We start from the raw sequence: 57,671 nt of genomic DNA, 5'->3' as shown, positions 1-57,671 counted from the left end.
CAAAGTAATTGAGGCCCCAAGCCCAGACCGATCCGTCAGATTTCAAGGCGAGAAAATGGGTGCCGCCTGTAGCAATTTTCACTACGTCGGTCAATCCCGGCACCTCGAGTGGGATTGAACTGGAAGCGCTCGACAAGTTGCCCAGATGAACAGCTCCGATCGCTCCCCAAGTCCACACCGTCCCATCCTCTTTCAGAGCAATCATAGAGTCGCCTCTGGTACAAACTGCGACAGCGTCAGCCATCAGAGACAAAGCTGGGGCGGCAGATGCTACCAATGAGTTGTTTCCCAACTGACCATGTGTGTTACCCCCACAAGTCCAAACTCTTCCCAGGTGATCGATTACTGCCGATGCAGAGGAACCCGCAGACACTCGTTGTTGTTCCCCAGAATTTTGCCCGCAAAGAGAGACCGGCAGCAAAGATATCAATAGGCCGATTAGAATTTGGCCTATTTGTGATTGAATATAGATGATTTTTTCAACCGGCTTTCGGGAAAGTCTTCCTCCAACAGAATAAGAAGGGAACCAACACTCGCAAAGATGTCTAATTGAGAACATACGTTTTTTACCTATATACATCAGCATTTAACCTATATCAACTCGCAGAATGATAAATTATTCGCACAATCCGGCTGGGCAACGCCCGACCTAATTTCGCTTCGAATTGGCTAAATATCCCCGATTGCCCCCTCATCTCACCATCTCCAGCGCCGCGTGCACCTTGTCCGTATCCGTGGTGCCGCGCCCCCTTAATATCCTCATACTTCACAACATCAGGAAATAACTGACCCAGCTTGCGCCCCATCGCCACGGGGATCACTTCATCCTCGGTGCCGTGTCTGGCCACCACTTGGTAGCCGCCTTCTTTCTGCAGGCGCTTCAAGATGGTGACAGTGTTTGAGCATGGGTGAAGAATTTCGCACAACATCTACAGGAGAATGAGGCGCTTAAGGATGCAGTCCTCTCCCCCAACCATGCGAAACGGACGGGCCATGAGTACTTTCAGTCTTCTGCGGCCCCCCTCACTCTGTTCGACCATCGGCGGTTGTCTCGATGCACAAACCGCCGCTCCTTGGACGGGAGCCGGGCGCGCGTTCAATTCCTGAATGAAAATACACAGCCTGAAGGCTGGACTCCATACAGTTCCGCACACGAATGCGCCCAATGGTTCACCAAATTACTGGACTACCGGCGTTCCGCCACTTCGTGCTGCTGGCGCACTTTCAGGATCGACGACTCCGGCAGGACGCCAGCGAAATTCGCACAGGGATAGACGATGCTGCGCCTTCCGATCAGGGTACCGGGACTAAGGACGCTGTTGCAGCCCACTTCAGCGTGGTCACCAACAACGGCGCTGAATTTCCTCAATCCCGTGGCGATGCGCTCGCTGCCGTGGTGGACCACGACCGGAGCGCGGTCGAGACGGACGTTGGAGAGGATGACACCTGCGCCAAGGTGGGCCTTGTAGCCGAGGACGGCATCTCCCACGTAGTTGAAGTGGGGCACCTCGCAGTTGTCGAACAGGATGCAGTTCTTGAACTCGCACGAATTCCCCAGGACGCATCCATCGCCCACGATGACGTTTTCCCGGATGTACGCGCCGGAGCGGATGTGGCAGTTCTTGCCGATCCAGGCGGGGCCTTTGATCACGGCTCCGGCCTCGACAACGGTGCCTTCATCAATGAAGACCTGGTCCCCGAGGGTCGCCTTGGGAGAGATGTCGCCCAGGATCTCAGGCTTGAGCTTGAACTGCAGGTACCCCTCGATGCGAGTCAGGGCGCTCCAAACGGGTTGCTCATCGTCAAAGAGCAGCCCGTGAATGGTGCGGGAGAGGTCCAGGTAGTTGCCAGCGGAGAACATGGGAAATCAAGCGGACATGCAACAGGCAGGGCAGCCCGGCACCGACGCCAATCCGCCAGCTCCTCCTGCCCAACCCAGACCAGAAAGAGCCTCACACGGTGAGGATTTCCTTTTCCTTCGAAACGACGTGCTGATCGATCTCGGCGATCTTCTTGTCCGTGAAGGTCTGGACTTCCTTCTCACCGCGATGCAAGTCATCCTCGGTGATGGTGCCTGCCTTCTCGAGCTTCTTGAGCTCTTCCATGGACTCACGGCGCACAGCGCGCACGCGGACGCGGGCGTCTTCGGCCATACCCTTCACCTGCTTCACCATCTGCTGGCGACGCTCGGTGGAGAGTTCTGGCACAGGAAGGCGGATCACCTTGCCTTCGACGCTGGGGTTGAGACCCAGATTGGAGGCATTGATGCCGCGCTCGATGTCTTTCAGCGTGGAGGGATCAAACGGCTCGATGCGAATGAGACGGGGCTCCGGGGTGGAGATCATGGCCAGCTGCTTCAGCTTCATGTTGCTGCCATAGCTGTTCACCCAGATGTCCGTGTTTTCCACAAGGGCCGGGGAGGCCTTGCCGGTGCGGACGGCAGCGAACTCGTGGATGGCGTATTCCACCGCTTTGGTCATGTTTTCCTCAGCAGTGAGGAGGGCGGTATCAAGGGGCATGGGATGCAGTAAGGTTCGAGTTGATCAAGCCCGGCATGGCGACAGTCTGCCACCAGCGGGCCGACAGCAAAGCACGCTCCGGCCGGATTGTCACGCGTCGTTGCTGACGATCGTGCCAATGGATTCGCCTGTCAGAGCCCGCCGGATGTTGTCCGGACCGTTCATGTCGAACACCACGATGGGCATGTTGTTCTCCTGACACAGGCTGAAGGCGGTGGCGTCCATCACCTTGAGCTGGCGGGTGAGCGCCTCTTGATAGCTAAGACGCTCATACCGAACGGCGTTCGGATTCTTGTTGGGATCGCTGTCGTAGATGCCGTCCACCTTGGTGGCCTTGAGCACGACATCGGCATTGATCTCACTGGCGCGCAGGGCGGCCGTGGTGTCCGTGGAGAAGAAGGGGTTGCCAGTGCCGGCGGCGAAGATGACCACCCGACCGAGCTCGAGGTGGCGCATGGCCTTGCGACGGATGAAGGGCTCCGCCACATTGTCCATCTTGATGGCGCTCTGCACCCGGGTGGGCACATCCATGCCCTCCAGCATGGACTGGACGGCCAGGGAGTTCATCACCGTGGCCAGCATGCCCATGTAGTCTGCCGTGGCGCGCTCCATGCCGCGGTTGCTGGCGCTGATGCCCCGCCAGAAATTGCCGCCGCCGACCACCACCGCAATCTCAAGACCGGACTGGTGGGCCGCCTTGATCTGCGAGGCAATGTTCTCAACGATCGGCGGAGAGATGTTGTCATGACTGCCGACTTCACGAAGGGCTTCGCCGCTAAGTTTGATGAGGACCCTCTTGAACTTTCGTGTGTCTTCGTCTGGCATCTTCGGGTCGTAATTACATGAAGCGTGCACGCTTGCAAAGACAAATCACCGCGTGACGAGTTTGTGGCGATGGAATCGCGATACCGAGACGGGTTCTCACCGTTTCCCCCGTGAGGCCCGCCCTCTGCCCCGCACAAAGGGCAGATCCAGCAGGATAAAGATGACCAGCGCCATCAAGGACGCCGCGCCAATGTACCAGGGCCAGGGACCCAGCAGATCGTAGAGCGAGGCCGTGGCGGGCTTCCGGCAGAGGAAGCCATAGTTGGCTCCCGTGAGAGCGTTGAACCCACTGATGACCAGGGCGTAGAGATTGATCAAACCCCAGGCCACCCACTTGGCCTTGGCTCGGGGGGTGCGCCGCAGACCAAGCACCCCGTAGAGTGCCGTGGCGACCACACCGCCATGCGCCAGGAAGAAGGCAAAGTACCGCGGGCTGGGGAAATCTGTGGTAAGCGCCGGGGTCAGCATGCCCTGCATGGTGCCCGCCAGCCCCCAGAAGAAGAGCAACTCACAAAAAAACTGCTTTCGGGTGAGCAACACCACCACCCCCAGGAGTGCGGAGAGATCGCACAGGTGGCAGGGGTACTGATTGTCCACCGTGAGCGTGCCAGTGTGGACGTAAAAGGCGTAGCTCACCGGCCACTGCACCAGAAGGGCCGCGGCCATGATCCACTCCAGAATGCGCTGCGCGCTCCCGTGACCACGACGAGCCACCCAGATCATCACCGCTGCCACCAGCGCCGTCGCCAGCAGGGCTGCCAGATGGCTGGGGCCATAGGCTCGAAAGGTCTGCTCAACTGCGGGCGGCATGCGTCTACGTCACCTGGCTCCCCTGCCGCTCAATCAGCCATTGGTCCAGTGACCGCCGAATGACAGCTCGATCTGGACCGGGTTGGAGTAGTCCGTTTTGCCGTAGGCCCCGATCATGGGGATGCCGGTCGCGTTGCGCCAGGCCCGGCTCATGCTTTCGCCCGTGTGGCAGCCCCAGCTTTTGCAAAAGGCGTTGTTGGTGAAAATACCACGGCGGATTCGCGGCAGATCCTTTTCATGCAGCCAGGACTTGGACACGCCATAGACCAGATTGCTGTAGTCAAACATGAAGCAGTACTTGTTGCTGTGGCCGTAGTACTCGAAGCTGCAAATCTTCACCCGGCCACGAGGCTGGCCTTCGTTGAGGTAGTTGATCAGCTGGGTGCCGTTGTCGAACCACATCAGGCGCACGCCGTACTTGTCCCGCACACTCTCCACCAGCGGAGTGAGGGCGCGATTGTCTTCAGTGCTGCGGGTGACGAAGGCGGTGCGATACACCAGCCAGGTGATCATCGCGTTGGGGTCCTGTTTCTTGATCTCCTCAATGCGTACCCGGGCTGGACGGATGAAATTGCCCCACCAGCGATCATGCTGAGTGCCAGGCGCGCGCAGGTCCTCCCACTTTCTCAGAGCCGGACCACCACTGACGATCACGTATTCCTGGCTCTGGGCGGAGGCGGCGCTCGCAAATCCAAGACTGGCCACAAGGCCCAGCAACAGCAGGCAGGTGTGAATAGGACGGGTGAGGTTCATGCTTCGCTTCGTCGAGAGGTCAGGGATTGGTCTGTGGGTTCAGAACTGCCCCCAAAGGGCCAGTCTCCATAATCTCTGCCACGGGAAACTCCACCGCGATCTTTCACAGATGCAAAAGAGGAGGTGCCGTAGCACCCCCTCTTTTGTCAGAATTCGTCAAAATCCCGTGGAACCAGGGCTTACTTCTGCACCAGGTGCTCACCGCGGACCAAATCGTCCAGCGTCTGGCGCTCGCGCACCAGATGGGCCTCAGAGCCGTCCACCAGGATCTCCGCTGCCAGCGGGCGGGAGTTGTAGTTGGACGCCATGGTGAAGCCATAGGCACCGGCGCTGAGCACCGCCAGGGTGTCGCCAGCCTGCACCGGGGGCAACTCGCGATCTTGGGCCAGGAAGTCGCCCGTCTCACAGATCGGTCCCACCACGTCCACCTTTTCCAGCTCGGCACCCTCTGCCTTTTGCAGGGGGGTGATCTGGTGCCAGCCTTCATAGAGGGCGGGGCGGATGAGGTCGTTCATGCCTGCGTCCACGATGACAAACTTCTTGGCGTTGCCCTTCTTGAGATAGAGGACCTTGGAGAGGAGCGCGCCCGCATTGCCTACCATGAAACGGCCGGGCTCCAGGAGGATGCGCAGCTTTAGGGGCTCAAGAATCGGCACCAGGGCATCGGCATAGCTCTGGATGGTGAGAGGGCGCTCAGCCTCCTCTTTCTCACCCCACCAGGTCTGGTCGCCGCTGTCCAGGCTCTCGCGGTACACAATGCCCAAGCCGCCACCGATGCTGAAGAACTTGATGTGGTGACGCTCCTTGAGCTTCTCCACCAGCGGGGCCACCTTCTTCGCGGCTTCGACGAAGGGGTCGATGCTCGTGAGCTGGGAACCAATGTGCATCTGCAGACCGCGGATCTCGAGGTGCTCGCACTCCGTCGCGATGGCCGCATAGGCATCGAGGATGCGATCGAAGTCCACTCCGAACTTGTTCTCGCTCTTGCCGGTGGAGATGTACTTGTGGGTCTTCGCGTCCACGTTCGGGTTCACGCGCAGGGCCACCGGGGCCTTCTTGCCCAAGGAGCCAGCCACCTCGTTGATCTGGCGCAGCTCGGCCTCGCTCTCGGCATTGAAGCTGTAGATCCCCTGCTGCAGGGCGTACTCGATCTCCGCCCGGGTTTTGCCCACCCCGGCAAAGGTGCACTGGGAGGCGCGGCCCCCGGCCTGGATCACGCGGTAGAGTTCACCACCGGAAACGATGTCAAAACCACCGCCCAGATCCGCAATGGTCTGCAGGATGGCGAGGTTGGAGTTGGCCTTTACCGCATAGCAGATGAGGTGGTCCAGGCGATCGAGCGCTCCATCCAGCCGCTTGTAGTGATCCGTGATGGTCTCCTTGCTGTACACATACAGCGGTGTGCCGTGTTTGGCGGAGAGGGATTCCAAATCAACGTTCTCACAGTGCAGGCGACCCTGAATGTAGCGGAAAGAATGCATAGGGCGCGTGATGTAAGCCAAAATGCGCCGCGTGCAAGCTGTGCGTCACTAGGGAGCGCTCTCGTCCTTCACATCCTCTCTGGTCAGCGCAGCTTCCTCCGGCTTTCTCCTGGCGCGTAGTCCTGCCCGGTACCGCCAGAACGCGCGCAGAAACACCAGCACACACGCCGTCTTCAGAGCCAGCAGCCACCACGGCTCCCACCACGCCCCGGTACGGGATTCAATGACATCGCTCACCCCAAAGGCGGCAAACGCCGCCGCGAGCAGGAACATTTCCCGCCGCAGGCTCCGGGTTTCCGCGGATTGACCGCCTGCGCGGAAGACGCCGCGAAAAAAGAAAACCGCGCTGATGGCGAACCACAGCGCGGCTTCAAAAAGATTGAATATGGCGTCAACCGCCATGGAAGAGCCCTTCGTCTTAGACGAGACCGGCTTCCTTGAGCACCTTGAAAGCACCAACCTTGTTGATGGTCTTCAAGATACGGGCGGTCACACGGACCTTGACCCAGCGACCCAGTTCGGCGACGAAGATGCGCTTGTCACGCAGGTTCGGGTAAATCTTGCGCTTCACACGCTTGGTGATGTGCTTACCGATACCGCCTTCTTTCTTGGCCTTACCGCTGCGATGGATTTTGTGTCCCGAGGTAACACGGGCGCCGCTGATTTGACAAACTCTGGCCATGACTGTGAAAAGGGTTAGGGTTGAAAAGAAGGGTCGGGAGGTTAATCGCAGTCTGAAGATCGTCAACTAATTTTGACATCGTCGGCAGAAAAGCCTCTTCCGCGGCCAGAGTGTCGTTTGGGACCGTATCCGCCTCTGGACAATCCCTTTTCAACAGCAAGAATCTCATTTTTCCTTTTCCCATCCCTGTTCTCCCATGAGTTCTGACCCCAAGCGGATCCGTGTCGGCATCGTCGGTGCCGGCGGCATTGTGAAGTCCCGGCACCTCCCCGCCCTTCAGGCCATGCCCGAGGTGGAGATCGTGGCCGTGAGCAATGCCACGCTAGAAAGCAGCCAGCGGTTCTGTGCCGAGCAGGCCCCTACGGCAGAGCCCATGCAACACTGGCCGGAACTGGTGTCCCGGGGCGATATTGATGTCGTCTGGGTCGGCACCCCACCCATGCTCCACAGTGAGATCACCTGCTACGCCCTCCGCGCCGGCAAGCACGTCTTCTGCCAGGCGCGCATGGCCATGAGCCTGCAGGAGGCCCAGCTCATGTGGGAGGCTAGCATGAGCAATCCAGAACTGGTGGCCGCCCTCTGCCCGCCTCCCTACGGCATGAAGGGCGACGCCACCATGCGTCGGCTCCTGACCGAGGGCGCGATTGGCAAGCCCTACCACGCCGTCCTGCACAGCATGAACGGCGGCTGGCTGGATCCTGCAGCACCGGCCCACTGGCGGCAGCGGGTGGAAATCAGCGGTCTCCAGGTGCTAAGCTTTGGCATCTATGTGGAGATCATCCAGCGCTGGCTGGGTGACATCGTGGCCGTTCAGGCCAACGGGGCCGTCGTCACCCCGGATCGCCAAGGGTATGAGGTGGAGATCCCGGACTACCTCCACGTGCTCTGTGGCTTCCGCAACGGCGCCCAAGGCAGCCTCATTTTCAGCGGCGTGGCCTCCCACCCGCCTCAGGACGCCCTCCAGATCTATGGCAGTGAGGGCACCCTGACCTACAACTTTGTGACCGACGAAATTCGCTTGGGCAGGATCGGCGGTGCACTGGAGGTCGTGCCGCTTCCCGACACCGAGGCAAAGGAGTGGACCGTCGAGCGCGACTTCATCAACGCCGTGCTCAATCCCTCCGCCCCACGCCCCAAGCCGGATTTCCTTGAGGGCATCAAGTACATGCGCGTGGTCCAGGCCGCGGCCGAGAGCATGGATGCCGGGGATCTGGTGAGAGTGGCGTAGCCCGCTTGAAGCCCCCAAGATACAGGAAACAACCTCTCCACTCACCACCCCCGAAGAACGCGAAGGAAGCGCTCCGCAACGGAGCAGCCTCCCCTGTCCCACCGTTTTACTGGGCTGCCAAATTACTGTTTTGCCGAATCACCGGACTATCGGCGAATCGCCGTCATAAAGCCACGGTCCGCCGCCGTGTCCTGATAGGCTCCGGGCTCGAACCCGGCTTCGCGCAGGAGTTCGGCATACTCTCCCACTCCATAGCATTTGCCCTGGGTGGAGTGCATGAGGAGCGCAGAATACTCCGCCACGGGCAGCGGCCCGTTTTTCGCCTCATTGATGAACGCATCGTGGATGATCAACAGGCCTCCCGGAGCCAGCGCCTTGTGGGAAATGGCCAAAAGTTGCCGCACCTCAGGATAGTCCCAGTCATGCAGCACATTAGAAAACAAATGCACGTCCGCATCGGTTGGCAGAGGGTCTTTGAACATGTCACCCGTAGCCACCAACACGCGATCCGGATAGCCTCGCTCCACGATACAACGCTGCGTGATACGATCCACCGGGGCTTGCTCGTACACGGTGGCCTTCAGCTCCGCATGGTGCGCCACGAGGGAGCAGGAGTAGATCCCGCTGCCACCTCCGATATCGAGGAGGTGCTTGCGACCGCCCAGATCCACCTTCTTCGCCAGCGCCTGGCCCAGATAGAATCCGCGACAGTCCATGGCCGCCGTGAAGCTTCGGGAGAATGCGTCCGTCTCCATGGCCTTGTGCCAGTCCAGCGCCGCCTCGTCGCCGCCCCAGTTGGCGGGCTTGCCCGTGCTCAGAACTTTCAGGTAGTCCTGCGTGATGGGCCGGTCCTTCAGGGAGGCGTAGTAAGGCGAAAGACACCAGGGCGAACCCGCTGTGAGATGCTCGCTGGCCGTGAGCGTGGCGTGAAACTTTCCATCCTCCTGGCGCTCCACAAATCCATTCGCGGCGAACAGCGTGAGCATCACATCCGTGGGACGCTCCGCGAACTCAAAACGCGCGCAGACCTCCTCCTTGGTGGACGGGTTCGCTCCCAGCCAGGTGAAGAAATCCAGATGCACCACCGCCGCCGTCAGCAGGTCGGCGGCATACAAGCCATCGCGGTAGCGGTAAACACGAAGCGGATCACTTTGAGGGACAGAGGTGAGGTCAGCGGCCATGCCGCACTCAAGCGAGAATCCTCACAATTCAAAATTAGGAATGCTGAATTATGAATTGTGAATGAGAGGCCGAGCTGGGCGGAACACACAACTCAAGACACTCATTCATAATTCAGCATTCCTAATTCCTAATTTCTGGAAGACTCTCTACTCGATCTTGCCGTTGTAGCCGGCTTTGTTCAGCGCGGTCTGCAGGTCTTTCAGATTGAAGTCGCCTTCCACCGTGAAGCTGTCTTCGCCTTTGGTGGCGTTGTGTTTGGTGGCACCTTTGACGGTTTTGATCGCCTCATCCACGCCCTTCACGCACTTGCCGCAGCAGAGGTGAGTGCTGCTGACGGTGGCGGTTTTCACCTGCTTGTCGGCCACAGCTTTCACGGTGGCCCCTTCGCCGTAGTAGCCAGCGTCCAGGAGGGAGTCCACCGCCTTGTCCAGATCGCTCTTGGACTTGGCCGTGATGGTCACGCTGGTCTTGGTGACAGCGGCCGTGGTGCCGTCCACCTTCGTGATAGCCTTGGTGATGCCGTTTTCACAGCCTTTGCAGCAGTTGTGGATGCCGTTGAGCGTGAGGGTGGATTCCGCCTGGGCGGACAGCCCAAGGGCGAGCAAGGTGGCGGTGACGAGCAGAGTGATGGATTTCATAGAGTGACAAAGACGCTGGGGCCGCGCGGGCCTTTCAGCGGGAGGAAGCATTTTTCATGCGAGGTGCCGACGGAACCGTTCGACTCCCCTTTGAGGTCATGGCGAGGCCCGGTCATCGGGCACGCCCCATCCCCCATCTCTTTGGGTTCATACATCAACGCACGAGCCTGCGTCATCCACAGACCTCATTTTGTTTCGACCCATCCTGTGTCTCCTCATGCGCACGCACATTCCCTTCTGCCACGACATTGCCTCCCCTTCAGGCCCGCTGAACCCGCCTACCAACTCCAGTCCACCTCGAACCCGGAGGGTTCATGAGATAACTCGCACAAAAGAACCAGGAACTTATTCTCCATTCCTAATTCATCATTCCTAATTTCTACTTCAGCGTCTCCACAAACTCCAACAAATCCGCCATCCCCTGCGCATCCATCCCCGCCTCCAGACCTTCCGGCATGAGCGACAGGCCGCCGGCCGACATCTTTTTCACCTGGGCACGTGCCACATTCACCTCCGCCCCGGCGGTCATCCTCACCGTCACCCCCGTCGTATCGTCCTTGGAGAGCAACCCGCCCAGAGTCTGGCCGTCCTGCGTCTCCACCGTGTAGGCGATGAACTGTGGAGCCACCTCTTTGTTGGGATCAAGAATGGCGCTGAGGAGCGCCTCACGTCCCTTGGCCTTCACCGTGATGAGGTCCGGCCCCACTTGAAAGCCCTGGCCCCCTGCCCGGTGGCAGGTGAAGCACCGCTGCATGAACACCAACTGCCCCCGCGTGGCGTCTCCCTTGAGTGAAGAGGCGGGCTGAAACTCCGCGATGACCGTTTCCCGTGGTTTGGGGATCACTGCGGCCAGCACTTGTTTGGTCAGCGCCGCCACTTTGGGATTCGTGTGCTTGATGAGCGCCTGCACCTGAGCGCTGGAGAGTTCCTCCGGCTTCAGCACAGGCTGGCCACCGCCCATGTTTTGGTACAGCGCCAGGATGCGCTCAGGACGGGACAACAAGCCATCCAACGCCGCCGCGCGAGCTGCGGGCTGGAGACCCGACCACGCCTCGATCAGCACTTCCGCCACGGAGGGATCATTGAAGCGCACCAGCGACTGCACAGCGGATTGCTGCAGGTCCGCCGGTTGATCCTTTTGCAGCAGTGCCGCCAGGGCAGGGCGCGCCTGGGCATAAGGCGCCATCTCCAGCAGGGTCACCGCCTCGTGACGTCTCGAACTCGTAGCCCCGGCATTCGCCGCCTCTTTGGCGGCCAGGTCAAAGATGGGCTTGAAGACACCCTTGTCATCCTTTTGCGCAAGCGAACTCCCCCGCTGACGCAATCCCTTGTCCAGAGCTCTCAGCCGCTCCGTGCTGCTGCCAGATCCTTTTGAGAGATTCTCCATGAGCCATGCCAGATCCTCAGGCTCCTGGCGGGCGGCGATCACCTGCACCAGTTCTGCAATGCGGGACTCAGGAATGCCATTGGGAGTGGACGCACGCACATTCCCAAACAGCTCCCGCGCCAGCGCCGGAGGCCCAGAAACCAAAGCGCTGTACGTCCAGTCATCCTGATCCTCCGCCAGCAACCGGGACGCGGTCTCCAGCAACGTGCGGCTCGTCTCCCGCCCCTGCCCCGCCAGCATCTCGGGTGTAAAATAACTTCCCAGGGTGAAGGCGAGCTGCATGCGCACCCGCGGAGCGGAATCCTCCGCGCACGCCGCCAGTTGCTGGCGCAGCGTCTTGCCCACCCGGACCTCCAGAGGCAGCCCCTCACTGAGACGGATGCCAAGTTCCCGCACATGCTCATCCTTATCCTGAATGGCCGCCAGCACCTGCGCTTCACCTACGGCATGGAAGACCTCGAGCAACCACAAGGCATGAAACCGCGCCAGCGGACTTTGGGTTTCAATCAACAACTTTTCCAGGAGCGGCACCACCGCCTTGTCCTGCCGTTCATAGATCAGCCGGGAGGCCGTTTCACGATGCCAGCCGTTGGCATGCTCCAGGTTCTTCACCAGACCAGCGAGATCCATGCCGGCAAAATTCGCACGCTGGTGCTGCCCTGTCGGCAGTCCAGCGGTCGGCGTGATCCGGTAGATGCGCCCCCGGTCATTGCCGCTGTTCAGATCCAGGTGTTGCTTGATCTCGTCCGGGATGGCCCAGGGGTGCTCGATGGTCTCCCGGTACATGTCCATGGCATAGAGACAGCCATCCGGCGCATTGGCGAAGTTCACAATACGGCACCAGGTGTCCTTGGAGGCGGCAAACTCGCGCCCCCGCTCATCGGCCGGGCGCTCGCCCTCCAGGCTCGCCCCCTTCTGCCGCAGCACCTTGCGATGGATCAACTGGCCACCCGCATCTCCCGTGAAGGTGTTGTTCACGAACTCCGGTCCGTAGGCATCACCCCTGTACACCGTCGTGCCGGTGGCTCCGGTGAAATAGCCTGACACACGACCTCCCCCTTCCACCGCCCCTTTCACCACCCCGGCGATACGCCAGCGGGTGCGGATGATGCGCCAGGGCTCATCTGGACTGAGACGAAACACCTCTGCCGCACCACCATCCACCGCGATACTCTGACGCACCTGGGGAAAATTGAAATAGGGGTTTCGCCGGGCATAGGCGTCATCACACACAAAGAACTGCAGGTGGTCGCTGTTGCTGCACACGAACTTGCGCCCGTACGTGTCATAGCTCATGCCGTACTGGCCGCCCCCCGCTTCAAGGCCGAACTCATGAGTTAGCGGATCGAACCAAAAATCCCGCCCGCCCAGCTCCACCTCCGGCAGGTCCGGCCTCTTCAGGCACTTCACCTTGCCGCGGTTCCCGCCGCCGGCTTGAAGGTGCACCCGGCTGTCCATGCCCCACTGCGGACAGTTCGCCATGCCCTGCACGTTCAGAATCTTGAGACCCGTGCCGAAGCCCGTGTACACCACCTCCCGCTTTTCAGCCCGGCCATCGCCGTCTTTGTCCTCGAACCGGATGATGTCCGGTGTCGCGATCACATAAAGCCCCCCATTGGCCCAGATCAACCCCGTGGGCCAGGCCAGGCCTTCGGCGAACACCTTGCTGGACTCATAGCGACCGTCGCCGTCCTTGTCCTCCAGCATGGAGATGCGCCCCAAGTGCGGCGTTTCATCGCGACGCTCCGAGTAGTCAATCATTTCACACACGAACATGCGTCCGCGCTCGTCAAAGCTGACCGCAATGGGATCCCGCACCAGCGGCTCATGCGCGGCGATCTCCAGCTTGAAGCCCTCCTTCACCTGCCAGGTGGCCAGAGCGTTCTGCGGCTCCACCGGAGGCAGTCGGGGCAGATCCTTGGCAGGATCCACCGCAACCGTGCCCTTGGTCGCCCCATAGGCCTCCCGGTGTGTCGTGACCGACTTGATGCCTCCCGCAGGCTCGGCGGCAGATGCCCGGTGAACCGGTGCCACCAGACCGGCAATGAACAACACAATCGTACCTGATAGCAGGGGGCAAGGCAGCAGTTTCATAAGGGCGCAGAGCAGCGCATGAAACCTACGCCATGCGCCGCGCCAACTGAACGCCCCTTGTGCCGCGTTTCGGTATTATTGTGACAGGCAGCCCTATTCGACAGAGGCCAACACGCGCTTTTCTTCAGCGAGCACGGTCACCTCCACCGGCACCACACCGGCCTTGAGCATGCCCAGATCCTTGGCGGCCTTCAGGGACACGTCAATGATGCGGCCCCGTACATAGGGCCCGCGGTTGTTGATGCGCAGCACCACCTCACGCCCGTTTCGCAGGTTCTTCACCAGCACCTTCGTGCCGAAGGGCAGCTTCTTGTGCGCCGCCGTGTAGGTGTTCTGGTTGTAGATCTCACCATTGGCCGTCTTGCGGCCGTTAAATCCATTGCCATAGCTGGAGGCGATGCCGCGCTCCGACTTGCCAGACGGCCGCAGCTCCTTGCGGGTGTCCAGCGAGGCCTTCGCCTTCACCATGAGTCCGCGCACCGCCGCCTGGATGCGCTGCGCATCCTGCACCTCATGCTCCGCATCCACAGCCGCATCGGCCCCGGATTCTTCAGGAGTAATTTCAACGAACTCATCTTTGCGATAGTCATTCAACATGATGGACGCACCCGTCATCACGACTGTGGCCGCGACGAGCATGCACGCTTTTCTGGAATAATTTCTCAACATGGGGGTTAAAAGCTAGCGCCCTTTGCTGCATGAGGAAACCATAAAATGACCCTGTGAAGGCCACCTAGGAGAATCCACCAACGGGCATCAAGGGATCGCAAATTATTCCCAGAACGGCTGTAAAAAAGAGGAGCCCCTTTTGGGGGGCTCCTCCGCAGATCTGTATGAAATGTATGGAGAATAAATTCTCCTCGAACTCAAGCTTAACCCTGGCCCGGACGGTATTCTTCCGTCGCGAACTTGAAGGCCTGCTCCAGTCCGACGAGGTCGGTGCTGGGGCGGAGGCTTTCGAAGGCTTGGCTTTCCTTCTTGAGGGACTCTTCGTCGTAGTTGACCGCCTTGACGGACAGGCCGATGCGACGCTCGACTTTGTCCACCTTGATGACGCGGGCTTCCACTTCGTCGCCAACGTTGAGCACGTCCTTGACGCGGTTGACGTGGTCTTCGCTGAGCTGGCTGATGTGCACGAGGCCGTCGATGTCGTCCTCGAGTTCCACAAACGCGCCGAAGCTTGCGATCTTGGCCACGCGGCCCTTGACGAGGTCGCCCACTTTGAAGCGGGTGTCGATCTCGCTCCAAGGATCACCTTCGAGCTGCTTGATACCAAGGCTGATGCGCTGGTTGGCCTTGTCGATCTCAAGGATCGTGGCTTCCACTTCCTGGCCCTTCTTGAGGACTTCGGAGGGGTGGTTGATCTTGCGGGTCCAGCTGAGGTCGGACACGTGGATCATCCCGTCGATGCCTTCCTCAAGCTCCACGAACGCGCCGTAAGCTGTGAGGTTGCGCACCTTGCCCTTCATCTTGGTGCCAATCGGGAAACGCTCATCAATGTTGTCCCAAGGATTGGTGTCAAGCTGACGCACGCCAAGGGAGATCTTGCGCTCTTCCTTGTTGATTCCGAGAACCTGGGCGTCCACTTTCTGGCCGACCGTAAGCACGTCGGAAGGACGGGCGATACGCTTGGTCCAGGAGAGCTCGGACACGTGGATGAGGCCTTCGACGCCTTCTTCCACTTCCACAAACGCGCCGTAAGCGACGAGCTTGGTGACGGTGCCGTGCACGCGCTGACCCACGGGGTAGCGGTTTTCGATGCTTTCCCAGGGGTTGGACTGCATCTGCTTGAGACCGAGGCTGACGCGCTCTTTCTCGCGGTTCACTTCCAGGATCTGGACGTTCAGCTTCTGGCCGATCGCCACGAGTTCGGAAGGATGGTTCAAGCGGCCCCACGTCATGTCGGTGATGTGAAGCAGGCCGTCCATGCCATTGAGGTCCACGAACACACCGAAGTCGGTGATGTTCTTGACAATCCCTTCGACTTTGTCGCCGGGCTTGACGCTCTCGAGGAACTTCTGGCGCTGTTCGGCGCGCTCTGCCTCGATAACTTCGCGGCGGCTGAGCACGATGTTTTTGCGCTCGTCGTTGACCTTGACGATCTTGAATTCGTAGACCTTGCCCACGTACTCGTTGAGATCGCGGGGAGGAATGATGTCGATCTGGGAGCCGGGCAGGAAGGCTTCGACGCCCACGTTGACCATGAGGCCGCCTTTGACGACGCTCTTGACCTTGCCTTTGACGAGACCGCCGTCGAGGAAGACGCGGTAAATCTTGTCCCAGTTCTGCTTGTGGGCGGCCTTCTCCTTGGAGAGAACGACCATGCCTTCGTCGTTTTCGAGGCGCTCCAGAAGCACTTCGATTTCGTCACCCACCTGGATGTCCTCGTCTTCAAACTCGGAGTGGGGGATCGCGCCCTCGGACTTGTAGCCGATGTCCACAAGGACAACCTGGGGCTTGATTTCAAGGATCCGGCCTTTGACGATGGATCCTTCGTGAAGAGTGCGGAAGGATCCTGCGATCAACTCCGCGAGCGTTGCGCTCATGTGTATTATTCTTGGGTTTGTAATGTTGCCACTGAAACGCCGCGGGGCTGCCTGGGGCGCTGTTCGTCCTGCCTTGAGGCCCCGCAGCGAACGTGAAGTTAAAGGCCGGAATGAAGCGGGCCGGGACGTTCGGGGGTTTTGGGTCGAAAGCAAGTTTTTTCGCCCCGGGCACCGCTGAAAAGCTGCCGAAAAACTGGCCAGACGGGGGCTCCGCGGGCTAAATTCCCTGAGAAAATGCCCTCCCCCACCCCCAATCGCTCCTCCAGCACAATACCGGCCCGTTTCCCCGCTCGTGTCCATTTTGTCGGTATCTGCGGGCGGGCCATGGGGGCGGTGGCGATGGAATTGGCGCGACTGGGGATCCGAATCACCGGTTCGGACCAGCACGTTTTCCCGCCCATGGGTGGATTGTTGGAGCACGCTGGCATCTCCTACCACACCGAGTTCTCCGCCGCCCACCTCACCCCCACACCTGACCACGTGGTGATCGGCAGCTACTTCAGCCCGGCCAATATCGAGGTCGCGACCGTGTTGGAACGCCGCCTCCCCTGGTCCACCCTGGCAGGTTTTGTGGAAAGGTACTTCCTCCAGACCACCCAGAACCTCGTGGTGGCGGGCACCAACGGCAAGACGACTACCACGGCCATGCTGACGTGGATCTTAAAAGCGGCCCGCATGAACCCCTCCTACCTCGTGGCTGGAGAGTCGCCCAATCTTGGGAAAATGTTCCACTCCAGTCAGCGCCGCAGCGGCCCTTTTGTCCTGGAGGGCGACGAGTACCTTTCCGGCTTGGGTGATCTCAACCCCAAGTTCCTCCACTACCGTCCCCATCGCGTGCTAGTGACCAATCTACACTGGGATCACGTCGAGGTCTTCCCTGCAGAGCGGTCCTACCGGGCCGGATTCGAGGCCTTGGTCGATCTCCTGCCACCCTCTGGAGGGCTGGTGCTGAACGCGGATGACCCCGGAGCGCTCGCTCTCGCTGATCGTCACCAGCTCGCCGGCACGGAGACGGTCGGATTCTGCCGACACGCCCAGCACCGGATCACTGGCTGGCGACAGGGGCGCGAACTCCAGACCTTCCGCTTCATGGGGGAAACCTTCAGCCTCCCCGCCTTCGGAAAAATCTACGCTATCAATGCTGCCCTTGCCGTCACCCTGGCTCGGCAAGAAGGCGTGCCCCTCCACCAGGCCGCCCAAGCCCTGACCTCCTGGCAGCCCGTGAAAGGCCGGCAGGAGATCCTCGTGAACTCGTCACATCTCACCGTGCTCAAGGAGGAGGCCTACCACCCCCACGCCCTGGCTGGGGCGGTGGAAGCGGCGCGCGCCCGCTTTCCCCGGCGTCGCCTCGTGCTCTTGCTCCAGCCTCGCTACACCGGTGGTGCCGAAGGCCCCCACCAGACGGCCCTGCCCGGGGCGCTGTCCGGGGTGGACTTGGCCCTGGTCACCGATCCCTTGGAAATCGCCCCGGTCTCCCGCGCTTTCTCAAGCCGGGCCCTTTGCAGCGCAATCCGGCGCAGCGGCATCGAGGCGCATCACGTGGCCAAGGTTGCTGATCTCATTAAGAAGTTCCAAAGTCTTCACCAACAAGGAGACGTGGTGATGGTTTCCCTGGCCTACCGGAATGAAGCAATTTTTGATCGGATTCAGGAGATAACATTCAGCAAAGGGAACACGTCACCACCGCAACAATCTCCTTCCCTCCTCCAGTAGAAATCGCGCATTGCTGAAGGGCTTCCGCCCCACATCCCACCAACGGACATTGCCCTTTCCATCCACGAGAAAGGTGCCGTGAAGCGGTTGGTTCTCAAAGTCATCAAAACAACGCCAGGCCTTGAACTGCTCAAGCCCAGGGTCTGTGAATAATGTCATGGTAGTCGCCTTGTCCGGTGACTCCGCCTTCAGCGATGGCTGGCTGCCCACCACCACCAGATCCACTCCCAATTTTTGGTACTCCTCCAAAACGGCAGTGAACCCCTGCAACTGCTCCACGCAGTGGGCGCAGTCACTGCCGAGATGGAAGATCAGCACAAATGGCCGTCCAGCGTGCTCCTCCAAAATATCCACCGGTTTTCCCAGAGCATCCGTCAGCCGGAGATGCGCCGCAGAGGCAGGCTTCCAGTAAAGGGGTCCCATCGATTCAGGCACCTGTTGCCTTTTCCTAGTACCTTCCACCCCTGGGGCAATCCGCCAGTTGCCAGACATGCCCCAGTCCCCGGCCAAGGATTCCAGCCTCCGGATCGCAGGAAGATTCTCATCCGCCATAGCTGCGGAATGACGCAGCTTTTCAAACAGCACCTTCGCCTCACCCTGCTGCTGGAAGGCTAGGACAGCCTCCAGTTTGAGATGCAGCCCTATGACATCGTCATCTAGTTGCTTGCTCAACACCAGCGCCTGCGAGGTCTCTTCAAGCAAAAGGTGGTACCGCAACAACCTTTCTTTGGGGATGTCATTCGACCGGCCCAAAAGATCCAGCACCACCTTTGCATCCTGCTGCTCATTCATGGCAACCAGTGCCCGAAGTTCCGCAATGGCAGGAGCCGCCCTGTCCTCAGGAGGATCTTCACTGAGAGCCGTCTTGCGTCTTTTTGTGGCCGCTGCCGCTGGGGCCTTCGCCACCTGCGACCTCGAACCTTCAGTAGCACCGGACGTGGCGGGCGGCTGATCCTGAAGCCTGGCCAGACACTGACGAAGACGCGACTCGTCCCCCTTGAAAAAGGCGGCCACGCCCAGCGCCCGCCACCGCTCCACACTCACGCCAGATACTGCCCCTGCATCGAGATAGGGTGATCCCTCCAGCGCCAGAACGTCATCCCAGAGCTCGAACTGAAGAGGGATCTCCCAGAGGTATTTTTGACCGTAGGCAGAAGTGCTCCGGTCTCTTTGAGGCGTGTTGTAAGACGGGTGCCGGGGGATCTCGATAAGATTGCGAGCAATCGTCATAGCCTCGCCGGCGCGCCCCAGGCGGACCAGACTGCGGATCAACCAGTCCGAATTGTGGGCATAGTTGTGGATCTGGTCCGGCAGAATTCGCGACTTCAAAAGCCAGGCATGATCCACCCTGGTCGCCGCCTCCTGGTGCCACGCAGCCTCTGCATAGCGGTTCAGCCGCGTGAAAATGTGACCTGGCATGTGCCACATGTGAGCGATCGCGGCAGCCGAGGGGCCGCAGACATCAACCGAGGGCAGCCCGCGCGCCGCCTGGGGCCCGTCCCACCAGTGAATGAAATAGTGATGTGCTGGATGCTCCGGCTCCGCTTCAAAGATTTCCGCGAACCTCTGCTCCACCCGCTTCGTATTCACACCCTGCACGCGATCTTCCCTTGCCCGCCATGCCGCCCACACATAGAAAGCCTTCGCCTCCAGATCCTCGGGATGGTGCCGGCTGATCTCCTCAAGGTCATCCAAGAGAATGGTCCATCGTTCACGCTTGGTGCTGGCATCTCGTGAAAAGTACGCCACCCCAGCCTGAATCCACGCTTTCTCCCGTTCCGTGGCACCATCCTGACGCCTTGCCGCCTCGGCAATCAAACTGCGAGCCCGGTCCACATTGCTCCAGTTGGCCATGGCGCAGCCCCAATATCCCATGGCGCAGTTTCGATCCAACAGAATCACCTGCTTAAAAGAACGCTCCGCCTCGAAGTACCCAAAGCCATGCAGCAGACCAACCCCCTGCTCAAAAAACTTCTGCGCCCGCGGATCGGCCGAGCTGATAGGAAAGTGCACCCGGCCCGTGCCCGGCGTCAAAACCGCCGCCTCATACGGGACGCCCCTGAAAGTTCCTTGATGGGAACCGTGATTCGGCAATGGATCGTCAGCGAGAGCCCCCACGGTACACACGGCCAGGGACACGTGGAATACAACACCACGCACGAGCCGCAGCTTCGGCATAAGTTGCCGAACCCGCCACTTTACGAAACTGACAGGATACCCCTCCGATCTCCTGGTTAAACCAACCACGGCGCAATAGTTCATCGTCGCAAAAAAATCTGAGCAGTGAAATGACCGCATGGAAAAATTCCCAGTTCCTTCAAAAGGAAGGCTCATCGGTTATCGGAGAAGATTTATTTTCCTGCATGCCATTGACAATTTAGTGGAGCAACTGATACTACACCAAGTTAATATACATAACGCTAATTTGGCTGACTCCACAAGGGGAGGTCGGAACTAAATCCCTCCGGCCATGTTGAAGGCATCAGTCTGTTCGCCCCTTCCATTTCGACTCAGAGCAGTTCTTCACACCCTCTTCATGGTAGGTGCCGTGATGTGCCCCCTCGGGCCTCAGGGCCACGGAGAAGGAAAAAGGAATCCGGCTCACGGATACACTGAACCGCCCGCACGGACGCCCAGCTATGAGAAGTATCTCGACGAGCCTGACAGCCTTGATGACTGGCTGGCATGGAGGGCGGGGCTTGATCCGAATTACAATCTCGGATACACATTCCTCGAACTCCTCAAGAGAACCCCCGCCGGAGTGCCACGCTATCTGACGCTCGATGAACTCACCGATACCACTGGCGCGGGCATTCCCGATGTCATTGTGGACTTTTTCGGTGTCGACACCTCCGATCCCCTCTTCGCTGACAGCGACACCGGAGGCACCGGCTACTCGCTCACGGAAAGGTACTGGGCGGGAGAAGATCTCGGGGATTCCGGAGCCGCAGCCCTGAGCTGGGCCAACGACGGCGTGCCCAATGTCTGGAAGCTGCGCTACGGGCTGGATCCGGTGGACCCCACCGTTAGTTTCGCGGATCCCGATGAAGACGGCCATGAGAACTTCGTCGAGTATCTGCTTGGCCGTGATCCCCTTGTGGCCGACCTGGGCAGCCCGGGAAAAGGCACTGCCCCGGATGCAGCGGGCACTCTGCAGAAGGCCGCCGCAAGAGCCACGTCTGACGATAGAGAAAGCAAAGGTGCCTCCGCAAAAGAGGTGGCCAGACGAAGCTCTCCTGTGGCCAACAACCTGACGCCTCCGCCCGACACCGATGCAGACGGACTGGACGACACCCTTGACGCCGACCCCAATGATCCCGTCGTCAACTGGCTGCGCGCTCCGGAAAGCCGCTATCTGGTGATCCCCTTGGGCGGCGTCTGGAGCCCCAAGTTCATCAATGACAACAGCGAAGTCCTTGGCGAATTTCAGGATGAGGACTCATGCTCCTGCGATCCCGTGGACAGACAGTTTGCCGTGTGGAAGGACGGCACGTGGACAGAGCTCAACACTGCCGTGGCCCTGCTCGACAAAAAGCCAGGCGCTCCCAGCCAGACCCAGACCAGGAAGGTGCAGGTGGTCACAGGTTTAGACAATACCGGCGCCATCTACGGCGAGGTCACGTCCCTGGGCCAGCCTGATTGTGGCGTCTACCCGGAATACGGCCCCGGAGCCGTCCGCTGGGCCTCAAGCACCGCCACCCCGCAGCTGATCATCAGCCAGAAGCTCTATGAAACAACCACGTCAGGCTCCCTGGAGAAGACCCACCTCGCCCGGTACCTTCCCGGAGGACTCAGCTGGAACCTGGAAGAGTCGGACTTCACCCCGAACTTTACCCCCAATCACCTTGTCGCCACCCTCGAATCCGAGCTTCAGATCAACGGGCAGGTATTCGAATACTCCTTGGACACCACCTATGTCCTGGGAGCCTGCAGCGTGGTGGAAGTCGACAGTCAGGTTGAATCCGGCACCCGTTACGAAGTGCGCGGCACCACCCGCTCCGGCTTTGGCATTCTGAAAGACCTCAACAACTTCCAGGCGGGATCCGCCTTCCACCTCATCAATCCCGCCGGCGCGTTGGAGGCACTGACCGGGAGCTTCGCGGGCAACTCCGTCAAGATCATCGAGTCACCTCCTCCGACAAGCACCGTGGGCCGACCCATCCTTGTCATCCCCTCCGGTCCCTATGCCACCAGTTCCCACATCAAGAGCCTGTACGGATGGGAGGCAACGCAAACCTCCATCCCAGGAGGCAAGATGAACAGCCAGGGCATCGCCATCGGCAACGGCAGCAGCTCCATCTGGCGCAACGGTCAAACCCTGCCCATGGTCTCCCTGGTCGATGAGAAAGAAGCTGATGGGGTAACTCCTGTCTGGAACGGCTTTGGCCTGATCGACATCAACTCCAGCGGAGTCATCGCCGCTGTCGGCCTTCGGGGCGAGGAGGGGGAATTCGAGCCTGTACTGCTGGTACCAGTAGATGTAGTCGAGTTGTCGCCAAAACTTCGGGATTCGGACAACAATGAAATTACTGGTTCTGAAGTCCCAAAATCGCTTCCTGAGAGTAATCCAACTGTAGAGGAAGCACCGAACACCAACCGCATCGCCCATCGGGAACTGAAAGTGAGAGTCGGCGTAGTGTTGAAGAACAAGAAGGTGACTTGGTCTATGGATCCAAAATTTACCCCAGAGGGGCAGAGCGAGCCAAGTTTTCGAGGAGATTGGGCTGAGGCAGCAGCAACCCACCAGGACCGATTTGAAGCATCAACGGCCTATGGCGCGCACTCGTATAGTCGTATTTCTCAAGAACAGGCGGAGACGACAATTGGCGTCGACGGCTTCACCGCGATTCGGGTCAATCTGCCGCCGATTGGTTTTAACAAGGCTCGCATCAAGATCCAGGTTGAAGGAACCCAAACGCCAATTGAGCTTGGTGATTTAGATGTTCAAGCTGTGATTGTGATCGACCCCGGCCACGGCGGCACTCCACAAACTGATTTTCCTTCGGCTTCCTGGAACCACGCCACAAGTCCAAGTGGCGTGATGGAGAAGACGATGGCGCTTAGCTATGGCCTAGCCTTGAAGACCTCACTTGAGGCGCATGCGCAAAACGAGCACCTCAACCTCAAGGTGCTTATCACCAGAAGCACTGACACGGCAATCTCTGGCCGTGACCGGGCATACCTGGCACGTGACAATGGCGCAGACCAAATATTCATCATCCACTTCAACGCATCGCAGCAACATACCGCTCGTGGATCTCTGGAAGTACGACAAGACCCAAATTTGACGGGCTCTTTGCAAGAAGATATTGATTTCATTGATGCGGTCTTAGACCGCATGGTAACGGCAATGCAACCCTTCGATGCCGGATGCAACCGCCGTGCGGAGGTCTTGCTGGACACGACGGTTGCCACCGACACCTATCTGGGCAACGAGAACGACTATCATCCGGTGAGAGCAGGATATTGTGAAGTTGAATTTATTGACTTCGGGGCACACACGCCATCCGACCCCACTGACGACGCTGTTGACATCCTGCTGAATACTGGTCCAAACGCGGGAGCAGTTAAGACGGCGATCACCAACGCCATGCGGGATGGTATCATCCATGATCTCAAATCGCAGCCGGAAGCTACACCATGAAGAAGAATATCATTGCCTTTATTTTGTTCGGACTCTTGATCTTTCTTGTCTTTGCACTTTTTCAAAGACAACGCAACGAGACAGATCCGTCGAACGCCCTTCGTGCCGAGAACCATCCCGGCATCCTTCCATCACCATCGGCTCACCTTGAAAACAGCGCAGCCGAAGCGGCTGTCCAGCTCGTTCCCCGGACCGCGAAAACCGATCCAAACACTCTCCACAGTTCCCCGCGGTCTGAGTACGTCTGGCACACCCAGCCCACGTCCAAGGGAGCGATCAAGAACTTGAAGGGAGAAGTCATCTTTCAGGCAACGGAGGAGCTTCCATTCATCTCGATGCGGAGCAAGACAGGCATCTCCCGGGTGGTGATCGTTTCGGGCAATCGCAACGCCTTTGTGATCGACCCTGAAACGAAGCAGCGAACCGCTCTACCCAAACAGCCGCCTGGCGATGGCACAAAAGGATTTGAGACCTGGGAATGGATCAACAACAACACTTTGATCGCAGAGTATCATGTGCAGGCGATGGGCGGAGATGGGAAGCCCGTGGGATGTTGCGAAGGTCACAGTATCGCGCAGACAAAACTCTACGCCTACAACCTCAATACAAACACACTGGTTGAGGTTGCCCTCCCCAAACCATTGAAGGGAACAGCGTTTACCATTGGCCGCGTAGCAAGCGACGGTTCGATTGAAGTAGTGCAAGCTTCCAACCACCTGTCTGGAGGAAACCAAGTGGGATGGTTTGAAATTGCGACAAACCAAAAGTAGCCGGATGAAAACCTCCCTCTTGATCCTTGTGCCGATGAGATTGTGCATGAGCACCATCGCCTCCCTTGGGCTGGACAGCGTGCCTGACCGCAGTTCAGAAGTCATCGGAGCGCCCGTCGCCCCCCCCAGGCCAGATGCAGACTATCTCCCCGCTGGCCCGGGATTGACGAGCCTGGTGAACTCAGAAATCCTTCAGGACATCGCCACCCGCGCCACAACCGCCCTTTCCCTGGCCCCCAATGATGCCTCCGGCCAATTGGCCTCATGGTACCCCCAACTTCAGACCTGGACCACCCAGGCCTCGTCCGCTGCGACATCAAAGGCTCATGCAGACATCTTTGGATTGATTCCCACCATCTCAGCCTATTTCGCAAGAGACCCAGCAGCCGGAGAACTTTCTGACTCTCTGGTCGAGGTCCAGAAGCTGATGGAAACCGCTGGCCAAGTCATTGTCGATGCCATCTCACAGAGCGTACAGGAAAGTGGGGGCATCGTGTCCGCAGGCAACTTGTCGAAATTTGTTGAAGTCTTTGCCACCGGGAAGCTGGCCCAGGGCGGACAGTGGGCCACAGAAGCTCCCCCCATTGATTCCGCGGGCATACTGATTCTGAACGCCGCCTCGGTGTTGACCCAGCTCAAGGCAGGACCGTGGCAGCTTGCCAAACAGTTCCTGGGAGGGGAAACAACCGCCGGCGAATATTTTTCACGCTACCTGCCCGCCGGCGACGGACTCACCGTGCTGAAGACCAGCTATGCCACCAACCAAGTGGCACTGGCCGCGAAGTTCGATGAGCTAAAAAACTGGGTTGATGAACAGGAGGAGCTTGCAAACCCTGAAGGCAATTGATGTCACAGCCCACAATCTCTCGGCCATAGCCGCACGAAGATGATTTCGGCGAAGCGTTTTTTGATCAAAACCAGGGGTCCCTACTGACGAAAATGCGCTCTAAAATTCCGACAACCTCAGCCCCACCGGCAGTCCCCAAGGGAGCGGGTTGGAGTTCCGTTTTGAGCGGCGTATTTTCATCAAAGTCGGATCGTGAGCTCCATCGAGGCGGCGGCCTGGCACCCATCTACTCGTGGTGGCTGTCGGCACGTGAATTCACCTGCTTTCGCCTGGAGAACTGATTCCGTCCCGCATGCGGGGACGGCACTCCAACCCTCTCCGCTCACACAATATTTTCCCCGAACCTTCACTGACGCACTGAGTCCCCGGCTAAACACGCACCACCAGATCATCCATGATGAACTGCCAGTAGTGCTCGGTGGCAAAGCGCACCCGGGTCACGTTGCGGAATCTCGGTTCATACCACACGGGACCCAGCGCAGAGAGCTCCACCCGGTCCACCGCCACCAGCACATCTCCCTGAAAGGCTTCGATGACCGCCAGTTCACCCTCAGCACGAATCCATCCCAGGGTCAGATGGCATCCGAGGAGATCAAACCCGTTCTCATGGAGGACCTCCGCCGGATGGCCGGAGCCATTGTAGGTCACCATGCGACCTGAGATCGTGCCGTTCACATAGCCTTCCCCCTGGTAGAAGGCATTGTCCACCGCCACAAAGTTGTCCCAGCCCATGCCCGCATAGCCGTTGGGAATCTTGCCAATGCCCGCCTGCACCGCTGACTCAAAATCGATGGTCCGCCAGTCGCCGCCGACGTCAGGGGCGTATTCGCGGTCTGCATTGAGGTCACCTACGTGTGCAGGAAAAGATCCCACGGTCACCGGACGGGCAAAGCGACCATGCACCAGCTCGAAGTGCCCTGCTCCGCAGCGAACGCTGAATTCATGGCCCCGACCCTGCCGCTGGCGCTGCCAAATGAACGGCGCGTCGTTCCCCGGACTCGTATTGCCTTGAACCCGCCTCAGGTCGAGGTCTTCGCCCCCCATTGATGCCAGATCCAGCGTGGCTCTCACGGACAGCACGGGTGCCAGCCCCACCAGCTGTGGTGGTTGCAGGCAGATCAGCCCCGCCACAGAGCCGGCCAGAGCCACAAACTCCACCTCCTGCACCGCATTGCCCGTTGTCACCACCCACCCAGGGGGCGCAATGACTTCAAACGTCCGCCTGCCGGGCTTCTGGATCAGGCTTGCCTCCTCTGAGGTGGACATCTCAAAGTTGCTGAAACCCGCAATGTTAGACTGTTTCACCACCACTTCCTCCCCTGCACTTCGCATCTCCACCGCCACCGAGGCCAGCGGCCGGTCCCCCAGGTCATAGCGGCCGCTTCGGTTGGTGTCCCGAAAGACGAAGACGGAGATGTTGAGCTTGCCGCTGCTGCCGGACCAGTCTTCGCGTTTGCGGTAGTAACTGTCTGCGGGAGCAGCAGGCGAACTGGTGGGGCGAACGGACTTCATGGGTGAGGCGTGGACCAAAAAACACCCTCAATGACCGGATCTTTCCGCCCACTGAGAGTGCTTGAAAAAAAGGTCTGCCATCGCCATTCGTTACTCACGGGTTCACGGCAGTCCAACGACGAGGGGCGATCTAGCCGCCGCCACCACCATTGGTTGGCGGGGGCGGGGGTGGCGGCACGGTGGCAGGATAGCTCTCGTCAGAGAATATCGTTTCGGGGGTCGGCTTTGTCGGGGTGCTCATGGCTGCTCTCCTTTGGTAGGGTTGGGTCTTACCTTGAATCTCACTTCACGGGAACTTGCTCCAAGTCGCATCGAACACCGAACCGGGGTCCCGCGTCGGGTGAGTGTACCGGGGCCATTTCCCACAGGCAATCGTTTTTCGACTGGAGGTCGGAATCACTTTTCCAGCCAACGCCAATGAAGCCTTCCTTAATCCTGCCTCGGGAGCCTCACTCCTCCGCATACCAACGCACGTACTCCACCTTCTCTGCCGGTCGGATGGCCTCGAATTCAGCGCGGTATTTGCGGCCCCTGACCGTGTAAGGGTATTCCACCTTGGGAGCGAGAATCAGGCGGTCGGGCGGCGTCCAGACCGCTCGCAACTGAGCCAGCGAGTATTCAGAACGATACGGGAAAACGTCCACCAGCGGCAGTTGATGACGGCCGTTGAGAAGGTGGCTCACCACATTTCCAGTGCAGCGATCCACAGCCCGTTGCGCCGTCACAGAGTCCTGCCGACTTTGGGCGAGATGATAAGTTGTCAGGGCGGTGGACACATCCGCGTAGGCCATGCTGGCCCCATCCCGGAAACCGAGAAACCACCCACCCGCCCCGGCGGCGAGCAATACAAGGAGAACGACGATCAGAGACAACAGGCGTTTAAGGATCTTCATGGCTCAGGAATCAGTGCAGGGATGGTTTCTGCTTGGTGAGCCTCCTTTGTCCAGGTCGGAACAACCCGGCAAAATGCCTCGCGCAGGCGATCCGGCAAGTTCTGATAGCGTGATGCCAAAAACTTTTCTCCGGGAATAACCCGGCATCGCATCTACGAACATTGGATATATGAAACAACAATTACCCCACTCATGGGGCTTTGTGGCGCACATGCCGAAGCTAAAATCTCAATAGCCATCACTCGATCAAGTCGCCAATTCGTTCCTTGAATCGATACGCTTTGTTCCAACGATACGCTCCCAGTTCCTCGTTGAATTCCAAATTACCGATCCGAACCATTTCGCCCAGAACGGTTATCGCCAGGTTTCCAATTCGGTTGCTAACGCTCGTGACGATGCTCGCATTGTCCTGTTCAGAATAAAGGCCCAGAGCCAATCCCACCAGATAGGTGGCATCCGCACAGTCTCGCCATTCTGAAAAGTCTTCCGAAATGTTCATGCTCAAAAAATCACCGCCTCCCCCTCCACCACACTCCTCCGGAAAAACAGATCCCGGGCGGTCGCGGCAGCCCAGTTGATGATGCAGAAGCCGAAAAAGACGGCGGCAATATGGGCGCCGGGGCCGCCAATGGCAAAGAGAGGGATGACAATCAATGCAACCATCAGCACCAGACCACGATACCACACAGCGGGAGAGAACCGTTGATACTGAAGATCACGCCATTGGCAAAAGCAGGCCATAGCCAGACCGGCCAGGACCATGGCGGTGATCGTCCGCTCAAACAAGAATCCGACAGCAAAAAGCAGCAAGCCCCATCCCAGGGTGACAAAGATGAGCCGGTAGCCCCAGAGAGGTTTGCCATCGCTGGACTTGGAGGCCGAACTGGCGCCATACGGACGGGGAGCGGGCTTGATCTTCTTTCCCAGGAGCCAGCGATCGGTGCTGTAGTAAGCGATGAGACTGCTCGCAACGGGAAGGCCCACAATCCAGCCCATCATGACGTAGAAGGCAATCTGAGAATCTTCCGAGTGCATCCACCTCCACTCCGGATGAATCCACGGCAACCCAAAGGTGAGCACGATGACGCTCCAAGAAAGATTCCGCGGCACCTCTCTGGCACAATCTGGCCAGCGCTGGCGGAGCGCCTGCCAGGCTCCCACGATCAGCTTGATCAAGACGATCAGCCACAGCACACCACCATGCGCAATGAGATCACCAACATGATACGACTCCTTGCTCCCAATGCTGATGAGCCGGTCATCAAGATAAAGCACCACGAACTGGATCAGCAGGAGCTGCACCACGGCGATGAACAACACGCCGCTGGCGCGCACGAACAGACGTCGGGCGTGAGTTTCCGGGGGTGCAAGCCGGTCCATGCTGGAAAGTTAATCATGGATGCGGCGGAGAAACAAGTGGCGTTGTCGCAGGGGGCAACCCGAGAAATGTGCGCAAACGGGACCGACACCTTCGTTCACGCAACACTGCCAACTGCTCGACACAGGACTCCCCAAAGCGGCAATTCTTGCCGCAGTCCCAAAGATGCTTCGCATCCAGGTGAAGAGGGCTCCTAAATTGCTTGGAATTCATTCACCCTCCGATGTCGCTCCCCCCAGAGGCACTCTGTCCCCACCACGACCATCACCTGACGGCGAAGCCGTTTTGGGACTGCGGTGAGAATCACCGCTTTCGCGATGCCTTGTGACACCCATCCTCCGACCGGTTACCAACGAAGCCCATCCCGCCCGATTGACGTCACGACGCCAGCCAGCCCATCACTGGATGCGTCAGCCATTACATCGAACCACACCTATCCGACGTGGAGCGCGAGGCCCACTAGAGCCGGGACGGCTCTTCTACATTGGCAGCACCGCCCTAAGTGCAGCGTTCGTCCCTTTAATCCCGCAACGCCACCGCCGGCTCGGTACGAGCTGCCAGGAACGCAGGCACCAATGCCGCGACGGAGCAGAGCACAAAGGCACCGCCGCAGATGATGGCGACGTCCTTCGGCAGGACCTTGGCGGGCAGTTCGACAAGGCCGTAGATGGCGGGATCGAAGAGCTGGAGCTTCAACCGGTCGTTCAGAAAGTCGCGGATCGAGTTCAGATTGTACGCCACGGACAAGCCAACCGCGAGACCGCAGACGGCCCCAAAGGCACCCACCATCATGCCCTGCCAGAGAAAAACCCACATGATCTGGCCGATGCGGGTGCCGAGCGCGGCGATGATGCCGATCTCACGGCGCTTTTGCACAGTGACGGTGATCATGGTGTTCATCACGCAGAAGGCCGCCACGAGCACAATGATGAAGAGGATGATGTACATCATCATCATCTCATTCTGCACCGCACCGAAGAGACGGGCGTGGGCCTCCATCCAGGTGAAGGCCTCCCAGGAATCCGGAAGCACCTTGTCCTTCAATAGCTGCTCTTTGATCGGCCCGGCCATGTAGGGCTCCTGAAGTTCAATCCCGATGCTGGAAATGCCGTCATCGATGCCTCGAAGCTCCTGCGCCACATGCAATGGCACCACGCCGATGGCCATCTTGTCTGAGTCCTGAAACTGGGGCGGATTGATAATTCCTGTCACCTTCAGATCCAGCGGGAGGACCAGCTCCTTGAGCTGCTTGAACGCAGCCTGCTTTTCCGCCTCGGGTTTGTCATCGATCTCCCGAATGGTCTGGACGATGCCATTGAGATTCGATGGGGCATACACAGTCACTGTGTCCCCCACCTTCAGACCGAAGGAGTGAGCCACACCACCATCCAGCACGATGTTGTCTCCAGAGAGGTCGAGCTCACCGGATTCCACCATTTCCTTCTGCTTTTCCGCGAGCCGGTTGCCATCTTCCTGTTGAATGCCCCACATCCAGGCCGGAGCCATGCTCCCCTGGGACTCGATCAACAGCAACCCACGCACCATGGGCGAAGCAGAGACCACCCCCGGTGTCTTGCGCAGATCCTTGATCACCTCCCGCCAGGGTTTGTCGGCGGCATCTGGTGGGCGATGGTTCTCGCCAAACATGGAGGTGCCCCAGGCATCCCGAGCCTCAATATGTGCCTCGTAGCCCACCGCGAGCTCCTTCATCTGGGCATGGAAGCCCGCCATCACCGCGATGACCACGATCAGCACGCTCACCCCCAGCGTCACTCCCAGGATGGAGATGAGGGTGATGACGCTCACGAACGTCCGCTTGGGACGAAGGTAGCGGAGGGCGAGGTAGAGGCTGAAATTTTTGGTCACGGCGCGCAGTGTGGGTGGAGGCGTGGAGAATGCAAGGCACAAGGGCGGCACGGAGCCATCCCCTCGTGCGGTCGGCAGCATTCGGTTGATGCTGTTAATGACTGGCGCGGAACAGCTGAAAAAGTTCCGGCACCGTCACCTCCTCCAGGGACCGCAACTGCCGCCAGGCCCCCTGGAAATCCAGGTGGCTGGTGATGGCGCACGGCACCACCACACATCGCATGCCCGCAGCCGTGGCGGCACGAAGCCCGTTGAGCGAGTCTTCAAACACCACCGCCTGCGCCGGATCCACCTCCAGCTTGCTGGCGGCGTGTAGGAACAGACTGGGGTCCGGCTTTACTTTGCCGCCGGTGTCCTCCAGGCACGTCACATTGAAGAAATAGTCCCAAAGGCCCAGCTGCTTAAGCCAGCGGTCCACCCACTCGTGCGGGGAGCTGCTGGCCACGGCACAGGGGATGTTGTGATCACCAGCCTCCCGCAGGAGCTGGCGCACCCCCGGGAGCGTGTCCTTGCCGACCAGAATCTCTGAGACCCGCTGGCGACGCCGACTGGTGAGAGCCGGCCAATCCAGCAACGCACCGGTGCCCACCAGCTTCTCCAGAGCTGCGGCAGGGTCATAGACACCGAAATCACTGCCCACACACTGGGCCCAGGTCTCCAGCGGCAGGGGCTGCCCATGCTCGGCATACAGCTCACGCCACCCTTCATAAACGGCCGTTTCAGTATCCAGAATGAGACCGTCGAAGTCGAAGATCAGAGCGCGGGGCATTGTTGAAATGATGATTGGGGAATTGTGAATGCTAGATGAGAGCATCGCCGTTGGCGATGGATGGCACTTTAGACTGACTTGTGACCAATGAATTGGACTAAATCCAAAATCAGAGATCACAAATCCAAATTGCCATTCAACGCCTCCACCGTGGTTACGGGGGACTGGCAGACGCGGTTGCGGCAGACATAGGCGGCTGCCTGACCATTGACGGGTTTCATGGCCCCCAGCGCCTCGTTCTTGGTGGCGAGGAAGGCCTGGCCGGCACCACCATCCGCGTGCAGCAGCACCGCATGCGGCAGGTACCGGGACCGCACCGCCGTGGCCAGCGCCTGGAAACCGGCGTCATCCTTGCTCCCAGCGAGCACGATCTCCACCTCGCCATAATGACTGAAATCCAGCGCCGCCACCATGGCTGGCACGGTGAAGGGGCTCTCCTCCAGGCTTTTGCCAAAGAGGCGCAGCACCTTCTCCCCGCGCTCGCGCAGGTCCTCCCGGGCGAGCATGCGCGCCAGGCGGAAGAGGTTCATGGCCGCCACGCTGTTGGGCGAAGGCTCGGCGCTGTCGTAGTCCTCCTTCACCTGCAACACGGAGTTGGGGATGGCCTTGCTGACGCTGAAATAACCACCCTTCTCCGGGTCGCCATACTTCGTCTCAAACTCCTCCTGCAGAGCTGCGGCCCACTGGAGCCACTTCACGTCAAAGCCCGCTTCATACAGGTCTAGCAGGCCCTGGATGAGCAGCGCATAATCCGAGGCAAAGCCCTGCACCGTGGAGACGCCCTCACGCCAGCTCCGGCGGAGGTTCGAGCCCTTGTCAGAGAGATGGTCATGGATGAACTGCGCCGCCTGCGTCGCCAGTTCGAGGAAACTCGGCTCATTCAGCGCCCCGGCCGCACGCGCCAGGCCGGAGATCATGAGGCCGTTCCACGCCGAGAGCACCTTGTCATCCAGATGCGGACGTGGACGTTTGCAGCGCGCTTCAAAGAGCACCTTGCGCCCGCGCTCCAGGATTTCCGCCACCTTGTCCTCCTCCAGCTTGAAGTACTCCGCCGTCTTCTTGGGCGAGTACGCACGGAAAAGCGTGTTCAGCCCCTTAAGCTCCTCATGGGGATCACTCTCGGGACGTGCATTGCCATCGCGGCGCGCTCCATAAGCATAGCGGAAGATGCTGCCTTCCTCCTTGCCCAGCAGCTCATCGATCTCTGATGCCTTCCACACATAGAAGGCACCTTCACCCTTGGTGGTGCGCGTTTCATCCGTGTAGCTGTCGGCATCCTCGGCGGAGTAGAAGGCCCCTTCAGGATGACGCAGGTCCCGCTTCACGTACTCCACGATCTCACGTGCGATGGTGGCGAAGCTCTTCAGCCCCGTGTGTTGATAGCCCTCCACATAGGCCGTGAGGAGCTGCGCCTGGTCATAGAGCATCTTTTCATAGTGGGGAACGTGCCAGTAGCCATCCACCGAGTAGCGGTGGAAGCCGCCACCGATGTGATCGCGGATGCCGCCGTTGGCCATGCAGGTGAGCGTCGTCTTGCCCATGGCCACCGCCCAGTTGGACTCACTCTCCTCCTTTTTCAGAGCGAGATGCTTCTTCAGCCGACCCAGCAGGTTCAGCGTCACCGGGCGGGGGAACTTGGGTGCGCCGCTGAAGCCGCCCTCATGGTAGTCAAAAGCGTTCGACACATCGTCGTACGCCTTCTTCATCACCGCATCGAAGGGGGCGTCGTGATGCTTCTGCTCATCCTCGATGTACTCCTGCAGTTTCTGGATGGCCGCTTCACTGCGCTCCATCACTCCAGCACGGTCATCTTTCCAGACCTCGGCAATTTTCAGGCACAAGGCGCGGAAGCCCATCCGCCCGCCCTTGTCTTCCGGCGGGAAATACGTGCCGGCAAAGAAAGGCTTCAGTTCCGGAGTGAGCCACACGTTCAGCGGCCAGCCACCCCCACCGCTCACCGCTTGCGCATAGGTCATGTAGGTGAGGTCCACATCTGGACGCTCCTCACGGTCCACCTTGATGGAGATGAAATGCTCGTTCAGCACCTGGGCTGTCTCCTCATTCTCAAAAGACTCCCGCTCCATCACGTGGCACCAGTGGCAGGTGGAGTAGCCGATGGAGAGAAGGATAGGCTTGTCCGCCTTGCGCGCCTGCTCAAAGGCCGCCTCCCCCCAGGGGAGCCAGTTCACCGGATTATGCGCATGTTGCAGCAGGTACGGAGACTTCTCGCTGGCGAGGGCGTTCGTGTGCTTGGGCGTGGGCGTCGTGGCTGGCGGCGTATCGGTCTGGCTCATGCGTCAAATTCGTGAAAAAGGAGAAGCTCCCGCCCGGACGGCGGTCAGCAGAAGAGATCAACAAACAAAACGTAACGGAGGAACCCCAAGTTTAGGCAGATTCGCCCGCCGCCTCAACCCTGCATCTTCTCCTCCTGAAAACTGAGCTTCACCAGCTCCGCATAGTACTCGCAGGTCTGCAGCAGTTCCTGGTGGTTGCCCGAGGCCAGGACCTGGCCGTTCCGCATGGCATAAATCCGGTCCGCGTGCAGGATGGTGCTCAGGCGGTGGGCGATGACCAGGCAGGTGCGGTTCGTCCGCAGCCCGTCGATGGCACGCTGGATCAGCTTCTCACTGCGAGTGTCCACCGCGCTGGTGGCCTCATCCAACAGCAGGATGGGCGCGTTCTTCAGAAAGGCACGGGCAATGGAGATGCGCTGCTTCTCCCCACCGCTGAGGCGGGAGCCGCGCTCACCCACCGTAGCATCCAGCCCGCCGTCCATGCGCTCTACAAACTCCAACGCACAGGCCTGTCGGAGGGCTTCCCACAATTCTTCGTCCGAGGCCGTAGGCCGCCCCAACAGCAAGTTCTCCCGGATGCTCTGGTTAAAGAGGTAGCTCTCTTGCGTCACGTAGCCAATGGCATCCCGCAGGTCCGCCTTGTTCACGTCCTGGATCAGGTGACCGTCCAGGGTGATCGCCCCCTCATCCGCCTCGTAGAAGCGGGTCAAAAGCTGAAAGAGCGTGCTCTTCCCCGCCCCGGTGGCTCCCACAAATGCCACCGTCTGCCGGGCCCGCACCACCACATTGATGTCGGTGACGATCGGCCGGTTCTCATCATAGCGGAAAGACACGTTCTTAAACTCGATCTCCCCTCGCACCTCTCCGAGACGCTCCCCTTTCTTCAGGTCTTCCGTGCCCTCCAATTCCAGAATCTCGAACACGCGCTGCGCTGCCGCCAACCCCATGACCACCGTCTGGTTGATGCCATGCAGCCGACCCACAGGCTCATAGAACATGCCCATCAGCAGTAGGAACTGCGCAAGCTTCCCGATGGTGAGCGTCTCCGACGGAGGGGGCGGAGGCACCGCGATGGCGTCCTGAATACACCACCAGGCACCGAAACCCATGAGCAAAATCACGCCCGTATCCCCCAGAAAACCCATGCCCGGCCCATAGACCGACCACGCCCGCTGCAACCGCGTCTGCTGGCGACGGTACTCGCTGCTGGAGGCGTTGAACCCCCGCTGCTTCTCCTCCTCCAGCGTGTAGCTCTTGATCTGACGGATGCCCGCGATGTTGTCGTGCAGCAGGGAGTTCAGACCGCCCGCCGCTTTCCGCGCCTCCAGCGCCCGCGGGGAGACCCACCGTGCATAGATCCAGCCCCCGGCAGCGATGAACGGCACCGGGATGAGCACCACCATGGCCAGTTTTGAATCCAGCCAGAACATTACCCCCGCTGTCAGCACCAGTTGGAGCACCGCCGGCACGCCCTGGTCGATCCCGTCAAGAATGACCCGCTGGGTGGCCGGCACGTCATCCGCCATGCGGGTGATGATGTCCCCCGTGCTCTGGCGGTCGAACCACTTGAGCGGCAAATGCTGGATTTTCTCATGCAGCCGGCTCCGCAAGTCATAGGTCATGCGCAGCTCAAAGGCGTTGTTCGCCAGCGTGCGCAGGCTGAAGAAAAGCTGCTTCAGAAACATGGCCCCCAGCCCAATGGCAGAGAGCTGGACGATGCGGGAGGTGTCCCGATTGGGAATGATATCATCCAGAAACCACTGGGTCAGCGCAGGAAAAACGTAGGCCAATAGCGTACCCGTAACCCCCATGGCCAGACCAGCTGTCACCCGCCAGGGGTACCTCGACATGAACCGCAAAATCAACCGCATGGGGGAAGGATGGCGCATCATGAACGGTCAGAATCGAAATAAGGTGGAACAAACGGACGTCGTCATGAACTGGTCATTCAATGGAAAATCGACTTTCGATCAACGTCCATCGTATCGAACTGTCACTTTAGGGTGCCCGATGAGATCCTACCCTGCCCCAACTCTCCTCAAAGGCGCTCAATTATTGCAAAGGACTAACATACGTGTATGATGGAACCTCCCCCCATGAAGGCAACGTCCACCTTCGTCACCAGACCGCTCGGCAAAGCCTTGAGCGTGGGGCTCGCCTGTGCACTGGCGGGCTGGCTCGGCTCGGCCCAAGGGGCCGTCAAGAAATCCACTGAAGACGAAAAGGAAAAGCCCAAGACCGAGTCAAAACAGACGGAAAAAATTTCTGTGCCGGTGAAGCCGCCTGCCAAGGCGCCCGCAAAGACCACCACAACGGCCAAGAAAACCACTTCGACCCCGGTCAAGAAGACCACTCCAGCCCCTGCCAAACCCAAGGCGGAAACGGAGAAAGAAACCAAGCCGGAGGTGAAACCGGCTGAAAAGTCCGGAGAGAAACCGGCCGAGGGCGACAAGCCCCCGACAGCCGACATGGGCGGCTCTGCCGATGCAGGCGCCAAGGACGCTGCGCCCAAGGACGTGACCTCTTCTTCCAAGGCGAGTTCCGACGGCCATGGCGACAGCGAGATGCACGGTCCTGATCCGGAGGAGGAGGCCGCTGAAAAGGCCGCCTCGGCCGCCCGGGCAAAGTCAGCCACCAGCACGACCACCACCAAGGACATGGCTGGCTGGGAGCTCATTCGCTACCAGGAGCGGGACTACGTCTCTGCCGCCAGCATCCACCGCTTTTACCGGTTCAACGAGTTGAAGGAGAACGGGAACTCCGTCTGGTTCACCTCTCCCGTGCTCATCATGAAGGGCACGAAGGGCAGCCACGAACTGCTCATCAACAACATCAAGTTCGTCATGAGCTACCCCCTGGTGGAGCTCAATGGGAAGTCCTGCATCTCCCGCCTGGACCTCTGCAAACTGATCGATCCCGTCCTGCGCCCCAGCTACATTGGCAAAGGCAGCACCTTTGACACCGTCATCATCGACCCCGGCCACGGCGGTCACGACTCCGGGGCCAAGGGCATCTACGGGTATGAAAAAGACTACGCCCTGAAGCTGGCCTACACGCTCAAGGGTATTCTGGAGAAGCAGGGCCTGCGCGTCATGCTCACCCGCACGAATGACACCTTTATCTCCCTCGGCGGCCGCGTGGCCTACGCCAACAAGGTGCCCAACAGCATCTACGTGAGCCTCCATTTCAATTCCGGCGGCAGCAGCGCCACCGGCATTGAGACCTTTGCCCTCTCACCGCAGGGCAGCGCCTCCGTCTATGGCTCCAATTCCAGCGACGCCTACGCCTTCCGTGGGAACCAGCGCGACTCAGAAAACATCGCCCTGGCCACCGCCATCCATGCCTCCGTCGTCAGCCACTTCAAACTGGTGGACCGCGGGGTGAAGCGCGCCCGCTGGCACGTCCTGCGCGGTCTGGAGCGTCCCGGTGTCTTGTTCGAAGGTGGATTTGTCACCAATGCCACCGACGCCCGACTCATCGCTGCCGACAATTTTCGGAGCGAACTGGCCACCACCATCGCCCAGGCGGTGATGAACTACCGCCGGGCTCTACAGCCGGGCAAACGCCCCGGCTCCCGCTGATCCAGAACAGGATTTGCGTGATGGTGGGCAATCTTGCACCATTTTGCTCCATTGCTAAATTCCAAGGAATGGCGTAAATGAGATTGATTTTCACGCCGCCAAAGGCCCGTGACCCGATTTTGTCCCCGTTTCTAAGTGCAGTTTTGGCAACTGCCGCAGCTGAAACGGGCTCACCAGCGGAGCCTCGGAATCCCTTTCTGCATGAGGATTGGTCGGGGGGCGTTTTCTGAACCCTCCCAACCGTCTGGGGCGACAGGTTCACTCATTTCTGATCCTGACGCCACGGGCAATTCACCTTCAACTCCGAATCTGCCCGTTTTTAACGGGCGGACCCAGAATACAAAATTCGAATGACATCCCAATCACCAAGTATCGCAAAAAAGCGCACCCTCTGGGCGCATCTATCCGACATGCTTCGCCAATGGTGGGACACGGACTACCATCCTGAAGGCCAGGACAAGCTCCGCAACGCTGCGGACACTGTCGATATCAAACGTTGCGTGCCCTTCATCCTTCTGCACGGCGGCTGTCTCGCCGTCATCTGGGTGGGCTTTAGCTGGTTCGCGCTGGCGGCCGCCATCGCCCTCTACGTGATCCGCATGTTCGCGATCACCGCTTTCTACCATCGGTACTTCTCACACCGCACCTTCCGCACGTCGCGTTTTGCGCAGTTCATGTTCGCCGTCATTGGCAACACCGCCATGCAGCGCGGCGCCCTCTGGTGGGCGGCTCACCACCGGCACCATCACCAGCACTCGGATGAAGATCCAGATGTGCACTCCCCCACCATCCGTGGCTTCCTCTGGTCCCACATTGGCTGGATCACCAGCCCGCGGAACTTCCCCACGGACTACAGCCGTGTGAAGGACCTCGCCAAGCACAAGGAACTCGTCTTCCTCAATCGCCATGACATGGTGGTCCCCCTGGCATACGGTGCCTCCCTCTGGCTCGTCGGCTGGCTTCTGGGGAAATTCGCCCCCGGTCTTGGTACCAACGGTGGCCAGCTCTTCATCTGGGGCTTCTTCATCAGCACCGTGGCCCTGCTTCACGGCACCTTCTTCATCAACTCCCTGGCCCACGTGTTCGGCAAGCGCCGCTTCATTACAGAGGACACCTCCCGCAACAGCCTCATCCTCGCCCTGCTCACGCTCGGTGAAGGCTGGCACAACAACCACCACCGCTACATGCACTCCGCCCGTCAGGGCTTCTACTGGTGGGAGATTGATATCAGCTTCTATGTGCTGAAGATGCTCTCCTGGTGCGGCATCATCTGGGAGCTCAAGCCGGTGCCCGCGCACATTTATGAAGAGGCCCGCATCCAAAAAGAGCGGGCTGGCGCATCACCCGGCTGACACCCCCTCGCAGTTCTCGTGAGGTGCGGTGTTTGAGAAATCAAGCCGGACACGCACCTCATGAGCCGCCAGCGCATCGCCATCTTAGGAACGGGCATAGCCGGACTCGGCTGTGCCCATTTTCTTTTTAGGCGGCATGACATCACCCTCTTTGAAAAGAACGACTACGCCGGCGGTCACACCAACACGGTGACCGTGCAGGAGGAGGGGCGGGAACTCCCGGTGGACACGGGGTTCATGGTGTTCAACCACGTCACCTACCCGCATCTGACCCGGCTCTTTCGTGAGCTGGACGTGCCCACCCAGCGCACGGACATGTCCTTCAGCGTGCGGCATGATCCCACAGGCATCGAGTACAACGGCCGCAATGTGAAGACGGTCTTCGGGCAGCGGCGGAACCTGCTGCGCCCCCGCTTCTGGAACTTCGTCCGGAAGATCCACCGCTTCAACCAGGAGACGGCGGCCGCCCTGGACGACCCAAGGTTCGCGGAGATGACTCTGCGGGAGTACGCCCGCGTCCGCGGTTATGGGCAGGATTTTCTGGACCTCTACGTCGTGCCCATGGGCTCTGCCGTCTGGAGCACACCCCCGGAACGAATGCTCGAGTTCCCGGCAGTGACGCTGATGCGGTTCTGGCACAACCATGGCTTCCTGGGGATGAAGACGCGCCACCCCTGGTGGACCGTCACCGATGGAGCGAGGTCCTATGTGAAAAAGCTCACCGCCCCCTTCAGGGATCAGGTGCACCTTCGTCGGGCCGCCGTGCGTGTGGAGCGGCTGCCCAGGCAGGCACGCGTGCATCTGGCAGACGGTAGCAGTGAGACCTTCGACAAAGTCATCCTGGCCGCCCATGCCGATCAGTCTTTCGCTCTGCTGGATGCCCCCACAGGGCTGGAGGAGGAACTGCTGCCCTGCTTCCAGTACCAGCCCAACATCGCCACGCTGCACACCGACGAGCGCTTCATGCCGCGCACGCGACGCTGCTGGGCCTCCTGGAACTACCATGTGAAACCGCTGCCGGGCGGCGGGGTTCAGACCAGCACGCACTACTGGATGAATAATCTGCAGAAGGTGTCAGACCGCACCAACTACTTCGTCGCCATCAACGGAGAGCAGGACATCGCCCCGGACCGCGTGCTCAAGACGATCCGCTATGAGCATCCCCTCTTTGACCTGAAAGCCATCCGCGCCCAGCAGAGGCTGCCTGAGCTGAACCGGCAGTCGCCAGACCAGACCACCTACTTTTGCGGCAGTTATTTCCGCTATGGTTTCCACGAGGACGCCCTGGGCTCCGCTGTGAACCTCTGTCGGGATCTGCTGGGGGAGGAGCCATGGTGAAGCCGTCCTCCAGCGCGATCTATGAATGCGAGGTGATGCATCGCCGCCTCACGCCCACCGTGCACCAGTTCCGCTACCGGGTGTTTTACCTCTGGCTGGATCTGGATGAACTGCCCACATTGGACAAACGGCTGCGCCTGTTGGGACACAACCGCTTCAAAGTGTTTTCGTTTTTCGATGCCGATCATCTGGGCTCAGAACCCGGGCCCGTGAAAGAGCGTCTGCGGACCTGGCTCGCCTCGGAAGGGGTGGACACAGCCCGCATCGCGACCGTGCATCTGCTGTGCTTCCCCCGCGTGCTGGGTTACGTCTTCAATCCCGTCTGCTTCTTCTACTGTCACGATACAGAGGGCGCACCACTCTGCGTGGTGGCACAGGTGACGAACACCTTCAGAGAGCAGAAGCTCTATCTGGTGCAGGACCAGGAGGCCGACGGGCGCTTCCGCCGCATCGTCCCCAAACATTTTTATGTGTCCCCGTTCATGGATCTGGAGCTCTGCTTTGACTTCAAGCTCCGGGTTCCCAGGGAGAAGCTGGAGATTCACGTCGATGACCGCAAGGCGGACGAGCGCGTCCTGCTGAGCGCACTGACCGGTACTCGAACCGCACTGACGGATACGCGGCTGCTCTGGTGCACCGTGAAGTACCCCCTGCTCACGCTCAAGGTCATCTTCCTCATTCATTGGGAGGCACTGCGTTTGTGGATGAAGCGGCTGCCCGTACACCGGAAGGCTGCCCGACCGGACCTGCAGCAAAAGGTGCTGCGACCCCATGCCACGCTTGCTGCCAACACCCCGTCGAAATCATGAACGACACCCTGACACTGGAAAGCGCAGGTAACCCGGCCACCATGGCCACCTTCCACCCGTGGACCCTTTACGAAGGTCTCGTGATGCGGGTGCTCTCCCGCTTCAGCCACGGCACGCTCCGCCTCACCTGGCCTGATGGCACCACCCGGCTGCTGGGAGACGCCGGATCCGAAGTGACTGCGGAAATCCGGATCCGCCAGCGCGAGGCCTTCTTCCAGAGGTGTGCGCTCTATGGCAACGTGGGCTTTGGCGAAGGGTATGTAGAGGGAGACTGGGACACCCCGGATGTCGGGGCTGTGGTGACGTGGTTCGTGGAAAATCTCCATCGTGACCCCGTGGCCAGAGGTTCCTCCCAGCGTTTGCCGCTTCTCAATCTGCTGAAGCTGGTGAACCGGGTGCAGCACTGGCTGCGCCCCAACAGTGTGACAGTGTCCCGCCGCAACATCGCGGAACACTACGATCTGGGGAACACTTTCTACTCCCTGTGGCTGGATGCTACCATGACCTACTCCGCCGCACGCTTCACCCGCGCAGGACAAAGTCTGGAGGAGGCCCAGACGGAGAAGTACGAAGCGCTGTGCCGCAAGCTGCGCCTGCAATCCACCGACCATGTGCTGGAGATCGGGTGCGGCTGGGGTGGCTTCAGCAGCCACGCCGCACGAGTGCATGGCTGCCGGGTCACCGCCGTGACCATCTCTGAAGAACAGCATCGCTACGCCACGGAGCGCATGGCGCGCGAGGGTCTCTCAGACCGGGTGGAGATCCGCCTTCAGGACTACCGCCACATCACGGGCACGTATGACAAGATCGCCTCCATCGAGATGCTGGAGGCGGTGGGTGAGGCCTATCTGGAGACCTACTTTGCAAAATGCGCCGAGCTGCTCAAACCCGAAGGCCTGCTGGCCGTGCAGATGATCACCGTGCCGGACTGCAACCACGCGCAGTTGCGCAAAGGGGTGGACTGGATTCAGAAGCACATTTTCCCCGGCTCCCTGCTGCTCAGCGTGGGCCGGGTCAATGAAGCGCTCAACCAGACCGGCACGCTCTTCATGCATGAGCTGGAGGACCTGGGTGCCGGCTATGCGCGCACGCTTGCCCTCTGGCATGAGCGGTTCCAGTCCCGCATCAAAGAAGTGCTCGCCCTCGGGTTCGATGAGCGCTTCATCCGGAAATGGACCTACTACCTCAAGTACTGTGAAGCCGCCTTTGACCAGCGGAACATCAGCGTGGTGCAGGCCTGTTACACCCGCCCCAACAACCCCACCCTCCGGGAGGTCTGGTAAGTGATGAAAGTGGTCCCCTTCCTCCGCGTCTTTTTCATCGTGGTGCTGGTCTCCATGCTCAGCGTCACCATCTGGGCCAGCATGCAAGGCGCCTTGTGGAAGGTGCCGCGTGAGGTGGCCACCCACCCGTGGTTCATCGCGACCCTGTTTGACGCGTACTGGGGCTTTCTCACCTTCTACTGCTGGGTGTTCTATCTGGAACGCAGCCTCCCCGCCAGAATGCTCTGGCTGGTGGCCATCCTCCTGCTGGGGAACATTGCTATGGCCGTGTATGCACTGATCCGGCTCATTCGCCTTCCAGCTGATGCGACGATGGAAACCCTGCTGATGAAGCGCGCATGAACTCCTTCGCCACGTTGCTGCTGCTCGGGGCCGCCGTGGCCTTTGTGCTCTTCACCCTCACCTGGCTGCTCAGCCGGAAGCTGGACAACTACAGCTTCGTGGACATCACCTGGTCCTACACGCTCGGCGTGTTGGCACCCCTCTATGCCATCTGCACGTGGAGCACGGGACACCCGCCCCGCCATGTGCTCGCCCTGGTCATGGCCATAGGCTGGAGCCTGCGGCTTGGCACCTATCTGCTGCTACGTATCAAAAGTCACCACCCGCATGAAGACGTGCGCTACCAAGTGCTGCGGAAGAAATGGCAGGGCCATCTGGGCAGTCGTTTCTTCGCCTTCTTCCAGGCACAGGCAGTGTTGATCGTGCTGCTTTCCATCCCGGTGCTGCTGGCGTTCATCAATCCATCATCCACCTTGAGTCTTTGGGAGATTGCCGGCGCAATCCTCTGGCTCATCGCCCTCACTGGGGAAGGCGTGGCGGACTGGCAGATGAGGCAGTTCAAAGCCGCACCCGGGAACCGCGGGAAGGTCTGCACCGCTGGCCTCTGGCAATATTCCCGTCACCCGAACTACTTCTTTGAATCTCTCGTCTGGTGGGGCTTCTGGCTCTTCGCCTGCGGCTCACCGTGGGGATGGCTCACGCTGTACGCGCCGCTGCTCATCCTCCACTTCGTGCTCCGCGTCACGGGCATTCCTCTCACAGAAAAATGCGCAGTGGAGTCCAAAGGCGACGCCTATCGCGAGTATCAACGTACCACGAGTGCCTTCATACCGTGGTTCCCCAAGAAATCTTCATGAGCCTGACTGACACCCTTCTTGAGAAGAACCTGTTGCCCGATGCCCTCATCCGTTTCGGCATTCGTCAACGACTGCAGGCCACGCTCGACGAGCGGCGTCCGCAAAACGTGGAGTACCGCCAGATCCTCTTCAACGAACATCTGGAAAGCCTCCTGGCCAGCCCTGTAGCCGTGGAGACCGCCACGGCCAATGAACAACACTACGAGCTGCCGACGCGCTTCTTCCAGCTCTGCCTGGGCAAGCATCTCAAGTACAGCTCCGGCTGGTGGGACATGGACTGCCACACGTTGGATGATGCAGAGTCCGCCATGCTGGCCCGCACCTGTGAGCGGGCCCAGCTGCGCGACGGCCAGCACATTTTGGAACTTGGCTGCGGCTGGGGCTCACTCTCCCTGTGGATGGCGGAACACTATCCGCATGCCCGCATCACGAGCGTCTCCAACTCCCGCACCCAGAAGCAGTACATCGATGCCGAAGCCACCCGTCGTGGTCTCACCAATCTCACCGTGCGCACGGCCAACATGATCCACTATCAAGGCGAAGGAGAAGGCGCGTTTGATCGCGTGGTGTCGGTGGAGATGTTCGAGCACATGAAAAACTATCGCGAGCTGCTCCGCCGGATCGCGAGCTGGCTGAAGCCGGGCGGCAAACTCTTCGTGCACATCTTCACGCATCGCGACATCGCCTACCACTATGAGGTGCGTCATGAGAACGACTGGATGGCGCGTTACTTCTTCACGGGCGGCCAGATGCCCTCGCATGATCTGCTGCTGCACTTCCAGGAACACCTCCAGATCCAGGAGCAGTGGGCCGTGAACGGCCAGCACTATGAGAAGACGGCCAACGCCTGGCTGGCCAACATGGACCGCCATCGCGAGGAAATCCTGCCACTGCTGGAGAACACCTATGGCCGCGAGCAGCGTACCCGGTGGTGGGTGTACTGGCGCGTCTTCTACATGGCCTGCGCAGAGCTGTGGGGCTTCCACCATGGCAATGAATGGATCGTGTCCCACTACCGGTTTGTGAAGCCACTTGCTTGATTGGCCCGATTCCTGTTCTGCTCCACCACCGACGACGCCCTGCTATGAAAACGCCAGCCCCTTTCATCGCCATCACCGCCACGCTCCTGACTCTTGCTTCACTGCTCCAGGCCGCGCCCACCGCTGCGGAACTCATGGCGCAGGCAGGTGTATTCGACCAGCAGCAGAAACCAGAGTCCGCGCTCCCGCTCTACCTTCAGGTGGAGGTGATGGATCCGCACAACGCAAAGCTTCTGGTGTGCATCGCCAAACAGTACAGCTACCTGATGACGGATGCCACGTCTCCGGAGGAGAAGTCCCGCCAGGGACAGAATGCACTGGCATACGCTCGTCGTGCGGTGACGGCAGATCCCAACCTCTGCGATGCGCATCTGGCGCTGGCCGTGAGCCATGGCAAGCTGCTGCCACTGCTAGACACACGTCAGAAGCTGGAAGCGTCCCGCGTCGTCAAAGCCTCTGCGGAGAAGGCCGTCGCACTGGAGCCTGACAACGATCTCGCCTGGCACATGCTGGGGCGCTGGCATCAGGAGCTGGCCAACATCGGTGGCACCAAGCTCGCGCTGGCACAGTTCATCTACGGCAGCCTGCCTGCTGCCTCCAACGAGGAGTCCGCCCGCTGTCTGGAGAAGGCGCTCGCGCTCCATCCTGAACGGCTCATGCACCACATCGAACTGGGGAGGACCTATGCCCAGATGCGCCGCAACGATGAAGCGCGGAAGCTCATCACCAAAGGGCTGGCCATGCCCGACCGGGAGAAAGATGATCCCGATACCAAGGAACGGGGCCGGTACACGCTCAGAAAACTCGACTCTTGAGTTTTGAGCTCCTGTCATGCCCGGGCAGGACACCTGCCCGGACAATCGAGGTTGGGATGAGAGCGGGGAGCGTTCAGGCTTTGTATTGAACCTGCCTCCTCGTCTCAAAGCGGCGCCGGCTCTTGCTGAGACTTGATGTCGTCAGCTCGCCCGCGTCGCAGGTGCTTACTTCTTCTTGGCGGCTTTTTTAGCGGCCTTCTTCGCCACCTTCTTCACAGCGGCCTTCTTGGCAGCTTTTTTCGCCGGCTTGGCGGCTGCCTTCTTGGCGGCTTTCTTTGCAGGTGCGGCCTTTTTGGCGGCTTTCTTGGATGCTTTCTTGGTTGCCATGGTTTGTGTTCCTTTCGTTCCGATTATCGTTATTGGTTACTGACGATGGAGTTTTAACACGAAAGTTCTTGAACAACAAACATGAAAATCATCACCGCGCCGTTGTGGATGAGCGTGATGATGCCCGGCTCTCGCCTCCTGCCGGGATGAATGATGCCTCCGCGAACCTTCATGCACATGCAGGTTATTAACAAATACACAGAGGAACTTTTTGCACCCAAGCAAGGGTGTTGAACATCACATGCACGCTGCAAGCCTTGTGCGACAAGGCTTGCAGCGTTGCATCACTCATCATCACCCGCTCACTCATGCAGACGTACATGAATGACCTCCATGCACAACACATGGTCATGTTGATGCTGATTCATGACCTCGCTACACCACATGTTGTGCTCTTGCGCGAGGATGAAGAGCCGTCAAAAAAAGGATAAATTTTTTTTCATCGGGCACGCTTGAAGGCCCATTTGACGGGGTCGGAGCGCCCCGCATGCACCTTGAAGAGGTCGCGAGAGCACGTCTTTGCGATGCCTGATGATCGCTTTGCAACGTCATGGATCACGCGTGCTCGCGACTCTGACCCGACGCTTCGTTGCGCTTTTTCCCCTTTTGCAATTCGCCCATTCCCGCTCATGATGCGGGTCCCATGTCCACCGATGCCGCAGCCACCCCGATGATGAAGCAGTACCTCGCCATGCGGCGGGAGCTGCCAGCGGATGTGCTGTTGTTGTTTCGTCTCGGCGACTTCTACGAGATGTTCTTCGAAGACGCGAAGACAGCAGCCGGCATCCTCAACGTCGCACTCACGAAGCGCAATGGCATCCCCATGTGCGGCGTACCGCATCACGCCGCACAGGGCTACATCGCCAGACTCATCCGCGCTGGCAGACGTGTGGCCATTGGCGAGCAGACGGCAGATCCGGTACCAGGCAAGCTCGTACCACGCGAGGTCTCAGAGATCATCAGCGCCGGCACGGTAACGGATGGACGTTATCTGGATGCAAGCCGGGCCCACTACCTCGCCGCCATCTGGCGTGAGGGGAAGAAGTTCGGCCTGGCGTACGTGGATCACACCACGGGTGAATTTGAAGTCGCGGAGTTCGACTCATCCAACGCACTGTCTGATGAACTCACGCGCATCATGCCATCAGAGCTGTTGTATGCGGAGGAGCAGGCAGAGTTGTTGGCGGAAGTGGGCGGATCGAAGGGCTCGCAGGTCTGCGAAGGCTACCTCTTCCTGCACGACCAGGCGGTGCACTCGCTCGTGCAACACTTCAAGGTGCAGTCTCTGGACGGCTATGGCTGCACTCATCTCACCGCGGCCATCAGTGCTGCCGGAGCCATCATGCAGTATCTGCAGTTCCAGCTGCGCAAGGATGTCTCGCACATCAAGCGTCTGCGCGTGGCCGTGCCGTATGAAGGCGTTTGGATTGATGCCGCAAGCCAGAGCCACCTGGAACTGGTGAACAGCCGCGGCGGCACGGAACACACCTTGCTGCACTCGCTCAACCGCACCTGCACTCCCATGGGCGCACGCAAGTTGCGCCGCTGGGTGCTGCATCCTCTGCGCAATCTGCAGCAGCTCATCGCCCGGCAGGATCTCATCGCCGCTCTGCTTCAGGAGCCCATGCTGCTCTCGCAGTCGCGCGATCTCTTCAAAGACATTCGCGATCTGGAACGCACCGCCGGACGTCTCAGCCAGGGCAGTGGCAACGGTCGTGATCTCCTTGCGCTCGCTCAAGCGCTTCTCGCCGTGCCCGCCATCAAAGTGCTCCTGGAAGAACTGCCTCGCACCCCGCTGGCGGAAGATTTGATGGGGCAGATGCGCGACCTCACCGAAATGGCTGAGGAGATCGAGAAGGTCATCACGGAAGAACCTCCGGCCACGATCAAAGAAGGCGGCATCTTCCGCGAAGGCTACTCCCCGCTGCTCGATGAACTCCGCAGTGCCTCCACCCAGGGACGCGAGTGGATGGCCAGACTGCAGAACGACGAGATCGAACGCACCGGGATCAAATCTCTGAAGATCAAATACAATGCGGTCTTCGGCTACTTCATCGAGATCACCAAGTCGAACCTCGATGCCGTGCCGAAGGACTACGTGCGCAAGCAGACCACCGCCAATGGCGAACGCTTCATCACGGATGAACTGAAGCGCATGGAGGACAAGATCCTCGGCGCGGATGAAAAGGCGAAGGCACTGGAGTACGAGGAATTCGTAAAGCTGCGTAGCGCCGCGATGGTTCATCTCGAAGCGATCCAGGAAACGGCGGAAGCGATCGCCACCCTGGATGTGCTGGCCTCCCTGGCAGAGACCGCCCGACTCTTCAACTACACGCGGCCGCTGCTCAATGAGACGCGCAATCTCTTCTTCCGCGATGGTCGTCATCCCGTGCTCGACCAGAATCTGGCCGGGGAGAAGTTCGTGCCCAATGACACGACACTCGAACCTGCGGAGAACCGCGTGCTCATCATCACCGGTCCCAACATGGCCGGGAAGAGCACTTACATCCGCCAGGTCGCCCTGCTCACCCTCATGGCCCAGATCGGCAGCTACCTGCCAGTGGCCAGTGCAGAGGTGGGACTGGTGGACCGCATCTTCACCCGCATCGGTGCCAGCGATGACCTCTCCCGCGGCCAGAGCACCTTCATGGTGGAGATGAATGAAACTGCGCTCATCTTAAATAATGCTACAGACCAGAGTCTCGTCATCCTGGATGAGATCGGCCGCGGCACGAGCACCTTCGACGGCCTGAGCATCGCATGGAGCGTGGCCGAGCATCTGCACAACGACATCGGCTCACGCACGCTCTTCGCCACGCACTACCATGAGCTCACCGTCCTGGCTCACACCTGCAGCGGAGTGAAGAATTACAACGTGGCCGTGAAGGAGTGGAATCACCAGATCATCTTCCTGCGCAAGATCATCGCCGGCAGCGCAGAGAAGAGTTATGGCATCCAGGTCGCCCGCCTGGCGGGGTTGCCGGAAAAGGTGCTGCATCGTGCGCGCCATATCCTGGAGCGTCTCGAGGCCGGCCACCCTCCCAACGAAGACGCCGCCGCATTGGACGAGCCGCTTCTCGTTCGTGAGAAGCCCGCCCCCCGGCGCACGCCACGCGAAAATCCCAACGCGGGGCCGGAATTAAACCTCTTCTCGTGATCGCACATCATCAGGTCTTGGATTAGGCTTTCTCCCGTCTTCCAAGAAAGGACACAATGTCCGGCTTGCACTCCTTGGCGGCAGCGATAAAGCCTGAGGCACCACCGCGCACCCATGATCCGCCTCATTACCGAGCACGCCCAGCTGATTGACTGGACCGATGAAAAACCACATCCGCTTCCGGAGAACTTGGTTTTTCTCGACCTCCTCAATCCGAGCCGGTCTGAGGAGGTGGAAGCGGAGCAATGGCTGGAGTACACCCTGCCCACCCGCGAGGAGATGCAGGAGATTGAAGAGTCCAGCCGGTTGTACTCTGAAAAGGGCGCTCTCTACATGACGGCCTGGGTGCCTGTGGGACTGGAGACTCCAGAGCCCGACACTTCTGCCATCACCTTCGTGGTCAGCCCGGACACGCTCACCACCGTGCGCTATTCAGATCCGCTCGCCTTTCGCGTGCTGGCCGATCAGGTGCGCCGCCAGTGCAGCACACCGGTGAGCAGTGATGCCGTCTTCCTCCTGCTGGTGGAAATGATCGTGGCTCGCATCGCTGATACGCTGCAGAACATCGAGACCGATCTGCGCGGCGTATCCCGCGACATCTTTGCCGTGGATCCGAACCGCGCCGATGGCGGCAAGGCCAACTGCGACCTCAACGAGGTGATCAAACTCCTCGGCCGGCGCAACGCCCTCGTAGCAAACCTGCGCGAGTGCCTGGTGAGCATCGCCCGCATGCTCCAATACTTCCTCAACAACGCCGCACCCTGGATGAAGGGCGAACTCGCCGCCCAATTCCGCAGTGTGGCACGCGACGTGAAGAGCCTGGACGACTACACCAACCAGCAGACGCAGGAGATGGCCTTCCTGCTGGACTCCACCTTGGGACTCATCAGCATCCAGCAGAACCAGATTATCAAGATCTTCACCGTCGCCAGCGTGCTCTTCATGCCCCCCACGCTCATCGCCAGCATCTATGGTATGAACGTGAAACTTCCCGTCGCGGAAAGCCCCCTCGCCTTCCTGTTGGTGATGGTCACCGTGGTCATGTCCGCCATCCTTCCGGTCTGGTACTTCAAGAAGAAGAAGCTGCTCTAGCGGCTTCGCCGCAGACAGAAGACTTGAGGTCAGGGGAGAGCGAGGCAGTGAAAAGTGACAAGTAGGATGCCGTCTTCAGGATGGCCTTGGGCGGCAAGTTCCGGTTGGCGCTCCATCGAAGCTCTTCATCGAAGAGGATGCGGCTACAAGCCCAACGTTGATGAGCTTCGAGCGAGTCTACGTTGGGCAGGCGGATGATGAAGCTCTACTCCGAAGGAGTTGTGGCGGTCCGACGCACGGGTGTTGCTTGACAGACCGAAGGCCGTCGTTCCGTGCGAGAAGTTCGTTCCCCCATGCACCGCCCAAACTCCAACCCGCTTGCGGAGGCTATAGGCCATCTGGTCCGCGCTTTCCTATTGTCTCCCCGCTTCTTCCTTCACAAAAAAACTATACACGTGCTTCACCACATCGATGGGCTCCGTCTGCACCACCCCGAGGGGCTCGAACACCACGGGCTTTAATCCGTGCTGGAGTTCCTGGCTGGCCTCCACCAGCGCACGCACTTCGGGCCGGTCATTCCATCCCACCACCAAAAGACCACCCGGCTTTAGAACCGTACGGCACGCAGCGATGGCGGCCTCCGCACCTGCGAGCTCATCAATACCGTAGCCGAGTACGCCGTTGAAGATCACCGCATCAAACCACTCCGCTGGATAGTAGCGATCCAGTTCGGTGGCGGAGCCCACCTTGTGCTGCCGTGCCCCGTAACGCTGTTTTGCGGGATCGTAGTCGAGAGTGTGATAGTCATTCCGCCGGAAGAAGGTGCGGTAGTGGGCGGTGTAAATCTCACAACCCACGAAGAGCACGCGGTGATGTTCAGCCGCCACCTTGGGAAGGATGATCGTCTCCAGCACCTTGCGATCCTGCGAAGTGATGGGCATGGGCCGCCCCATCATCAGCCAGAGACGAGTGCGCAGGCGTCCGGGAACATGCCGCGCACGCTTCCACCAGGATGGCTTGGGTTGAGGGCTCATGGTTGATGGGGACGAGGTCGCTCCACAAAGATCTCCCACACTTGCTCATAGCAGCGCAGATGCGCACGACCAAGCATACCAATCTGGCTGGTGTAGGCCTGAATGGCCCGCAGCTTCGTCGCATGCACAGGGGCGATCGAGACCTTGATCAGCCCAGGAAAATCTGACCACTGAAGGTTGCGATGGAACTTGCCCATCCACCGGATCCAGATGGGATACTCAAACAAGCGAACCTGGGAGGAGCTTCGCGACACCGCCTCCATGACCGCACGACAAGTCGCCTCATGGTCAGGATGCAGGTCCCGCTGATGGGTCACATACACCTCCAACTGCGCATGCTGGTTGAAACACTCCGTCAAGGTGGACACCAGTCGCCGACGATCCACCTCATCAAGCTTGCCCAATCGTGTGTCCGGATAGTGTAGAAACTGGACGTGCTCCACCGGCACTCCCAAGACGCCGGTGGCCTCCAGCGCCTCTTTCTCGCGAACGGCCACAATGTCCGGAGGAGCTGTCGTTCCTTCTTGATACCCCCCACCTCCGTCCGAGACAAAGACAACCGTCACCGGAACACCCAACTGGCGTTTCAGGGCAATGAGTCCACCGCAGCCAAAGGTCTCATCATCTTCGTGCGGGGCAACCACCACCACGGGCACCTGGCTCACTGAGAGCACGGGCTCCGCACGTTTCAGCAACTGTGCGGTGAGCAGCGCAGAAGTGCAAGTGTTCATGCCATGCCGCAGCCACCCAAGGATCTGATTCAACATGGAAGGGCAGGTTCGGATCTCATGGCGGGCACACGCCCGACGATGGAACTACAAACCCCGGAGATAGTCCATCCAGAACTTCGCTCCCCGTTCCAGCTCGGTCAGATCGATCCACTCATCCTTCGTATGCGCCTGGGCAATGGAACCTGGTCCCACGGCCACGGCAGGCACGCCCACCTCGGCGAGATAGGCCGCATCACAGAACCAGGGTGCCCCCGTCAGCGTCGCGCCATGGCGCACCAGCGCCTGCACAAAGGGATCTTCCGCCGACGTGTCGAGGCACGGCGAGGCGGCTTCACGACCTCGCGGATTCACCACTGCCGTGGCATCGTGCTGTTTCACAAACTCCTCCAGCAGCAGCATCGGCCCGCCCAGCCGCGCCACACCAGGTGTGTAGCGGATGTCCACCGTGAGGCAGCAGTGGTCGGCCGTGATGTTGGGCCGTGAACCACCCTGAATCATGCCCAGGCTGATCGTGCTCTGCCCCAGCCATTCGTCCTGACCAGAGGCATCCTTCAACTGCTGGCGAAAGTCGCCATCCAACAGCTTGATGAGGCGGGCCATCTTCAAGATCGCATTCTCCCCCAGCTCAGGCCGGGAGCCGTGCACGGCCACGCCAAAGGTCTCAATGTCCGCCCACAGGCTGCCTTTGTGTTTGAAGACCGTCTGCAGGCTGGTGGGCTCTGCAATGAAGGCAAAGGCGTAGTCCTGGCCGTGGTGCTTCGCGAAATGACGGGAGCCATATTGGGACGACTCCTCGGACATGAATCCGGCAAAATGCACCTCGACCGGAAGGTTGGGAATCTCTTCCCGCAACTCCCACAGCGCCCAGAGCATGGCGGCCATGGGGCCTTTCGTATCACACGCCCCACGCCCCCAAAGCTTGCCGTCCCTGACCTCACCGCCAAAGGGGTCGATCGTCATGCCACCCACACCGACTGTGTCAGTGTGAGGTCCAAAGAGAACCACTGGCTTCTTTCCACCCCCAGCCAAAGGCTGACTAGGAAAGCGCCCGATCACATTGGGGCGGCCAGGCAGCACTTCCTCCAGCACCGCCGTGGCCCCTGCCGTTTCCAAAAATCGCGCCACATATACAGCGCAGTCCGCCTCGCCCGTCTTCCCCGTGCCGGGCTCACCGTCCGGATTGACGGAGGGAATGCGGACCAGCGCCTGGGCGAGTTCAGTGACGGAGGAGGGAAGGGCTTCAGTCATGGTCAGATCGGGCGGACGGGATTGCGCCATGTTTCCGCAGCATCTTCGCTCCCGCAACCCGTCAGATGTGACAGCGCCCTCTGACACTCAAAAAAACAAAACGCCCGGCCACGCCAGGTGGCCGGACGTTCTGCCATCAGCACCATGAACACACCCTTACGGGAAATTGGCGGGCGGCGAGAGGATCACGCCGTTGATGATGATTGACCCTGACGGGGTTCCGGTGACCCGCAGAGCATTGCTCCCAAATCCAGTCACACTGTTGCTGAAGTCACCACTGATGTTCAGCGACCCCGCGGTGTGTTTGAGATTGATGCCATCCACGTCCGGGCCGGTGAGCGTGTTCCCCTCAATCCGGATGTCGGCGAAGGGATCCGATCCGGCGAGATAGACGACCACCCCGGTATTGAAATTGCCCGTGATGAGGTTGCTCGCAATGGCCCCCTCTGCATGGCCGTCGTTGAAGACTGAGATGCCAATGCCTGTCGGAACGTCCGCAATCTGGTTGCCAGCGATGGTGAAGTCCAGACATCCCGTTGCGCTGAGCATGATGCCATCCACAATGGTGTTGCCAATGATGTTGTTGGTGATCGTGGCTTTCAGCCTGGCACCTTCATCCACCAAGCCAAAAATGCCGTAGCCCGACTGATGGTGGATGGTGTTGCCATCGGCCACCAGCTTGGTGAACGAGCTGTCGTGCGCCTCCACATGGATGGCGTCGTTGTCCGCGCTGTTGAAGCTGTTCTGGCCCACCGTGACTTTTGCAAATGCATCGTCATAGCTCATGTGCTCGATGTAGTGATTTCCTGCGCCGCCAAAGGTGTTGCCCAGGATGGTGAGCTTGAGGAATGAGTCGTGTTTGGCCTCGGCGCCGATCCCATCATCCCACACGTTGTAGATCTCGTTGTTGATGACCATGGCCTTGAGTTTGGAATTCCCTTTCGAACGGAAGGAAAACCCGTCGCCTCCCGAGTCGGAGATGAGGTTGAGCTCTGCATGGAATTCCAGGGTGGAGCAGTCGTACGACCTGATCTTGAAGACATCGCTACTGCCCCCGCCGAAGTCGTTCCCAAAAGCAAAGATACCCAGCTCCGAATGATCCCGGCTGGAGGCAGAGACATAGGCATCATGTCCATCGGTGAACTGGTTGCCCAAGAGGGCGACTGCCAGCTGGGAACAATCCCTGGACTCCAGCAAGACAGACTCATCGCAGATGCCGTCGAAGGTGTTGAACAAGAGGATTCCCTCGCTGACCGCATCGCCGGTGGTCTTCACATGCACTCCGTTGCCCTTCAGAGATTGGAAGGTGTTGGAGCCAATGATGAAGGTTTCCACATTGACCAGCCTCACGCCGTCTCCGCTCGTGGAGAGCCCGCAGGAGATGTCATACCCTATCAGACCAAAGAGGCCGATGCCTTCGCTGTAGAAGCCTCCCTTGACCGCTGGAGCAGGGCCAACGCCAAAACTCGTGCCACCCACTCCCGGGATCAGATCACCGCTGCCGATGAAGATCACGCTGCCGGTGGTGGCCATCACGTTCTCATGATAGGCGCTTGAAGTGCCCTGGGTGTACACGTTCCAAGTCCGGGAGGTGGCATTGCTGTTGGCCTGGGCGATGTCAGCAGCCCCCTGGATGGTGTCCAACGGCAGTTCCGCAGTGCCATCGCCATGGCTGTCTCCCTCCTGAATGCCATTGCCAGTCGCCGGTCCGTTGTTGGCGAACACGATGTCCTCCTTCAACACGAGCCGTCGGGCGCTCTGTGAGACCACCTTGGTCACCGTCTTCACCTGGGTGCTGGCCTTGGCCGCCGCTTCCTCCACAGTGCTGGCCACCTTGATCGCCGCATTCTGGCGGTGCACCGGCTCAGCAAGACGCTCTGCCAGATGGCGACGACGGGGACGGAAGGAATCGGAGATGCGTTTCCAGAAGGTCTTGCCATCGCCGAGGTCCCCCATCTCAAACGGCAGTTCCATGCGCAGGCCAAAGAGCCAGTCGTCCCCCACAAAGCGTTCGTCCTCGTACCAGGTGGCGGTGAGCACCAGCGCTGGCACAGGCCGCAGCTCCACACCCGCCTTCCATCCCTCCACATTGCCCGTGCCCCCGGTTTGCGGGCCGAATGGCTGATTGTCTAACTTGAAATAACCTCCGATCAGCTTGAGGTCGCAGTACTTGTCCAGGCCCGGCACGAGGACGGCCACCTCAGCGTCCCAGCCCTCCATGCCATCCTCAAACCTCTGGAACAGCCGCTCGATGGTCGTGGTGCTGGTGGTCGTGGCCCGTCTCGTGGTGAAGAGGGCATCCTGCTGGATGGTATTGCCCGTGGCGAAGGGCTGGTTCAGCGGGGTGGCGCTCTGGTAGGTGCGCGAGCGGGAACTGGTGAAAGTCTCCCGCGTACGAATCTCCTCCGCGAGCTGGCGGTCGGAGAGCGGGAGGTAGTAGTTTCCCCGTACTTCCACATACCGGGTCCCAGCCTCAATCCCGAACCCCAACTGCCAGAACTGGTTGTCCGCCTCCGTGTCCAGCATGTCCACAAAGACATTGGCCCCCACGTAGAAGCCCTCTTCCATGAATCCGGCTTGGTGACCATCCGGCCGGGTGATGGCAGTCACGGACTGATCGCTGAAAAGATGCCTCCAGCCCAGGCCAATACTTGCCGCCACTTCTCCGCGTTCTCCCCAGGAGGTGTACGGCTCCAGAAAGAGCACATCCCCACCGAGGATACCATCCCTCCCCAGGCTGCTGTGCAGGGGCACCACGAGAAACAGATTGCCGTCGGTGTATTCACCTGTGGTTTTGATTCCTCCTCCAAAGGTACCCGGGAGACTCCATCGGTCTTCCAATGTCACGGCCTTGGATTCCTTCCCGGCGGAGGTCCCAGCTGGACCGGCCGTCAGGTCTGCCACGAGAGACGTGGCCATGAGGACACAAAGGGTCCCCCACACATACGTGCGTGTTTTCATGGGATGGCTGCTTGAGATACCGCCACGGTTTGCCCTGGGCGGTGGTGGTTGATGTGATCCAATCCCCTTGTGGGAAGACCGCTGGCCGAGCTCTAGTGGAGGCTCCGGCCGGCGCAGCAGCGGGTTTTTCCAAGGCGTGAGTTATGAAATCACAACCTCATGCCCAGAGGCAAGATATATTTTCCATATGATACTAATACTCAAAAGCGAATCGTTGCCGTCGCTACCATTCGCGGAACCAGACGGTTCACAAGGGCTGAAGGCACGGCCCTCATCAAGCCTGCCCACCACGGACGTCCCTGCATAAATCGGGCTTACAGCCCAGAACATCTAGACTTGGAGAGACGGAACTCTTAGCGAAGTCCGAGCTTCCGCATCTCCAGGAACCACTCCACGAACTTCGGAATGCCGGTGTCCAGGTGAGTGGTCGGCTTGAAGTTGAGAAGCTTGCTGGCTTTGCTCACGTCTGCGCTGGTCAGGGGCACATCGCCAGGCTGTTCAGGCATCTCATTGATCATGGCCTTCTTGCCAAGCGCGTCCTCGATGGCCCCAATCATTTGGTTGAGGTTCACCGTTTGAGATCCGCCCAGATTGAAGATGCTGCACAGCGGACCTTCCTCGTAGTTCAGGGCACCGATGATGCCGTCCACGATGTCGCTGATAAAGGTGTAGTCACGCGCGGTGTCCCCCTTGCCGTACCGATCGATCGGCTTGTCCTCGAGGATCAGCTTGGAGAACTTGGAAATGGCGAGATCAGGGCGCTGGCGGGGGCCATAGACCGTGAAGAAACGCAGGCACACGCAGCGGATGCCGTACAGGGTGCTGTAGTTGGAGCACATCTGCTCACCCGCCATCTTGGTCATGGCATAAGGGCTGATGGTCTGGAGAATGGGATCCTCTTCAGCAAAGGGTACCTTCTTGTTCACCCCGTACACGGAGGAGGAGCTGGCGAAGACGAATTTCTTCACCCCATGGCGCTTGCAGGCCTCCAGCAGGTAGAAGGTGCCCTTGATATTGGTATCTATATAGAGCTCGGGCTGCTCGATCGACGGACGGACTCCGGCGCGGGCTGCCAGGTGGATCACCGCATCATATTTTCCTTCCGCGAAAGTCTTCTCCACGACTTCAGGATCCCGCAGGTCACCTTCCACGAGGGTGATGCGATCCAGCACTGCGGAGATGTTGTTCCGCTTGATCTCGGGGGCGTAGTAGTCATTGAAGTTGTCAAGAATGCCAACTTCGGCCCCCTGGGCGAGCAGACGCTCAACCGTATGGGAACCGATGAAACCTGCGCCGCCGGTAACTAGGACTTTCATGATTAGGAAAAAGGGCGGTCAGAATGGGTGGGCTGGGGCCGGAGGCAAGCAAAAGTTGGCTCCTGACTGCATCGGAGAAACGGAAGCGTCACACCACGCGCGATTTTCCCTTCAACTTTCTTGAAAGCTATTGACGTTGGAAGTGGGCACCAGCTAGACTTTTTGAAATTCGGGGGACTTTTTATGCCCGCGACAGACTTTTTGCACCATGAGCGACAACCAGCCCAATCAGCCACCAACTCCTCCCGCAAAGACCGCCGCAGTGCCGTTGAAGAAAGAAACGGTGCGCATCACCCTTAGGGCTCGCCCGGGTGCTGGTGTGACGCAGCCGAAGGAACTGACTGCGCCGGTGACGCCGGCGACGGCCCAGGTTCCACGCCCGATCACGACGTCGATCACGCCCGCTGGTGCCGCAGCTGTCCCAGCGCCTGCTGGTTTGGCCAAGCCCGCCGCGCCTGTCAGCAAGGCCACGGCCTCCATTCAGCTTCCGAGTTCTCCGCTGCCACCGCCCGCCGCCCGTCAGGCCACGGCTCCCGTCAGCCTGCCGCCGCCGCCCGCCTCCCGTGCGACGGCGTATGTAAAAGTTGATACCTCTGGTGCCCCTCCGGCCCCAGCAGCACCTGCCGCCCCGCGTCCCGCTGGTGTGGGTGCCCCGCCCCGCCCAGGCGCTCCTGCGG

Annotated in this window: 46 protein-coding genes and 1 pseudogene; 17 read left to right on the top strand and 30 right to left on the bottom strand. The window is 59.8% G+C overall.

The window, feature by feature from the left end:
- Window positions 1–596: 596 nt before the first annotated feature.
- From BV034_RS04365 to rpmB, 9 genes are all read right to left on the bottom strand, one after another.
- Window positions 597–884 (bottom strand): hypothetical protein, encoded by a 288-nt coding sequence (locus BV034_RS04365; RefSeq protein WP_265592614.1) that lies wholly within the window; start codon window positions 882–884, stop codon window positions 597–599.
- A 302-nt stretch (window positions 885–1,186) separates the two neighbouring features.
- Window positions 1,187–1,861: a DapH/DapD/GlmU-related protein gene (locus BV034_RS04360; RefSeq protein WP_050024490.1), complete on the bottom strand. Its 675-nt coding sequence runs from the start codon at window positions 1,859–1,861 to the stop codon at window positions 1,187–1,189.
- 91 nt (window positions 1,862–1,952) lie between these two features.
- Window positions 1,953–2,519: a ribosome recycling factor gene (gene frr / locus BV034_RS04355; RefSeq protein ID WP_038163715.1), complete on the bottom strand. Its 567-nt coding sequence runs from the start codon at window positions 2,517–2,519 to the stop codon at window positions 1,953–1,955.
- Between the two features lie 90 nt (window positions 2,520–2,609).
- The gene (gene pyrH, locus BV034_RS04350) at window positions 2,610–3,344 is read right to left on the bottom strand and encodes a UMP kinase (RefSeq protein ID WP_009958842.1); all 735 of its coding nucleotides are present in this window, start codon (window positions 3,342–3,344) and stop codon (window positions 2,610–2,612) included.
- 96 nt (window positions 3,345–3,440) lie between these two features.
- Window positions 3,441–4,154 (bottom strand): TIGR02206 family membrane protein, encoded by a 714-nt coding sequence (locus BV034_RS04345; protein ID WP_050024488.1) that lies wholly within the window; start codon window positions 4,152–4,154, stop codon window positions 3,441–3,443.
- Window positions 4,155–4,187: 33 nt separating this feature from the next.
- Window positions 4,188–4,907: a hypothetical protein gene (locus BV034_RS04340; protein ID WP_050024486.1), complete on the bottom strand. Its 720-nt coding sequence runs from the start codon at window positions 4,905–4,907 to the stop codon at window positions 4,188–4,190.
- 179 nt (window positions 4,908–5,086) lie between these two features.
- Window positions 5,087–6,388: a diaminopimelate decarboxylase gene (lysA, locus tag BV034_RS04335; protein WP_050024484.1), complete on the bottom strand. Its 1,302-nt coding sequence runs from the start codon at window positions 6,386–6,388 to the stop codon at window positions 5,087–5,089.
- Between the two features lie 48 nt (window positions 6,389–6,436).
- Window positions 6,437–6,790, bottom strand: a complete 354-nt coding sequence (locus tag BV034_RS04330; RefSeq protein WP_050024483.1) for a hypothetical protein — start codon at window positions 6,788–6,790, stop codon at window positions 6,437–6,439.
- Window positions 6,791–6,806: 16 nt separating this feature from the next.
- Entirely contained in the window at window positions 6,807–7,070 is a 264-nt protein-coding gene (rpmB, locus tag BV034_RS04325; RefSeq protein ID WP_009958835.1) for a 50S ribosomal protein L28, read from the bottom strand.
- Between the two features lie 196 nt (window positions 7,071–7,266).
- Here rpmB and BV034_RS04320 point away from each other — a divergent pair, with 196 nt between their 5' ends.
- Complete coding sequence (locus tag BV034_RS04320; RefSeq protein ID WP_050024481.1) at window positions 7,267–8,298, top strand: Gfo/Idh/MocA family oxidoreductase; 1,032 nt, start codon at window positions 7,267–7,269, stop codon at window positions 8,296–8,298.
- Between the two features lie 146 nt (window positions 8,299–8,444).
- On the opposite strand, the gene BV034_RS04315 is transcribed toward BV034_RS04320, so the two are convergent.
- The 5 genes from BV034_RS04315 to rpsA form a co-directional block, all read right to left on the bottom strand.
- Complete coding sequence (locus tag BV034_RS04315; protein ID WP_050024479.1) at window positions 8,445–9,479, bottom strand: methyltransferase; 1,035 nt, start codon at window positions 9,477–9,479, stop codon at window positions 8,445–8,447.
- Between the two features lie 147 nt (window positions 9,480–9,626).
- Window positions 9,627–10,118, bottom strand: coding sequence for a hypothetical protein (locus BV034_RS04310; protein WP_050024477.1), 492 nt, complete (start codon window positions 10,116–10,118; stop codon window positions 9,627–9,629).
- Between the two features lie 379 nt (window positions 10,119–10,497).
- Window positions 10,498–13,599, bottom strand: a complete 3,102-nt coding sequence (locus tag BV034_RS04305; RefSeq protein ID WP_050024476.1) for a PVC-type heme-binding CxxCH protein — start codon at window positions 13,597–13,599, stop codon at window positions 10,498–10,500.
- Between the two features lie 93 nt (window positions 13,600–13,692).
- A complete protein-coding gene (locus BV034_RS04300) occupies window positions 13,693–14,238 on the bottom strand; it encodes a septal ring lytic transglycosylase RlpA family protein (protein ID WP_063768672.1) in 546 nt (181 codons plus the stop codon).
- 233 nt (window positions 14,239–14,471) lie between these two features.
- On the bottom strand, window positions 14,472–16,145 hold the full coding sequence (gene rpsA, locus BV034_RS04295) for a 30S ribosomal protein S1 (RefSeq protein WP_009958826.1): 1,674 nt from the start codon (window positions 16,143–16,145) through the stop codon (window positions 14,472–14,474).
- Between the two features lie 234 nt (window positions 16,146–16,379).
- Between rpsA and BV034_RS04290 the strand changes: the two genes are divergently transcribed.
- Entirely contained in the window at window positions 16,380–17,858 is a 1,479-nt protein-coding gene (locus BV034_RS04290; RefSeq protein ID WP_081887567.1) for a Mur ligase family protein, read from the top strand.
- Here BV034_RS04290 and BV034_RS04285 read toward each other — a convergent pair.
- On the bottom strand, window positions 17,823–20,036 hold the full coding sequence (locus BV034_RS04285) for a redoxin domain-containing protein (RefSeq protein ID WP_050024473.1): 2,214 nt from the start codon (window positions 20,034–20,036) through the stop codon (window positions 17,823–17,825). The genes BV034_RS04290 and BV034_RS04285 overlap by 36 nt on opposite strands.
- A 304-nt stretch (window positions 20,037–20,340) precedes the next feature.
- On the bottom strand, window positions 20,341–20,916 hold the full coding sequence (locus BV034_RS35635; RefSeq protein WP_265592613.1) for a hypothetical protein: 576 nt from the start codon (window positions 20,914–20,916) through the stop codon (window positions 20,341–20,343).
- A gap of 39 nt (window positions 20,917–20,955) precedes the next feature.
- Here BV034_RS35635 and BV034_RS04280 point away from each other — a divergent pair, with 39 nt between their 5' ends.
- From BV034_RS04280 to BV034_RS04270, 3 genes are read left to right on the top strand one after another with little or no spacing between them, the layout of a single operon-like run.
- Window positions 20,956–23,502 carry an N-acetylmuramoyl-L-alanine amidase gene (locus tag BV034_RS04280; protein WP_265592612.1) on the top strand — a complete coding sequence of 849 codons (2,547 nt, stop codon included), beginning with the start codon at window positions 20,956–20,958 and terminating at the stop codon, window positions 23,500–23,502.
- The gene (locus BV034_RS04275) at window positions 23,499–24,272 is read left to right on the top strand and encodes a hypothetical protein (RefSeq protein ID WP_050024469.1); all 774 of its coding nucleotides are present in this window, start codon (window positions 23,499–23,501) and stop codon (window positions 24,270–24,272) included. The genes BV034_RS04280 and BV034_RS04275 overlap by 4 nt, the downstream gene beginning before the upstream one ends.
- 46 nt (window positions 24,273–24,318) lie before the next feature.
- Window positions 24,319–25,119, top strand: coding sequence for a hypothetical protein (locus tag BV034_RS04270; RefSeq protein WP_265592611.1), 801 nt, complete (start codon window positions 24,319–24,321; stop codon window positions 25,117–25,119).
- 369 nt (window positions 25,120–25,488) lie between these two features.
- On the opposite strand, the gene BV034_RS04265 is transcribed toward BV034_RS04270, so the two are convergent.
- From BV034_RS04265 to BV034_RS04230, 8 genes are all read right to left on the bottom strand, one after another.
- On the bottom strand, window positions 25,489–26,631 hold the full coding sequence (locus BV034_RS04265) for a hypothetical protein (RefSeq protein ID WP_050024465.1): 1,143 nt from the start codon (window positions 26,629–26,631) through the stop codon (window positions 25,489–25,491).
- A gap of 449 nt (window positions 26,632–27,080) precedes the next feature.
- Window positions 27,081–27,524, bottom strand: coding sequence for a hypothetical protein (locus BV034_RS04260; protein ID WP_050024463.1), 444 nt, complete (start codon window positions 27,522–27,524; stop codon window positions 27,081–27,083).
- Window positions 27,525–27,762: 238 nt separating this feature from the next.
- Window positions 27,763–28,023 carry a hypothetical protein gene (locus tag BV034_RS04255; RefSeq protein WP_050024461.1) on the bottom strand — a complete coding sequence of 87 codons (261 nt, stop codon included), beginning with the start codon at window positions 28,021–28,023 and terminating at the stop codon, window positions 27,763–27,765.
- A 2-nt stretch (window positions 28,024–28,025) separates the two neighbouring features.
- Window positions 28,026–28,904 carry a hypothetical protein gene (locus BV034_RS04250; protein ID WP_050024459.1) on the bottom strand — a complete coding sequence of 293 codons (879 nt, stop codon included), beginning with the start codon at window positions 28,902–28,904 and terminating at the stop codon, window positions 28,026–28,028.
- A 517-nt stretch (window positions 28,905–29,421) separates the two neighbouring features.
- Window positions 29,422–30,768, bottom strand: a complete 1,347-nt coding sequence (locus BV034_RS04245; RefSeq protein ID WP_265592610.1) for an ABC transporter permease — start codon at window positions 30,766–30,768, stop codon at window positions 29,422–29,424.
- A 94-nt stretch (window positions 30,769–30,862) separates the two neighbouring features.
- Window positions 30,863–31,537, bottom strand: a complete 675-nt coding sequence (locus tag BV034_RS04240) for an HAD family hydrolase (RefSeq protein WP_050024455.1) — start codon at window positions 31,535–31,537, stop codon at window positions 30,863–30,865.
- Window positions 31,538–31,653: 116 nt separating this feature from the next.
- A complete protein-coding gene (locus tag BV034_RS04235; RefSeq protein WP_050024454.1) occupies window positions 31,654–33,831 on the bottom strand; it encodes a thioredoxin domain-containing protein in 2,178 nt (725 codons plus the stop codon).
- A 113-nt stretch (window positions 33,832–33,944) separates the two neighbouring features.
- Window positions 33,945–35,681, bottom strand: coding sequence for an ABC transporter ATP-binding protein (locus BV034_RS04230; protein WP_265592609.1), 1,737 nt, complete (start codon window positions 35,679–35,681; stop codon window positions 33,945–33,947).
- A 246-nt stretch (window positions 35,682–35,927) separates the two neighbouring features.
- Here BV034_RS04230 and BV034_RS04225 point away from each other — a divergent pair, with 246 nt between their 5' ends.
- From BV034_RS04225 to BV034_RS04185, 9 genes are all read left to right on the top strand, one after another.
- Window positions 35,928–37,412, top strand: coding sequence for an N-acetylmuramoyl-L-alanine amidase (locus BV034_RS04225; protein ID WP_265592608.1), 1,485 nt, complete (start codon window positions 35,928–35,930; stop codon window positions 37,410–37,412).
- A gap of 410 nt (window positions 37,413–37,822) precedes the next feature.
- Window positions 37,823–38,764 carry an acyl-CoA desaturase gene (locus tag BV034_RS04220; RefSeq protein WP_050024448.1) on the top strand — a complete coding sequence of 314 codons (942 nt, stop codon included), beginning with the start codon at window positions 37,823–37,825 and terminating at the stop codon, window positions 38,762–38,764.
- 60 nt (window positions 38,765–38,824) lie between these two features.
- A complete protein-coding gene (locus BV034_RS04215) occupies window positions 38,825–40,102 on the top strand; it encodes an FAD-dependent oxidoreductase (RefSeq protein WP_050024446.1) in 1,278 nt (425 codons plus the stop codon).
- Entirely contained in the window at window positions 40,096–40,911 is an 816-nt protein-coding gene (locus BV034_RS04210; protein WP_050024444.1) for a DUF1365 domain-containing protein, read from the top strand. Before BV034_RS04215 ends, BV034_RS04210 begins: the two co-directional genes overlap by 7 nt.
- A complete protein-coding gene (locus tag BV034_RS04205; protein WP_050024442.1) occupies window positions 40,908–42,194 on the top strand; it encodes a cyclopropane-fatty-acyl-phospholipid synthase family protein in 1,287 nt (428 codons plus the stop codon). The genes BV034_RS04210 and BV034_RS04205 overlap by 4 nt, the downstream gene beginning before the upstream one ends.
- Before the next feature lie 3 nt (window positions 42,195–42,197).
- Window positions 42,198–42,536 (top strand): DUF1475 family protein, encoded by a 339-nt coding sequence (locus BV034_RS04200; protein WP_050024440.1) that lies wholly within the window; start codon window positions 42,198–42,200, stop codon window positions 42,534–42,536.
- Complete coding sequence (locus BV034_RS04195; protein WP_050024439.1) at window positions 42,533–43,333, top strand: DUF1295 domain-containing protein; 801 nt, start codon at window positions 42,533–42,535, stop codon at window positions 43,331–43,333. The genes BV034_RS04200 and BV034_RS04195 overlap by 4 nt, the downstream gene beginning before the upstream one ends.
- The gene (locus tag BV034_RS04190) at window positions 43,330–44,373 is read left to right on the top strand and encodes a cyclopropane-fatty-acyl-phospholipid synthase family protein (protein WP_050024437.1); all 1,044 of its coding nucleotides are present in this window, start codon (window positions 43,330–43,332) and stop codon (window positions 44,371–44,373) included. Before BV034_RS04195 ends, BV034_RS04190 begins: the two co-directional genes overlap by 4 nt.
- Before the next feature lie 44 nt (window positions 44,374–44,417).
- Complete coding sequence (locus tag BV034_RS04185; protein ID WP_050024435.1) at window positions 44,418–45,188, top strand: hypothetical protein; 771 nt, start codon at window positions 44,418–44,420, stop codon at window positions 45,186–45,188.
- 165 nt (window positions 45,189–45,353) lie between these two features.
- On the opposite strand, the gene BV034_RS35630 is transcribed toward BV034_RS04185, so the two are convergent.
- Window positions 45,354–45,515: a hypothetical protein gene (locus tag BV034_RS35630; protein WP_265592607.1), complete on the bottom strand. Its 162-nt coding sequence runs from the start codon at window positions 45,513–45,515 to the stop codon at window positions 45,354–45,356.
- A gap of 643 nt (window positions 45,516–46,158) precedes the next feature.
- On the opposite strand from BV034_RS35630, the gene mutS reads away from it, so the two are divergent.
- Together mutS and BV034_RS04170 are read left to right on the top strand one after the other, a co-directional pair.
- Window positions 46,159–48,672 (top strand): DNA mismatch repair protein MutS, encoded by a 2,514-nt coding sequence (gene mutS, locus BV034_RS04175; RefSeq protein WP_050024428.1) that lies wholly within the window; start codon window positions 46,159–46,161, stop codon window positions 48,670–48,672.
- Between the two features lie 114 nt (window positions 48,673–48,786).
- Entirely contained in the window at window positions 48,787–49,764 is a 978-nt protein-coding gene (locus BV034_RS04170) for a magnesium transporter CorA family protein (protein ID WP_050024426.1), read from the top strand.
- A 353-nt stretch (window positions 49,765–50,117) separates the two neighbouring features.
- Here BV034_RS04170 and BV034_RS04165 read toward each other — a convergent pair whose 3' ends face one another.
- The 5 genes from BV034_RS04165 to BV034_RS04145 all read right to left on the bottom strand — a co-directional run bounded on the left by BV034_RS04165 (window position 50,118) and on the right by BV034_RS04145 (window position 56,994).
- Window positions 50,118–50,738 (bottom strand): methyltransferase domain-containing protein, encoded by a 621-nt coding sequence (locus BV034_RS04165; RefSeq protein ID WP_265592606.1) that lies wholly within the window; start codon window positions 50,736–50,738, stop codon window positions 50,118–50,120.
- Complete coding sequence (locus BV034_RS04160) at window positions 50,735–51,469, bottom strand: PIG-L deacetylase family protein (protein ID WP_265592605.1); 735 nt, start codon at window positions 51,467–51,469, stop codon at window positions 50,735–50,737. Before BV034_RS04160 ends, BV034_RS04165 begins: the two co-directional genes overlap by 4 nt.
- 84 nt (window positions 51,470–51,553) lie before the next feature.
- Complete coding sequence (locus BV034_RS04155; protein ID WP_063768673.1) at window positions 51,554–52,717, bottom strand: M20 family metallopeptidase; 1,164 nt, start codon at window positions 52,715–52,717, stop codon at window positions 51,554–51,556.
- Window positions 52,718–52,873: 156 nt separating this feature from the next.
- A complete protein-coding gene (locus BV034_RS04150; RefSeq protein ID WP_081887563.1) occupies window positions 52,874–55,678 on the bottom strand; it encodes an inverse autotransporter beta domain-containing protein in 2,805 nt (934 codons plus the stop codon).
- Window positions 55,679–56,031: 353 nt separating this feature from the next.
- Window positions 56,032–56,994, bottom strand: coding sequence for an SDR family NAD(P)-dependent oxidoreductase (locus BV034_RS04145; protein ID WP_050024410.1), 963 nt, complete (start codon window positions 56,992–56,994; stop codon window positions 56,032–56,034).
- A 208-nt stretch (window positions 56,995–57,202) separates the two neighbouring features.
- Between BV034_RS04145 and BV034_RS35625 the strand changes: the two are divergent.
- Window positions 57,203–57,671, top strand: a pseudogene (locus BV034_RS35625) (hypothetical protein); the annotation flags it as partial.

This window comes from Verrucomicrobium sp. BvORR034, from assembly GCF_000739635.1.
Taxonomy (GTDB): Bacteria; Verrucomicrobiota; Verrucomicrobiia; order Verrucomicrobiales; family Verrucomicrobiaceae; genus Verrucomicrobium.
Note: the sequence above shows the minus strand (reverse complement) of the source record. Positions and strands in the feature narration are given on the sequence as shown.

Coding starts and splice junctions, on each gene's coding strand:
- BV034_RS04330 (WP_050024483.1), bottom strand. CDS start 6,790: ATGGCGGTTGACGCCATATTCAATCTTTTTGAAGCCGCGCTGTGGTTC.
- BV034_RS04320 (WP_050024481.1), top strand. CDS start 7,267: ATGAGTTCTGACCCCAAGCGGATCCGTGTCGGCATCGTCGGTGCCGGC.
- BV034_RS35635 (WP_265592613.1), bottom strand. CDS start 20,916: ATGGCCGTCTTCATCGGGATCCGCGAAACTAACGGTGGGGTCCACCGG.
- rpmB (WP_009958835.1), bottom strand. CDS start 7,070: ATGGCCAGAGTTTGTCAAATCAGCGGCGCCCGTGTTACCTCGGGACAC.
- BV034_RS04185 (WP_050024435.1), top strand. CDS start 44,418: ATGAAAACGCCAGCCCCTTTCATCGCCATCACCGCCACGCTCCTGACT.
- BV034_RS04265 (WP_050024465.1), bottom strand. CDS start 26,631: ATGAAGTCCGTTCGCCCCACCAGTTCGCCTGCTGCTCCCGCAGACAGT.
- BV034_RS04290 (WP_081887567.1), top strand. CDS start 16,380: ATGCCCTCCCCCACCCCCAATCGCTCCTCCAGCACAATACCGGCCCGT.
- BV034_RS04215 (WP_050024446.1), top strand. CDS start 38,825: ATGAGCCGCCAGCGCATCGCCATCTTAGGAACGGGCATAGCCGGACTC.
- BV034_RS04235 (WP_050024454.1), bottom strand. CDS start 33,831: ATGAGCCAGACCGATACGCCGCCAGCCACGACGCCCACGCCCAAGCAC.
- BV034_RS04220 (WP_050024448.1), top strand. CDS start 37,823: ATGCTTCGCCAATGGTGGGACACGGACTACCATCCTGAAGGCCAGGAC.
- BV034_RS04250 (WP_050024459.1), bottom strand. CDS start 28,904: ATGGACCGGCTTGCACCCCCGGAAACTCACGCCCGACGTCTGTTCGTG.
- BV034_RS04340 (WP_050024486.1), bottom strand. CDS start 4,907: ATGAACCTCACCCGTCCTATTCACACCTGCCTGCTGTTGCTGGGCCTT.
- BV034_RS04360 (WP_050024490.1), bottom strand. CDS start 1,861: ATGTTCTCCGCTGGCAACTACCTGGACCTCTCCCGCACCATTCACGGG.
- BV034_RS35630 (WP_265592607.1), bottom strand. CDS start 45,515: ATGGCAACCAAGAAAGCATCCAAGAAAGCCGCCAAAAAGGCCGCACCT.
- BV034_RS04315 (WP_050024479.1), bottom strand. CDS start 9,479: ATGGCCGCTGACCTCACCTCTGTCCCTCAAAGTGATCCGCTTCGTGTT.
- mutS (WP_050024428.1), top strand. CDS start 46,159: ATGTCCACCGATGCCGCAGCCACCCCGATGATGAAGCAGTACCTCGCC.
- BV034_RS04225 (WP_265592608.1), top strand. CDS start 35,928: ATGAAGGCAACGTCCACCTTCGTCACCAGACCGCTCGGCAAAGCCTTG.
- lysA (WP_050024484.1), bottom strand. CDS start 6,388: ATGCATTCTTTCCGCTACATTCAGGGTCGCCTGCACTGTGAGAACGTT.
- BV034_RS04170 (WP_050024426.1), top strand. CDS start 48,787: ATGATCCGCCTCATTACCGAGCACGCCCAGCTGATTGACTGGACCGAT.
- BV034_RS04270 (WP_265592611.1), top strand. CDS start 24,319: ATGAGCACCATCGCCTCCCTTGGGCTGGACAGCGTGCCTGACCGCAGT.
- BV034_RS04310 (WP_050024477.1), bottom strand. CDS start 10,118: ATGAAATCCATCACTCTGCTCGTCACCGCCACCTTGCTCGCCCTTGGG.
- BV034_RS04210 (WP_050024444.1), top strand. CDS start 40,096: ATGGTGAAGCCGTCCTCCAGCGCGATCTATGAATGCGAGGTGATGCAT.
- rpsA (WP_009958826.1), bottom strand. CDS start 16,145: ATGAGCGCAACGCTCGCGGAGTTGATCGCAGGATCCTTCCGCACTCTT.
- BV034_RS04195 (WP_050024439.1), top strand. CDS start 42,533: ATGAACTCCTTCGCCACGTTGCTGCTGCTCGGGGCCGCCGTGGCCTTT.
- BV034_RS04160 (WP_265592605.1), bottom strand. CDS start 51,469: ATGAACACTTGCACTTCTGCGCTGCTCACCGCACAGTTGCTGAAACGT.
- BV034_RS04150 (WP_081887563.1), bottom strand. CDS start 55,678: ATGAAAACACGCACGTATGTGTGGGGGACCCTTTGTGTCCTCATGGCC.
- BV034_RS04155 (WP_063768673.1), bottom strand. CDS start 52,717: ATGACTGAAGCCCTTCCCTCCTCCGTCACTGAACTCGCCCAGGCGCTG.
- BV034_RS04205 (WP_050024442.1), top strand. CDS start 40,908: ATGAACGACACCCTGACACTGGAAAGCGCAGGTAACCCGGCCACCATG.
- BV034_RS04255 (WP_050024461.1), bottom strand. CDS start 28,023: ATGAACATTTCGGAAGACTTTTCAGAATGGCGAGACTGTGCGGATGCC.
- BV034_RS04165 (WP_265592606.1), bottom strand. CDS start 50,738: ATGAGCCCTCAACCCAAGCCATCCTGGTGGAAGCGTGCGCGGCATGTT.
- BV034_RS04285 (WP_050024473.1), bottom strand. CDS start 20,036: ATGCCGAAGCTGCGGCTCGTGCGTGGTGTTGTATTCCACGTGTCCCTG.
- BV034_RS04275 (WP_050024469.1), top strand. CDS start 23,499: ATGAAGAAGAATATCATTGCCTTTATTTTGTTCGGACTCTTGATCTTT.
- BV034_RS04240 (WP_050024455.1), bottom strand. CDS start 31,537: ATGCCCCGCGCTCTGATCTTCGACTTCGACGGTCTCATTCTGGATACT.
- BV034_RS04345 (WP_050024488.1), bottom strand. CDS start 4,154: ATGCCGCCCGCAGTTGAGCAGACCTTTCGAGCCTATGGCCCCAGCCAT.
- BV034_RS04230 (WP_265592609.1), bottom strand. CDS start 35,681: ATGTCGAGGTACCCCTGGCGGGTGACAGCTGGTCTGGCCATGGGGGTT.
- BV034_RS04305 (WP_050024476.1), bottom strand. CDS start 13,599: ATGAAACTGCTGCCTTGCCCCCTGCTATCAGGTACGATTGTGTTGTTC.
- BV034_RS04200 (WP_050024440.1), top strand. CDS start 42,198: ATGAAAGTGGTCCCCTTCCTCCGCGTCTTTTTCATCGTGGTGCTGGTC.
- pyrH (WP_009958842.1), bottom strand. CDS start 3,344: ATGCCAGACGAAGACACACGAAAGTTCAAGAGGGTCCTCATCAAACTT.
- BV034_RS04260 (WP_050024463.1), bottom strand. CDS start 27,524: ATGAAGATCCTTAAACGCCTGTTGTCTCTGATCGTCGTTCTCCTTGTA.
- BV034_RS04190 (WP_050024437.1), top strand. CDS start 43,330: ATGAGCCTGACTGACACCCTTCTTGAGAAGAACCTGTTGCCCGATGCC.
- frr (WP_038163715.1), bottom strand. CDS start 2,519: ATGCCCCTTGATACCGCCCTCCTCACTGCTGAGGAAAACATGACCAAA.
- BV034_RS04145 (WP_050024410.1), bottom strand. CDS start 56,994: ATGAAAGTCCTAGTTACCGGCGGCGCAGGTTTCATCGGTTCCCATACG.
- BV034_RS04300 (WP_063768672.1), bottom strand. CDS start 14,238: ATGCTCGTCGCGGCCACAGTCGTGATGACGGGTGCGTCCATCATGTTG.